This window comes from Zoogloea sp. (genome assembly GCF_041914405.1).
GTDB lineage: Bacteria > Pseudomonadota > Gammaproteobacteria > Burkholderiales > Rhodocyclaceae > Zoogloea.
In genome coordinates, this window is the sequence record NZ_JAYSDK010000005.1 from 120,457 (window position 1) to 164,802 (window position 44,346).

Sequence of the window (44,346 nt, forward strand, 5' to 3'; positions counted from 1 at the left end):
CGGACAGCTGCTGCAGCCCCACCCGAGCATGAGCCGGCAGCACTGCCGCTGCGATTTCTCCAACCCGGACTGGCCCGATCCCCGCGACCTGGCGGCCTTCCTGGCCGACGATCCGGCGCTGGCCCGTCAATGGGCGGCGCTGACCGCGGCGGGCTGAGCCCGGCCGGGCCCCGAACCCATCTCCAGAACTCAAAAAAAGGAAACGCTCCATGAAAGGCCAACCCCTCCGTGTCGGCATCGGCGGCCCCGTCGGCTCCGGCAAGACTGCCCTGACCCTGGCCCTGTGCCAGGCCCTGCGCGACAAGTACGACCTGTGCGTGGTCACCAACGACATCTACACCGCCGAGGACGCCCAGTTCCTGGTGCGCAACGAGGCCCTCACGCCCGAGCGCATCATCGGCGTGGAAACCGGCGGTTGCCCGCACACGGCGATCCGTGAAGACGCATCGATCAACTTGGAGGCGGTGGACCGCCTGATCCGCCTGTTCCCCGATGTGGAGCTGATCTTCGTCGAGTCCGGTGGCGACAACCTGGCGGCGACCTTCTCGCCGGAGCTGTCCGACCTGACGATCTACGTGATCGACGTGTCCGCCGGTGACAAGATCCCGCGCAAGGGCGGGCCGGGCATTACCAAGAGCGACCTGCTGGTCATCAACAAGATCGACCTGGCGCCGCTGGTCGGTGCATCGCTGGAAGTGATGGACCGGGACGCGAAGAAAATGCGCGGCGAGCGTCCCTTTATCTTCAGCAACCTGAAGACCGGTCAGGGGCTCGCCGACATCATCGCCTTCATCGAACGTCAAGGATTGTTGAAAGACGCCTGAAAGCGGCTGAAACCCTTATTGCGTGCGGATTCCGTAACACGATTGGAGTATGCTGGAGACACGTGGGCGGTCTGGGGAGGAGTCAGGCCGCCGGCGATTTTCCAACGGTTCGCATACCCACAATCAAGATCAAAACACACAGAAGGGAACAGTCGATGAGCGAAGAAAAGCAGAACTTCGAGGAATACTACGGTTATAAATTCGAGGAGCTGTCCGTCGGGCAGAGCGCCGTGTATGCACGCACCGTCACCGAGGCCGACATCCTGGCTTTCGCGGGCGTGACCGGCGACTTCAACCCCGTGCACGTCAACGAGGAACTGGCAGCGTCCACCATGTTCGGCGGGCGTATCGCCCACGGCATGCTGTCGGCCGGCTTCATCTCCACGGTGTTCGGCATGAAGCTGCCGGGGCCGGGCTGCATCTACCTGTCCCAGAGCCTGAAGTTCAAGGCGCCGGTGAAGATCGGCGACACCGTCACGGTGCGCTGCACGATCAAGGAACTCACCCCCGAGAAGCGCAAGGCCAAGTTCGACACCGTCGCCACGGTGAAGGGCAAGGTCGTGCTGGAAGGCGAGGCGGACATCATGGTGCCGGCCCGCTGAGCGGAAGCTGAGCTGACTTGAGCAAGCGGGCTGGCCTTGGGCCGGCCCGTTTCGTTTTGGGCGCCTGACTTGTCGGGCGGCCGGTGGCGATTCAGTTGCGGGAGGCAGACGGTCCGTCGAGCAGGGCCTGGCGGGTCAGCGGCTGGCCGAGGCGTTCCAGCCACCATGCAAGGGCCTTGCCCATGCGGTTGGCAGGCGTCTTGCGCCAGGCGTAGTTCACGTGGATGCGGCGCTCGTCACGCTCCACCCGCAGAGCCACCAGGCGGCCGGTTTCCACGTAGGGGCGGGCCAGGCACTCGGGCAGGAAGCCGACGCCGAGGCCGCGCAGCTGGGCCTCCAGCTTGGCTGGCATGCTGGCCACGGTGAAGACGTCCTGGCCGCCGAGCAGACCGACGGTGAGCCCCTCGCCGTGGCGGGCGGAGTCCGCGACGGCTACCGCCCGATGGGCGCGGATCTGCGCATCGCTGAGTGGTGCGGATTCCCGCGCCAGCGGATGGTGGGGCGCCACCGTGAAGATGAAGCGCTGGCTACCCAGCGGCTGGCTCTGGAAGCCCGGCCCGACCGGCGACTCGGTGACCACGCCGAGGGCCAGGTCGGCCTGGCCGGAGCTGAGGGCTTCCAGCGTGCCCGACAGGGTCTCGTCGCGCAGGCGCAGGCGGGTCGGTGGGTTGAGCGCGAGGAAATCCTGGCACAGCTCGAACAGCGTGGTGCGGTTGATGATGCTGTCCACGGCAATGGTGAAGCTGGCCTCCCAGCCGGTGGCGACGCGGCGCACCCGGTTGGCGATGGCGTCGATTTCGGCCAGCAGCCGGCCGCCTTCGCGCAGCAGTTCGGCGCCGGCCTCGGTGAGCCTGGCCTGGCGCGAGCTGCGGTCGAACAGCAGCACGTCGAGTGCATCCTCGATGCGCCGCACCCGGTAGGTGAGAGCGCTGGGTACCAGGCCGCAGGCGCGGGCCGCCGCGGCGAAGCTGCCGGCGTCGGCGATGGCCTGCAACATGGCCAGCGCGTCGGGGGTCAGAAGGTCCCGCGGGGTCGGGCGGTTTTGGGGCATGGCTCGGCTCATCGTTCAAACGCTTTGAATGATGACATCAAACCGCGTGAGCCGTTCAGGGCCGCTCGGGGGCTACAGTGGAGCCATCAACCAAGGAGGTATTCCATGCTTACCCTGCGCAAATCCCAGGACCGCGGCCACGCCGACCATGGCTGGCTGAAGAGCCAGCATTCCTTCTCCTTCGCCGGCTACTACGACCCGGCCCACGTGGGCTGGGGCAACCTGCTGGTCATCAACGAGGACCGCATCGCGCCGGGCACCGGCTTCGGCACCCACGGCCATCGGGACATGGAGATCGTCAGCTATGTGATGTCCGGCTCGCTGGCCCACAAGGACAGCATGGGCAATGGCACGGCGATTCCGCCGGGCGACGTGCAGCGCATGAGCGCCGGCAGCGGTGTGCGCCATAGCGAGTTCAACCACGCGACGGATTCGGTGACCCATTTCCTGCAGATCTGGATCGAGCCGAACCAGCTGGGCATCGCGCCGGGCTACGAGCAGAAGACCTTTCCCGACGCCGAGAAGCGCGGCCGCCTGCGCCTGGTGGCCTCGCCGGATGGTGCTGAAGGTTCGGTGCTGATCCACGCCGATGCGCGGCTCTACGCAGGCCTGCTGGATGGCACCGAAGCGGCCACGCTGACCCTGGACCCGGCCCGCAAGGCCTACGTGTTCCTCATCCGCGGTGCGCTGAGCGTCAATGGTCAGCGTCTGGAGGCCGGCGATGCGGCATTGCTCGCCAACGAAGCTGAAGTAGCGCTGACCGCCGGCAGCGATGCCGAAGTGCTGGTCTTCGACCTGGCACCGTGATGCCCTCGGTAACGCCTTGATTGGTAGCCCTGAACAACAAAACCAGACAGGAACGACATCCATGAACGCAGCCTTCACGCTTCCGCCCCTGATCGACGACCTCAGCCTGTCCTACCGCCTGCGCCCGGCCGAAGGCACGGCGCAGGGCCTGGTGGTCCTGCTGCACGGCGTCGGCAGCAACGAGGCCTCCATGGCCGGCCTGGCGGCAGTGCTGCCGCCATCGCTGGCGGTGGCCCTGGTCCGCTCGCCGATGCCCCTCGGCCCGTCGGCGTTCTGCGCCTTCCAGGTCAGTTTCACCGCCAACGGCCCGGTGATCGACGCGGAGGCGGCGGAAGTGACTCGCGGCAAGCTGGCGGTTTTTGTGGCCGACCTGCAGGCACGCCTTCGCATCCCCGCCGAGCGCACGGTGGTGGCCGGCTTCAGCCAGGGCGGCATCATGTCGGCGAGCCTGGCGCTGACCCATCCGGACAGCGTCGCCGGCTTCGCCATCCTGTCCGGGCGCATCCTGCCGGAGATTGCCCCACTGCTGGCGCCGGCCGCCGAACTGGCCCGCGTTCAGGCGCTGGTGACCCACGGCAGCTTCGACAACACATTGCCGGTAGCCTGGGCCGAGCGCAGCGATCAGTGGCTCGGCGAACTTGGGGTGAAACTCGAGTCCCACCGCTACCCGGCGGGCCATGAGATCACGCCGCAGATGGCGCGGGACTTCGTCGGCTGGGTGGGGCGCGTGCTGCCGGCCGCTTGAGCGGAACGCCACAAAAAAAGTGGGGACCCGAGGGTCCCCAAAAGTGCGCTCCAAGCCTGGAGAAGATGAATGCCGCCACTCATCCCCTCCGATTCCTACAATCGTTTCAGTGCTCCTGCAGGGCTTCGGCCTCCCTGGCTTTCGCTGCAGCCGCTTCCTGCAATTCCTTCAACCAACCGTGCTGGCACAGCTTGCGGCGGTTCTGTTCCATGACCAGACGGATGCGCGGCGCCACTTCGGCGTAGGGCGCCACGCCTTCGGCGCGGATGCTGTCGCAGCGGACGATGTGGTAGCCCAGCTCGGACTCCACGACCTCCGACAGTTCCCCCGGCGCCTTGGCGGCGAACAGGGCGGCGTCCAGCGCCGGGTAGAGCTTGCCGCGCTCCACGTCGCCGATCGTGCCGCCGTTCATCGCGGTCGGGCATTCCGAGTGCTTCAGGGCCTGTTCGGCGAAGCGCTTCGGGTCTTTCAGCAGGCGCTTGCGGATCTCGCTGATCTTCTTCAGGGCCAGCGCCGGGGCGTTTTCCGGCAGGTCCGGGTTGATCGTGACGAGGATGTGTGAGGCGCCGCGCCTCTCGGTGCGCATGAACTGCTCGCGGTGCATGTGGTAGAAGATCTGCACGTCCAGTTCGGCCACCTTGGCGGACTTGGCCGACACCCGGTCGAGGACCGCTTCCACCTTCAATTCCCGTTGCAGCGCCGAGGTCAGCAGCGCCTCGTCGAGGTTCTGCGCCGCCAGTGCATTGGTGAAGTCCTGCTCGGATTCGTAGCGCCCGCGGATCTCCTGAAAGGCGTCGTCCAGCGTGCGTTGGGGCACCACGACGCCCTGGGCCTCTGGCGCGGTGAGCACCAGGGTCTCGATGTCGAGTTGCTTCCTGGCCACCTGGCGCACATGGCGCAGTTCCCGCTCGGACAGCTCGCCCGGCATCTTTTCGTAGATGCCGTGGGCGGTCTTGAAGACCAGGTAGGGCAGGGTGGTGTCGGGGACGACGGCGAGCGTGCTCATGACACGTCCTCCTCATCCTCTTCGGTATCGATCTCGCCGGCCTGTTCTTCCAGCGGCAGGCTTTCGAGGGCGCTTTCCGGCACCTGCAGCACCCAGCCCGGCACGTGCAGGTGGTACTGGACGCCACCGGGCAGGTCGCGCAGCACGCGCATGATCTCGCCCTTGGTGCCAGGTTCGGCGCGGATCTCGCCGCCCACCGCGAGGGTGACTGCGCAGCGCACCTTCTCGCGGACTTCGAACTTGCTCTCCACCCAGTGCTCGTCCTCACCGAGGAGTTCTTCCTCCCGGCAGCCGACGATCATGTCTTCCTGCAGGAAGTACACCGAGTAGATGAGCTGGTCCTGCAGATAGCTGCCCACGTCGCGGACAATGCCCATCGAGCCGCGGCGGATCAGGAAGTCGCCGACGTCCTTGCCCGGAAAAGTGCCGTCGTTGCGCACGTTGCGTGTGACGCGGACAGTCTGGCCGTACTCGAAGCGGGGAAGCATGATGGTTCTCCTGGACGGGCGGCGTCAGACCTTGGGGCTGGTCAGGCTTTCCAGCGGTACGAAGGAGGTGCCGGCGGCTTTCTGCAGGACCACGAAGACCCGCTCGGTCAGCGCGTCGGACTGCACGAAGTCCAGGTAGGCCTGGGTCAGCCACTTGGTGTAGAACTCGCGTGCCGGCGCTTCGTCGGCGGGGGCCGGGCCCTGGGCCTTGATGTAGTTGTGGTAGCGCTGGAGGATGTGCAGGCGGTTCACATGGACCGTCTTGGCGTCGTACTCCACGCCGAAGTAGTCGAGAAACTCCTCGGCCGACGAAAGGTCTTCGAGGGCTTCTTCCAGGGTGAGATCAACGTCACTCATGATGGGCTCCTAGGCTACGGTTGGGGTTCAGATTGAATGGGCCGTGAAATCGACGGCCACGATGTTGCCGCTGGCGCGGATCTGGGCGACCTCGATGAGGGGGCGCACGCCGAGGCGGTCGCGCTCATCCACGTCGGCCAGCGTGCCGAGCATCGCCAGGGCGTCGTCGATGCGTTGCTGGCGCAGGGCGAGCACAGCCTTGGCCTTGAGGGACAACAGCCAGAAGCGGGCTGCGGTGGCGGCGCTTTCGAGGCCGGTCTTGACCTGCTCGACGGTCAGCTCGCGCCAGTCCGTGGGGTAGCCGATGCCTTCGCCGGAGATCGCCAGCGCCTTGTCGGCGATGAGGTCGGCGGCGTCCAGGCGGTTCTGATAGAAGTAGTAGCGGTACAGCGCGACGATGACTTCCAGGTGGCGCGGGGCCAGTTCTTCTGCGCGCAGCAGCAGCGCCTCGGTCTCCGGCTCCGGGTACAGCTTTGAGGCCTCGTTGATCAGCGCGGTCACCTCGGGGGCGATCGGGTCGTCGAAGTACAGCGGGCCGGCGTCGAAGTCGAGCAGATCCATGGTGGCCTCAGTGTTCTTCCCGGGCAGACTGGATCATCGAGCTGCAGTCGCAGTTGTCGGTGCATTCGCCACACTCTTCCGGGTCGAGCCCGGCGGCGGCCATGCGCGATTCGAGCACCTTGACCCGGTCAAGCAGACAGGCCAGCGCCTTGCCGACGGGGTCGGGCACCAGGTGATGGTCCAGGTCCAGCCCGTCGGGGCCGCGGCGGCCTTCGCTGCGCACGATGCGGCCGGGGATGCCGACCACCGTGCGGTCGGCCGGTACATCCTTCACAACCACTGAATTGGCGCCGACGCGGACCCGTTCGCCGATGGTGATCGGGCCGAGGATCTTGGCGCCGGCTCCAACCACGACACCGCTCGAGAGGGTGGGGTGACGTTTGCCTTTGCGCCAGGAGGTGCCGCCGAGGGTGACCCCGTGATAAAGCGTGACGTCGTGGCCGATTTCGGCGGTTTCGCCGATGACGACCCCGGCGCCGTGGTCGATGAAGAGGCGGCGGCCGATTGCAGCGGCCGGGTGGATATCCACATTGGTCAGCATCCGGGAAAAGAACTGGAGGACCCGGGCCGGATAACGCAGGCCGCGGCTCCACAGGGCATGGCCGACGCGGTAGGCCATGATGGCGTGCACGCCGGGGTAGGTGGTCAGCACTTCCCAGCGACTGCGGGCGGCCGGGTCGCGGCTCATCACCGAGTCGATGTCTTCCTTCAGCAGCGCGAAGAGGCCCTGGGGCGCTTCGCCGGCGACCGGTGCGGCGGGCAGGGAGACGTTGGCGGCGGGGGGCATGTTCGGATCCTTACGAAGGGGTGCGGACATGGTGCGGGCGGTCGGACGACAGGGAGTGCAGTTCGGCGATGAAGCGGCGCAGGTCGGCCGGGCCGGGCGTGCGCTTGGTGCGTTCGACGAAGCCGCGGATGCGTGGCAGCAGCGCACCGGCCTCGTCGTCGTGGATCGGCACACCCATGCGGGCGTAGGCGGCGATCACGCCGGCGCTGCCGGAGTGCTTGCCGAGCACCATGCGGTGCTCACGGCCGACCTCGGCCGGGTCGATGGCCTGGTAGTTGGCCGGATCCTTCAGCAGGCCATCCACGTGGATACCGGCTTCATGGGTGAACACGCCTTCGCCGACTACGCTCTTTTGCCAGCCCACCGGCCGGCCAGCGGCGCGGGCCACCTGGTGCGACAGGGCCTGGATGCCGGCCAGGTCGAGCCCGGTGGCAAATCCATGGAGCTTGACCAGGCCAAGGGCGACCTCTTCCAGCGCGGCGTTGCCGGCCCGCTCGCCAAGGCCATTGACGGTGGTATTCACATGCGTGGCGCCGGCGCGCACGGCCGCCAGGGTGTTGGCGGTGGCCAGGCCCAGGTCGTCGTGGGCGTGCATCTCCAGTTCCAGATCGCAGTGGGCGCGCAGGTCGGCAAAGCGCTCGAAGGTGCCGAAAGGCTCCATTACGCCGAGGGTGTCGGCAAAGCGCAGGCGCCGGGCGCCGGCTTGCTGGGCGGCCTCGGCGATCTGCAGCAGGAAGGCGGGGTCGGCGCGGGACGCATCCTCGCAGCCGACCAGCACTTCGAATCCCATGTCGCGGGCCCGCGGCACCAGGCTGGCGATCTGCTCCAGCACCCACTCCCGGTCGCGCCGCAGCTTGTGGCGGATCTGCTGGTCGGAAGCGGAGATGGACAGGTCCACCATCCAGGCGTCGAGGCCGCTGCAGGCTGCCAGATCATCCAGCCGCATCCGGCACCACACCACCAGGCGGGAGGCGAGACCGGCGTGGGCGCAGGCCTGGATGCTCTCCCGCTCGACGGCGCCCATCGCCGGGATGCCGATTTCGAGTTCGGGCACACCGATGTCGCTCAGGCCGCGGGCAATGGCGAGCTTCTCTGAGAGGGTGAAGGCCACCCCGGCGGATTGCTCGCCGTCGCGCAGCGTGGTGTCGTTGATGACGACACGCGGCGCGCTGGCGGGGGCGGAGGGCTGGATGAAATCAAGCATATGCGGGGGCGAAGGCTTTTTCCGGATCGGCGACCGGGCCGTTCTCGCCCCAGTAGGGCGACAGCTTGCGCAACTGGGCGACGATCGGCGGCACCGCGGCGATGACCCGCTCGATCTCTTCCTCGGTCGTGTAGCGGCTGAGGGAGAAACGCACCGTGCCGTGGGCGGCGGTGTAGGGAATCCCCATCGCCCGCATCACGTGGGACGGCTCCAGGCTGCCGGAGGTGCAGGCCGAGCCGCTGGAGGCGGCAATGCCCTGCTTGTTGAGCAGCATCAGGATCGCCTCGCCCTCGATGTATTCGAAGGCGATGTTGGCGGTGTTAGGCAGACGGTTGTCCGGGTTGCCGGTGACGAAGGCGTGGGGCACCACGGCCAGGATGCCGGCCTCGAGCTTGTCGCGCAGGGCCTTCACATAGGTGCGCTCGTGCTCCATGGCTTCCATCGCCAGCTCGGCAGCGACGCCGAGGCCGATGATGCTCGGCGCGTTCTCGGTGCCAGCCCGGCGGCCGCGTTCCTGGTGGCCACCGCGCAGCAGCGGGCGGAAGCGCACGCCACGGCGCACGTAGAGCACGCCGATGCCCTTGGGGGCGTGCAGCTTGTGGCCAGACACCGACAGCATGTCGATCTTGGTGGCGGCCAGGTTGATGTCGATCTTGCCGACCGCCTGCACGGCATCGGTATGGAACAGCACGCCGGCCGCGTTGGCCATCTCGGCCATCTCGACCACCGGGAAGTAGGTGCCGGTCTCGTTGTTGGCCCACATCACCGACACCACGGCGACCTTGTCGCTGAGCACCTTGGCGTAGTCGTCGAGGTTCAGGCCACCCTTGTTGTCCACCTTGAGGCGGTGGATGGTGTAGCCCTCTTTCTCCAGCTGCTCGCACAGGCTGAGGACGGCCGGGTGTTCCACCACGGTGGTGATGATTTCCTTGCGCTCCGGCTGGGCCTTGAGGGCGGACAGGATGGCCGTGCTGTCGGATTCGGTGCCGCAGGACGTGAACACGATCTCGGAGTCGAATTCGGCGCCCAGCAGTTTCTGAACCTTGGCACGGGCAGCCTTGAGCGCCACGCCGACCTTGTTACCGAAACTGTGCATGCTGGAGGCATTGCCGAACTGCTCCGTGAAATAGGGCAGCATTGCTTCCACGACCTTCGGGTCGCAGGCTGTCGTGGCGTTGTTGTCGAGATAGATCGGGGTGGGGGTGCTCATTTTTCTTAGCCTCCGTGAGCGTGGGACGCGCAGGCGTGGGCCTGGGCCTTGGCGGCGGGCACGACGCGGACGAACTCGCCGAGGGCTTCGATCATCTTGGTCTGGATGCCGGCCAGCGTGGCGGCTTCCATCTGGCAGCCGGAGCAGGCGCCGCTGAGGTTCACCAGGATGTTCTTGCCTTCGATGTCCACCAGCTCGATGTCGCCCCGGTCGGCCAGCAGGGTCGGGCGCACCGCGGCGATGACTTCCTCGATCTTGCGGATGCGGGCCAGGGTGCCGAGCTTGGCGGGTGCCGCTTCGGCGACGGCCGGCTTGGCTTTCTTGGCGCCGGCGGGCACGAAGGTCTCGCCGCGTTCGGCCATCACCTTGGTGAGGATTTCCTCGATCGGCTCGTGGCAGGTGGAGCAGCCGCCGCCGGCCTTGGTGTAGTTGGTGACCTCTTCGACCGTGGAGAGCTTGTTGGCGCGGATGGTGTCCTCGATCATCTGGCTATCGACGGCGAAGCACTTGCAGACCAGCGCGCCTTCCTCGTGGTCGTCGCTCCATTCTTCGCCGCGGTAGTTGGCAATGGCGGCGTGGAGGGCTTCGCGGCCCATCACGGAGCAGTGCATCTTTTCCGGCGGCAGGCCGTCGAGGAAGTCGGCGATGTCCTGGTTGCTGATCTGCTTGGCTTCGTCGAGGGTCATGCCCTTGACCATCTCGGTCAGCGCCGAGGAGGAGGCGATCGCCGAGCCGCAGCCGAAGGTCTGGAAGTGCGCGTCCTGGATGATCTCGGTGACCGGGTCGACCTTCAGCATCAGGCGCAGCGCGTCGCCGCAGGAGATGGAGCCGACGTCGCCGGTGGCGTTGGCACCTTCCAGCGGACCCGTGTTACGCGGGTTGTAGAAGTGCTCTTTGACTTTTTCGGTGTAGTCCCACATGGCTGTCTCCTTCGATCAGGCTGCGAAGGACTGGCCGCATTCGCAGGACTTGGCCGCCTTGGGGTTCTCGAACTTGAAGCCGCTGCCGGACAGGGAATCGACGAAGTCGATGGTGGTGCCTTCGATCAGCGGTGCGGAGTACGGGTCGATCAGCACGGTGAGGCCATCGATGACGAGCACGTTGTCGTCGTCCTGCTTTTCGGCTTCGAGCTTCATGTTGTATTGCAGGCCGGCGCAACCGCCGCCCGACACCACGATGCGCAGTCCCGCCACCGGATCGGCAGCCGTCGAAATGAAGCGGGAAACAGCCTTACACGCATTAGGGGTGAGGGTGATCATGGTTTTCTCCTGGGGGTGATTGGGTTGTGAGCGCAACTCAGTGTTGCAACCCGTGTGCCAGCCTGGAGAAACTGCGCAATGCTTTGAAATATAAGGATTGTTTTGTTTTTTGTGGCGTACGTCGCGGTGTGGGATAGGCGACGCGACAAGGGGATTGTCGGGTTCGTTACAGGATGGGGCTCTTGTGGGAGTCCTGTGGAGGCTTCTTGCAGGGGGCCTTCCTGTGGGGGCGAATGGAGCTCCAAGAGGGAAGGCGGGCGCCAAAAGCAAAACGGGCGCCCGAGGGCGCCCGTTGTCGTACTGGCTGCTGGCGGTGCTTAGTTGATCTTGGCAGCCTTGGCCAGTTCCTGGAGGTGCTGTTCCACCGTCTGCGCCTGCAGGCGCTGGGTGATCTGCGGCTTGGCTTCCTCGAAGCTGGGCAGCTTGAGGTCGCGCACTTCGTCGAGCTGGATCACGTGGTAGCCGAAGGGGGTCTGCACCGGGGCTTGGGTGTAAGTGCCCGGGGTCAGGCCGGCGAGGGCCTTGGCAAACGGCTCGACGAAGCTGCTCGGCACGGTCCAGCCGAGGTCACCGCCCTTGTCCTTGGTGCCGGGGTCGGTGGACAGGCTGGCCAGCTTGTCGAACTTCTCGCCCATCTTGAGGCGTTCGATGATGTCCTTGGCTTCCTTCTCTTCCTTCACGAGGATGTGGCGGGACTTGAATTCCTTGTTGCCGGTCTGGGCGACGAGGCGGTCGTACTCGGCCTTGGCGGCGGCGTCGGTGACCGGATGGCTCTGGATGTAGTCGGCCACGTAGGCGTTGGCGATGATCTGGTGGCGGGCCAGGTCGGCCTGCAGGGCGATTTCGGGCTTGCGGTCGAGACCCTTCTTCTTGGCGGCCTGGTTGAGCAGCTCGGTCTGGATCAGGCGGCCGCGGATCTCGTTGGTGAGTTGCGGGCCGTCGGTGGCGCCCTGGGCCTTGGCACGATCCGCCAGCAGGTCGTAGGCGCCCTGGGGAATGCCCACGCCATTGACCGTGGCCACCACGTTTTTGCCGGCGGCGCCCTTGGCCGGCTCGGCGGCGAAGGCGGGGGCCTGGGCCAGCAGGCCGGCGATCAGGGTGAGGGGGAGAAGGGGCCGGAGAAACTTCATGAGGATTCCTTGGGTTGTGCTGTCTGATGTGGCGAAGTCGGCTGCACAGGCGGCCGGACGCGCGCTGAATACGTGTTTGGAGTCGCGCCCCGCAGTATTCCGAAGGGGAGCATGCCCCGTCAACGCGCTGAAGCAGGCTGCAAGCCCGCTGACAGCTTGTCGTCTGCCTCGTGGAGGTAATCGAGGGTGATGTTGGTGAGGGATCTGACGCCGATTTTCAGCACCTGCTCGTCGATCCAGAAGCGCGGTGAGTGGTTCGGGAAGACCTTTTCCGCCGGCGTACCGTCGGGGACGACGCCGAGGAAGTAGAAGAAGCCAGGGATGATCTTCTGGTAGGCCGAGAAGTCCTCCGAGACGGTCACCTTGGGGTTCTCGAAGACCTGCCCGCTGCCCAGCGTCGTGCGCAGGGAGCGGGTGCCCAGCTCGGCCAGCCTGGCATCGTTGATCAACACATCGTAGTTGGGGGCGACGGACACCTCAGCGCTGCCGCCGGCGCTCCTGGCGATGGCATCCGCGGTCGTCGCCACGCGGCGCTGGATGTCGCGGCGCATGCCTTCGTCCAGCGCGCGGATCATGCCGCTCATCTCCACGGTTTCGGGAATGATGTTGGGCCGGTTGCCGCCGTGGACGGTGGCGATGGTGACCACCGACGGTTCCTGCAGCACATTTACCTGGCGGCTCTGGATGGTCTGGATGCCGAGCACCACCTGCGAGGCCAGCACAACCGGATCGACGCCCAGCCAGGGTAGCGCGGAGTGGGTCTGGCTGCCCTTGACGACGATGCGGAAGGTGTCGCCGCTGGCCATCAGCGTGCCGGCCCGTACGCCGGCCTTGCCGAGGGGCGTACGGCTGTTGAGGTGCAGCCCGAAGATCGCCGCCGGCACCGGGTTGCGCAGCGCGCCTTCGCGGATCATCAGTGCCGCGCCGCCATCCTCGCCGGGGGGCGGGCCTTCCTCGGCGGGCTGGAAGATGAACTTAACTGTGCCGGGCAGCTGTGCCCGCATCGTGGCCAGCACTTCAGCGACGCCCATCAGGATCGCGGTATGGCCGTCGTGGCCGCACACATGGGCGACACCGACGTCCTCACCCATCCAGTTGGCGCGAGCCTTCGACGCGAAGGGCTGATTGCTCTGTTCTGTGACGGGCAGGGCGTCCATGTCGGCCCGCAGGGCCACGACGGGGCCAGGCAGACCGCCGCGCAGGAGGGCGACGACGCCCGTGCGGCCAATGCCGGTCTGCACATCGAGGCCGAGGCGTTTGAGGTGCTCAGCGACCAGCGCCGCGGTGCGGAACTCCCGGTTGCCCAGCTCGGGGTGCTGGTGGATGTCACGCCGCCAGGCGATGAGCCGGGGCTCCAGCGCGTCGGCCAGTTGGTCCACCTGTTGCCGCTCGCTCGTATCTGCCTGGGCGTAGGCGACCGCACCGAGGCAAACCGCCAGTCCACCGAGAAGTTGCCGCATGGTGAGAGCCCTTGTATGCCGATGCATTGACTGTACGCAGCACCGGGGTGAAATCAAGCCGATTGAGGATGGCGGCCTTTTTTCCGGTACAGCATGATCGGTGCGCAACGGTTGTCGTCGTGGTAGATGCCGACGCAGTCGAGGCACTGGAAGCAGTCGTCGTAGCGGATCGCGCCAGACTTCTCGATGGCGTCGTAGGCGCAGCGGTGGCGGCAGGTCTGGCAGGGCTGGCCGCATTCCTGACGGCGCGGCAGCCAGTCAAGGAAGCGCAGCTTGCCGCCGAGGGTCATCGCCGCGCCGAGCGGGCACAGATAGCGGCAGAAGAACTTGTAGTACAGCCCGCCGAGGACGAGCAGCAGCACCGCGTAGGCGACGAAGGGCCAGCTGCGGTCGAAGCCGACGGTGATGGCGGTCTTGAAGGGTTCCACTTCGACGCCGGTCTCGGCCAGCCGTGGGGCGAAGGCGGCGGCAGCCACCAGCGCGGCGAGGATCGCGTAGCGCCCGCGGTCTAGGGTGCGGGCGACGGTGGCCGGCAGACGCAGCCGCGGCAGGCGCAGCGCGCGGGCCAGCAGCGCGGCAAATTCCTGCAGCGCGCCGAAGGGGCATAGCCAGCCGCAGAAGGTGCCGCGGCCCCACACCACGAAGCTGATCGCGGTGAAGGCGATCAGCAGCAGGCTCACCGGGTCGTACAGGAAGCTCTTGAGGCCGGCGCCGGCCGCTACCGATTTGATCGCGCCGGTGATCTGCACGATGGACAGCTGGCCTTGCGCGTACCAGCCGATGTAGCCGAGGGTGAAGGCCAGGAAGGCCAGCCGGAAGATCTTCAGCCGGCGCGCCGACACGGAGATCCAGCGCGGGCGGGCGAGCACCGCGGACAGCAGGATCAGCGCGGCGGCGATGATGGCCAGCTCCGCGGCCCGGTCCTTCCAGGCGATCAGCCAGTCGGAAAGCGGCGCCGGCGGGCGAGAGAACAGTTCTTCCGGGGCCTGGTAGTCGAGGCTCACGCTGCGCTGGGTGAGGATCGGCAGCATCGAGCCCTTGGCGCGGGTGATGGTCAGCTCGAAGCGCACCGGCGCGGCCGGATCGACGCCGGACATCGGCGGTACGCGCAGCACCAGCGCGGCGTTGAGGGGCGGCGCGCCGGCCGGCGGGCGTGGCGACAGGTCCAAGTCGCGCAGCTCCACCGGGCCGCCCCCTTGGCTGAAGGCCAGCCGGGCCGGCACGGTGCCGCGGGTGAAGTCGTCGTCGATGAAGGCGTCGCGCCCCGCGCTGGCCACCCAGTAGGCCTGCTGGCCGGGTTCCAGGCGGCGCATCAGGTCGGCGTGGCCGGCGTCGCCGAGGATCGCCCGGCCGATGGTCGGCGCGTTGAGGTAGGCAACGTAGAGGTCGGTGAAGGTGTCGTCCGGCCGAGCCAGCGCGTCGGCATCCACGCCGGCGCCGTCCGTGCCGGCGAACTGCTTTTCCACGTCGGCGTTGCTGAGGTGCAGGCGGCCGATGGCGCCGGACTTCACCAGTTCGGCAAAGCTGCGGTGTTCATAGACGTCGGTGCGTACTTCGGCGACGGGCCCCTTGTCAGCGGCCGGCGCGGCGAAGCCGAGGCGGGCACGGGCCACGGCGAGGGCCGAGGTCAGTACGGTCTGGTTGACGATGCGCACCGAGGCGGTGGCCTTGCTGACGCCGTCCAGCACCACACGCTTGCTGCCGGCGCCGCTGCGGGTGTTGCCGTACAGGCTGGAGACGGTGATCTCCTGCTTGAGGCTCTTGTTGCGGTACTGGAGCAGGAAGTCGCGCAGCGGGCCTTCGCCGAGGCCGGACAGGAAGACCGGTTCGTGCTGGCGGATCAGCTCCACGTCCATGAAGCCGCCCTTGCGGTCGAGGCTGACCAGCAGGTTGAGCGGGGTGCCCTCGAAGCCGGGAATCGGCGCCAGGTCGATGGATTCGAAGGCGTAGGCGACCGGGCCGGCCTCGGGTTCCAGCTCCGAGGTGATCGGCCAGGCCGGGATGTCGCGCAGCTTCTCGCCCACGTGCAGCGGGGGCGGAAAGCGGCGGGCGATGTCGGCGTGGTTCAACTCGCCGGCCTTGGCCTGGAAGGCCAGCCCGGCGAGCAGAAGGATGAGCAGGCCCGCGAGGATGCGGCGGAACAGGTGGCGCGCGATCCCCGTGGGCATGGCGGCGCTCAGTGGGCTTCGAGCTGCTTCTTGAGGGCGTCGAGGCCGCTGGTGTAGATGCCGCTCACGGCCTTGCGGGCGCCGGCGTCATCGGCACCTTCTGCCGGCTTCTCGTCCTTGCGGCGGAAGGTGGACGACCACTCCACGTGGCTGCCACCCTTGGCCGGCTTGACGGTGAGGGTGGACACGTAGCCGCTGACCGGCAGCGGGGAATCGATGATGCGGTAGGTGTAGCTGTGGGCGGCGGCCTTGTAGGCGACCAGTTCCTCGACCAGCTTCGCGCCGTCCTTGGTGGTGACGGTGCGTACCGCGCCCTTGGTGTTGTTCTTCCCCTTGTCGAGGGTGGTACCGCCGACGGCCGGGTGCCAGCCGAGGTTGTCGAAGCTGCTGACGACTTCCCACACTTTGGCGGGCGGCGCGGCGATGTCGATCTGTTCCTTCACCTTCAGTTCGGGGCGGGCGGCAAGCGCTGGCGTGGCAACGGCAGCGGCAAGGACGGCGGCGACAATCGTGTTGCGGTAGCTCATGGGTTTCTCGCTGGTTGAGGGAAAAGAGGTGCCGGTTTGTGGGCTGAGTCTGCTGGGCAGTTGATCCGCAGGTGCCTGCATTCGCCCTCGGAGCGAATGCAGGCACCTGCGGGCGAATGAATTCGCCCCTACACCTGGATTAATCCGGAGCGCACGGCGGCCATGGCCAGTTCGGCCATGTTCTGAACGCCGAGCTTTTGCTTGATGTGGTACAGGTGGGTGCCGACAGTGTTGGGGCTGAGGTGGAAGTCGCTGGCCACTTCGGCCACCGAGCGGCCCTGGGCAAGCTGCAGGAACACGTTGAACTCCTTGTCGGTGAGCGCCTCGGCCGGATGTTCCGGGCGGTCGGCGCGGCGCAGCGCGCTGGCGATCTCGGGGTCGATGTAGCGTTGGCCGGCGGCGATCTGGCTGACTGCCTGCAGCAGCTCCTCGGGAGGGCTGCGCTTGCACAGGTAGCCGGCGGCGCCGAGTTTGAGGGCCCGCTCGGCGGTGATTGCGTCGGCATGGGCGGAGGCGATCAGCACGCGGGTCTGCGGCTTTCTGGCCATGATCCGCTCCAGCGCGGCGAGGCCGCCGCAGCCTGGCATCGACAAGTCCATCACCAGCACGTCCGGATCCTGGGTGGCCATCAGTTGCTGGGCGGCTTCGCCGCTGTCGGCCTCGTCGATGACCTGGGCGCCGACCCCCTCGAGGAGCAGACGGAAGCCCATGCGTACGATGGCGTGGTCGTCGGCGAGGATGATGCGCAGCTTGCTGAGGTTCGGGCTCATGGTGCGGCGGGCTCCGTGCTGGGGGCGGATGCGTCGTCGGCAGGGCCGGCGGACTGCGTGATCGGCAGGCGGGCGCGGATGCGCGTCCCACCGGTGGATGGGCTGGAGATTTCGAGGCTGCCACCGAGTTCGGCGACCCGTTCGCGCATGCCGGCGAGGCCGAAGCCAGCCTGGCCTGGGGCCGGCATGATGCCGCGCCCGTTGTCGCTGACTTCGACGGTCAGGGCTTGCCCCTCCCGCAGCAGGCGGATGCGGGTCTTGCTGGCGAGGGCATGGCGGACGATGTTGGTGCACGACTCCTGGACGATCCGCAGGGCGGTGAGCGTCACTTCGTCGGGTAGCGGGCTGGGGCCGGCGAACAGCTCGGTGGTGAGTTCGATGTCGCTATGGCGCTGGCTCCAGGCCGCGAGGTAGCTGCGTACTGCGTCGTCGAGGGTTTCCTGGGGACCACTGCGTGGCGGGCGCAGGCGGGTCAGCAGCGCTCGCACATCGCCCTGCATGCGCGAGGTGACGTCGCGGATCACCTCGGCGCTCTGGCGGATGGCCGGGGCGTCGGCGCTGCGCTGGACGATGGCACCGGCCAGTGCGGCCACTGCGGTGATGCTTTGGCCGAGTTCGTCGTGGAGTTCCCGGGCGATGGCCTTGCGGTCGGCTTCGAGCCTGTCGGTGACGGTGCGTGCGAGGGCCTGCTCCTGGCTCAGGCGGACGTTCTCGGCTACCGCCCGCTCGAGGCGCAGGGCCATGGAGTTGAAGGCTTCGGCCAGGTGCGCCAGCTCCCTGGGGCCATTCACCGGCAGTCGGGTGTCGAAGTTGCCTTCGCCGGCCCTGTCGAGGGCCGCCATCACGGTGCCGAGGGGTTTGAGGGCGCGGTCGATGGCGAACCAGCAGCCGACAAACAGGCCGGCCAGTGCCAGCAGCGCGCGGGTTGCGGCGGCGGTGAGGTCGTCCCACAGGTCGAGCACCGAGCGGGATGCGTCCGGCAGCAGGCTCAGGCTCAGCGTGCCAGCCTGCAGGTTGAGGGCCGGCAGTTCGGGCTTCAGCCAGTCGAAGAACCACTCCGGCGCATTGCGGCCGGCCTTGTAGGCCGAGGGAGGCGACCGGTACAGCAGCTTGCCGTCGGCGCCGCGGGCCTCCAACTGGTGGGCGCGGATGCGGCCGACCGCATTGAGGTGGGCGAGCAGGCGGGCTTCGGTCCACGCCGGGTCGCCGGCGGCGGTGCCTTGGGCGGAAACGGTCAGCCACTGGGTGGCGACCCGGTTGGCGGCGGTGATCTCCTCGGTGATGGCCATGCGGGCATCGCGGATCCACAGAGCTGCGCCGGTCAGCACGAAGGCTGCGGCCAGCGCGGTGAGCACCAGGCTGACGCGCAGACGCAGGGACAGGCGCTGCGGGGCGGGCAGGCCGGCAGGGGCGATGTCCATGGCAGCGTCGGACTCCAGGGAACAGGCGGAGGCGTTCATGCGGGCTTGTCCAGCTTGAACAGGACCGGCACGACGATCTGGATCTCCTTGTTCTGCAGCGCCTCCGGCGGGCGTGGCAGGGTGCCGGTGTTGGTGACCAGCTGCACGGCGTTCTGGTCGAGGACCTCGAAGCCGCTTGAGCGCACTACCTGGGTGGCGACGATGTTGCCCTTGCGGGCGATGGTGATGCGCACCTGGACTTCGCCTTCCCAGCCGCGCATGGCGGCCAGGCGCGGGTACTGCTGGTGGCGGGCGAACAGGGATGACAGGCTGCGTCCGTAGCGTTCGAGCAGCGCCGGATCGGGCGGCTCGTCGGCGGCCAGGAAGGGCGTGACGTCCACGCGAGGCGCGGCAACAGGCGTCGGATTTGCGGCCGGCGCGGGCGGGCGCGGGGTGTTGTCGGCGGCCAGCGCCGGCGTGGCGGGGGGCGGGGCCGCAGGCTCCGCCGCCCGGACGATGGGGGCCGGCGCAGCCTCGGGGCGTGCCGGGCGGGTCAGGATGGGTGTCGGTCTGGGAGCCTGGGTCGCCACGGGGGGCGGTGTCCGATGGACCGGCTGAGCCTCGGCCGGCATGGTCACGGCGGGACGGGCGGGGGGCGGGGCTTCCGGGGCTGGCTGCGGGACGCGCAATACCACCTGCAGCGGACGTGGCAGTTCTGCCGCCTGCTCCGGCTTCCAGCCTTGCTGGGCGAGCAGGGCCAGGTGCAGCCCGACTGACAGCCCGATCGCCAGCTTCAGCGGGCGGGGCAGTGCCGCCGGGCGTGGCCAGGTGGTGTCGGGCAACAGGGGCAGCGTGCTCATCTAGTGTTTCTCCCGGGGCGGGACAAGGCCTGCTGCTCGTAGGCCGGATAGAGCTGGCCTACGGAGCGGCGGTATTCCGCTTCGACTACCGCCAGGCGGCGGAATTCGGCGGGCGGCTGGATGGCCAGCACTTCGGTCATGTCGAGGCCGTCTTCGGCGGCTTGGCGCAGGTTGCCGTCGAGCCAGCTTAGCCAAGCACGGGTCTGGCGGATCGGTGCGGTGTCCCGGGCTACCGGGCCGTGGCCGGGCACCACCTGCTTGAAGCCGAGGCCTTCGAGGCGGTTCAGGGCCTTCTGCCAGGCCGCCAGGTTGGCGTGGGGCGTGGTGGGCGCACGGTCGTTGAAGACCAGGTCGCCGGCAAACAGCACGCCGGTGCTCCGGTCGAGGATCGCCAGGTCAGCGCCCGTGTGGCCGTCGAGGGCGATCAGTTCAAGGTGATGGCCGCCCAGCTCAAGGGGGCCGGCGGTGAGCGGTTTGGCCGGGGCCTGCACGTCGGTGCCGGCCATCCAGTCGCCGGCCAGGCGGTACATGTTCTCGTTGAAGGTGCCGCCTTCACTGTGTATGCCGCTGATGGTGCCAGGCAGCGCGGCCAGGCTCTCGGGGGCGAAGGCCTGGTTGCCGAGGAAGTGGTCCGGGTGGTGGTGGGTGTTAACCACCATCGTCACCGGCTTGTCGGTAACGCGGGCGATGGCGCGCTTGAGTTGTTCGCCGTAGGCCCGTGACGGCCCGCTGTCAATGACCAGCACGCCGGCCGAGGTGACGATGAAGCCGGTATTGACGATGTTGCCGCCGTTGGTGGTGCTGAAGTCCTCGCTGCGCCCGACCAGGACCCAGGTGCCGTCGGCGATGGCCACCGGTTGCAGGCCGTAGTCCATGTCGGCGGCGGCGAGCAGTAGGGCCCAGCCGAGGGTGAACAGGGCGATGGCGGAACGGGAGGCGCGACTCAGGATGCTCATTTTTCGATTACGGCCGAAATGGCGTTGCCGTTGTTGTCACGTCCGCTCACCCGGTAGCCGGCGGCCGTCCGGGCGGCGGGGATGTCTACCGAGAACACGGGGTTTTCGGCCAGCGGTTCGAAGCCCTCGATGTGCATCAGCGGGGCACCCTGCTCGTCGGTGAGCTTCAGTTCCTGAATGTAGAACGCCGGTACGCCGGCGGCGAGGCCGGTGTCCTCCGGGTGGATGATGCGCAGGCGGATGCGCTCGCCGCCTTCCTTGCGTTCCCACACCCGGCTGCTGACCTCGCCGAGGCGCTTCTGCCATTCCGGCGAAGCGCTGCCGGCGGAGGGCAGGGTGCAGCCGCCACCGGTGGTGTTTACCCAGGTGCCACCCACGTGCCAGACGCCGTCGCGGGTCTTGACCGCGGCGCGGACCGGCGTGGATTGCTGCAGCTTGATGCGGAAGCCGAGGCCCGGGTGTGCGCCTTCCGGACGGAAGCGGACGATACGGGTGATCGGATTGAAGTCGGCGAAGACCAGCACCTCGGTGGCGTCGGGCAGCGCGCTCGCGTCCACGCTGACCGGCACGTTGAGGGCGTTCTCGGCGGTCAGCGGCGCGCTGACCTTCACGCGGCTGTCGAAGAGCACCCGCGCCTTGGCCGGGAAGAATTCCTTGCGCATGTCGCCCCAGCGGGGCGAGTCGAGGGGGTCGGCCTGCCGGTCGCCCGGAGCCGCCTGGACTGCGCCAAGTGTAAGACAGCTGGCGAGCAGCAAGGCCGCCACGCCGCGTACGCGATGCATTGTCAAATTTGTCTCCTGACTGGCGGCCTGGCCTGTGGCGGCACGCTCTGTTCTATGTATAGGCATGGGTGCAAGAGCTGTGCCAAGCAAATGAGGGCTTTCGCCGCAGCCTCTGGCCTTCTATCTTCATGCTGTGGGGCACGCGCTGGGGTCTGTCCCGAATGAAGCAAAAGTGCAGTGGGGGCGAATTCATTCGCCCGCGGACGCTGATTAACGGGTGAAGGGCGAGTGAATTCGCCCCTACAGGGTGGCGGAATGCGCCGAAGGAAGGACTGTTCTTCATGCGCTGCAGCATGTCCTGCTTCGGGTTGTTTCAACTTGGAGCACTTGGTGTGGAATGAAGCAGATGTATCGGCAGGATGAGACGGCGCGACAGGTGTCGCGTCTTGACGGTGGGTTTTCCCGGACGCCAACTGCCCGTTTTGTATCGGGAATTTTTCCCGACCCGGAAAAAGGGAGGCCCGGGCGGGACGTAATGGCACAGCTCTTGCGGTTTTAGCCCTGCAGCACGTTTCGGTTGGGCCGGGAGGTGGCCGTCCCGGATCGTGCTTCAGCACCTTCTCAAAGGAGACACTCAATGATCCAAAGGAGCAAAACAATGAAAAAACCGTTTGCGCTGTCCCTGATCGCGGCAGCACTGATGGTTGCAGGTTCCGTCCAGGCCAAGGAAGTCACCGACGCTGACATCTCCAATGATGCCAAGACCACCGGCGACGTCGTCCACTTCGGCCTCGGTCAGCAAGGCCAGCGCTACAGCACCCTGGACAAGATCAACACCAAGACCGTCAAGAACCTGGTGCCCGTTTGGTCCTTCTCCTTTGGTGGTGAGAAGCAGCGCGGCCAGGAATCCCAGCCCCTCGTCTTCGACGGCAAGATGTACGTGACCGCTTCCTACAGCCGTATCTTTGCGCTGGACGCCAAGACCGGTAAGAAGCTGTGGAAGTACGAGCACCGCCTGCCCGAAGGCATCATGCCCTGCTGTGACGTGATCAACCGCGGCGCAGCCCTGTACGACAACCTGGTGATCTTCGCGACCCTCGACGCCCAGCTCGTGGCCCTGAACAAGGACACCGGCAAGGTTGTCTGGAAGGAGAAGATCGATGACTACGCCGCCGGCTACTCCGCTTCCGCCGCGCCGCTGATCGTCAAGGGCATGGTCGTGACCGGCGTGTCCGGTGGCGAATTCGGCGTCGAAGGCCGTCTGGAAGCCCGCGATGCCAAGACCGGCAAGCTGATCTGGACCCGTCCGACCGTCGAAGGTCACATGGGCTACAAGTGGGAGAACGGCCAGAAAGTCGAGAACGGCATCTCCGGCACCCTCAACGCCACCTGGACCGGCGACCTGTGGAAGACCGGCGGCGCCGCCACCTGGAACGGTGCCACTTACGACCCCGACACCAACCTGATCTTCGTTGGCACCGGCAACCCGTCCCCGTGGAACAGCCACCTGCGCCCCGGCGACAACCTGTTCTCGTCCGCCACCGTGGCCATCAACCCGGATACCGGCAAGATCGTCTGGCACTACCAGACCACTCCGCATGACGGCTGGGACTTCGACGGTGTGAACGAATTCGTGTCCTTCGACTACAAGGATCCGAAGACCGGCAAGGTCATCAAGGCGGGCGGCAAGGCCGACCGTAACGGTTTCTTCTTCGTCATCGACCGTACCAACGGCAAGCTGATCAACGCCTTCCCGTTCGTCAAGGACATCACCTGGGCGAAGGGCATCGACCTGAACACCGGCCGTCCGATCTACGTGGATGACAACCGTCCGGGCAACCCGGCCGCCGGCGAAGACGGCAAGAAGGGCAAGACCGTGTTTGCGGCCCCGTCCTTCCTGGGCGGCAAGAACCAGATGCAGATGGCCTACAACCCGAAGACCGGCCTGTTCTACGTGCCGGCCAACGAGTGGGGCATGGACATCTGGAACGAGCCGGTCTCCTACAAGCGTGGCGCGGCCTACCTGGGCGCAGGCTTCACCATCAAGGCCCTGCATGACGACTACATCGGCGCGCTGCGCGCGGTCGATCCGGTCGCCGGCAAGATCGTGTGGGAGAACAAGAACTTCGCTCCGCTGTGGGGCGGCGTGCTGACCACCGCTGGCAACCTGAGCTTCTACGGTACGCCGGAAGGCTACCTGAAGGCGCTGGACGCCAAGACCGGCAAGGAAGTCTGGTCCTTCCAGACCGGCTCCGGCGTGGTGGCCCCCCCGATCACCTGGGAAGAAGGCGGCGAGCAGTACGTGGCCGTCGTGTCCGGCTGGGGCGGTGCGGTTCCCCTGTGGGGCGGCGACGTGGCCCGTCGCGTGAACTTCCTCGAGCAGGGCGGTTCCGTGTGGGTCTTCAAGCTGCACAACGGCAAGTAATTGTCGAAGTCCGCGGCACCGCGCAAGCGGTGCCACGGATGGAAAAACGGCACGGATGCTTTGGGGGCTCCGTGCCGTTTTTTTATGGGATGTGATTTCCGGTGGGCTTCTTCCTGCGGGGCTCTTCTGTGGGGGCGAATGAATTCGCCCCCACAGCCCCCGGACCTCGGTAGATTTCCCGTGTCTTCAGGGACTTGATGCTGGGGGTGCGTTTCTGAGCCCTTTGCAGGTTGCCCCGGTTTTCATGTCGACGGCTTGTCCTGCAGAAACTGGATCAAGGCCTGGAAATTGGCGGCGGCCTTGCCGCTGGGGTCGACGATGCTGTGGCTGAAGTACTTCTCGATATTGGCCGCTGTGATGACCGTGTTGAGCGGATCGTAGGTCGTGCCGTTGGCGCCGCCCGCCGTGTGTCCCATCATCCGGGTCAAGGCGATCTGGCCGATGCCGGCGGCAGCCTCCTTGTTGCCGCTTGCCACGGCCTTGTCGTACAGCGCCTTTTCGGCGGGGCTGAGATTCGCCATTGTGTTGACGAGTCCGGTGGCCTTTTGCAGGTAATCGAGATCGTCCGCGGTCAGCGCGTCAGGCGATTTGCCTTGGGCGGCAATCTCGGCAAGCCGCTTGTCGTTGGCGAACAGGTAGGCTTGATCTTCCGCGGAGCGGTTGACCGGACCGTGGGTCCGGATCTCCGCTAGGCGGGCGGCGACGCCCCCGTCGTCATTGGTGGCAGAGGAAGGGGCCGAGGCGGCAAGCGCGTCCCGTGCGGTCTGGGAAATGCGGACGGTATCGGCAGGATTTGCCGAGGAAGCAGCCGGAGTCTGCCGGAGCGAAGCCGTTCGAACCAATTCTGCCGCGTAGCCAAGGCGTGACGTGGCCTGGATGATCATGATGCGCCTCCGATTTCAGATGCTCGATGTCAGTGCAACGAGCATGCCAATGGCGAGTCGGAGGGCTATGAAGGCGAGCCTGCGCGTAGCGATGAACGCTCCCGCTGATAGGTCCGGATGATATGGACGGCGAGCAATACGCTGGGAAATACGAAGAGAAAGCCGATCGGGACTGCGACGAGGCAGGCGCAGCCGGCCAACGTGCCCGTAATCGCCAGTGGCCAGTTGATCTGTTTGCGGCACACCCAGAGCAGGCAAAGGACAAGGTGTGCGCCCCACGCGTAGACAATCAGCCATGTGATCGGCGAGTTGAGCTTGATCAGCATCCCGCTCATCCGGATGCCGTAGCCGGAGAGGATGTAGCAGGCGAGGGCGACCAGCAGTCGGAGAAGCATGCTCATCGCGGTGGCGGAACGTAACCGCCACAGGCACGTTCGAGCATGGCACAGACGGACAGCAGCGATTCGTCCTGCCACCGCTTGCCGATGAACTGGAAGCCCACGGGCAAGCCGTCTTCGATGCCGGCGGGTAGAACCACCACCGGGCTGCCAGTTAGCGAGAAGGGCGTTGCCATGCTCACGGTGGCTTCCAGATAGGGGACGGTGCGGTCATCGACGATCAGCGATGGGTGCTTCCTGAAACCGTCCAGCCGACAATGGGGATAGGCCACGACCGGTGCCACGGGGCACAGCCAGGCATCCCATTCCGCAAGGAAGTGCTCCAGTTCGCCAATCAGTTGCTCCCGTAGATTGAGCGCCTCGTTGTAGCGCCGCAAGTCAAAGGAAAGGCCGCGCAGGAAGGCCCGTGTCAGGGGCTGGGACGCGGCGGGAATGAATTTGCCCGCAAGGGATAGCATGTGGCGCGGCAGCGGGGGCATGCCGAGGCCGATTTCGGCTCCGCCGATAATGCCGTAGGCGTACCAGGCGCGCTCGAAGTCGAAATTGGGCGGCCGGCACCGCTGGACTTCGATCCCTTGCCGCTCCAGGTTCTGCACCGTGCGGGCCAGTGCTTTACGGGTCCGTGGGCAGAGGGGCAGACCGGCGAAATCGTCCCACCAGGCGATGCGCAATGGGGAGCGAATGGCCGTGGGGGTACGCACGGGCAAGGGCGGGACTTCACTGTCCACGCCGTCTGGCCCGGCCAGGATCTGCAAGCCCAGTTGCAGATCATCCACGCCTCGCGCCAGTAGGCCGAAGGACAGCATGTGGCGCACGCTGCGCGAACCGTCGGGCAGGTGGGGAATGTGGCCGGTGCGAGGGATGCGGTTTTCGGTCGCCTTGAATCCCGCTACGCCGCAGTAGGCGGCAGGAATGCGGATCGAGCCGCCGATGTCGCTACCGGGGTCGAGGAAAGAAAAGCCCATGGCGACTGCCGCTGCACTGCCGCCGGAGCTGCCTCCCGAAGTGAGGGAGGTATTCCACGGATTGTTGGTCGGCCCGAACAGCGGGCTCCAGCACTGTGGATTGCCCGCCAGCTCCGGCAGGTTGGTCTTGCCCAGGACAATGGCTCCGGCGGCTTTGAGGCGGGCGACTACCGTGGCATCTCTGGTCGGCACATGGTTGCGCAGCGGGCGGTAGCTGCTGGTGGTGCGCAGCCCCGCGGTCTCGAAGGCATCCTTGATTGTCACGGGAATGCCGTGCAGCGGGAGCGTGTTGGCGGCCTCCCTTGAAGCATCGGCTTGTCGCGCCGCCGCCAGCGCTCCCGCCTCGTCCAGAGTGACGATGGCGTTGATCGTGGGGTTATGGCGCCTGATGTTCTCCAGGCAGCCCTCGACGATTTTGGTGACGGACATGTCGCGGCTGGCGATGCTTGCGACCGTTTGGCGAGCGGAATCAAACATGGCGTTGAATCGAGCTAAGAGCGGAGTGGGTTCATGGCCGATGAGGTCGCAACGCTCCACCGGAAACGGCCGTGAGCGCCGTTGCCGCAAGGGCAGGGCTTGGGCGTCAGGATCGTGGGGTGTGGCCCGACTAAGGGGCTGGCGCCATCGTTCGTTGATCTAAATGGAATATGCGCGGCGAATTAGACGCCACATCCATGCTCAAGACAAGTGGCACCCATGAGGGAGGGGCAGTTCGGGGGGGCGGTGTCGCCAGCGAGCGTGCCGCGTGCATCGCAATGCGGGCACGGGCTTGTATGGTGGCGTGTGTGGGGTGGGGCTTGTGGGGGCGAATTCATTCGCCCCCACAGTGAACGTGGTGTGGAGGGCAAATCAAGCAGCCCCCACAACGACACGATCTCAGTAGATTTCGCGCGTTTCCAGGAACTTGATGTCGGGGAAGCGTTCCTGGGCCATTTGCAGGTTGACCCGGTTGGGAGCGAGATAGACGTAGTCGCCGTTGCCATCCAGCGCCATGTTGGCGGGGGACTTGTCGGCGAGGGCCTTGAGGTCGGCGTCGGAGCCGCGCAGCCAGCGGGCGGTGGCGTAGCTACAGGATTCGAACATCACGTCCACGCCGTATTCGAACTCCAGCCGGTGGGCGACCACGTCGAACTGCAGGGTGCCGACGGCGCCGAGGATCAGCTCGTTGGTGGTGGTGGGGCGGAACAGCTGGGTGGCGCCTTCCTGGGCGAGCTGCTCAAGGCCTTTCTGCAGCTGCTTCATCTTCAGCGGGTTCTTGATCTGAGCGCGGCGGAAGTGTTCCGGCGCAAAGCTGGGGATGCCAGTGAACTGCAGGTCCTCGCCCTCGGTGAAGGTGTCGCCGAGGTGGATGGTGCCGTGGTTGGGGATGCCGATGATGTCGCCGGCCCAGGCTTCGTCGGTGGTGTTGCGATCCTGCGCCATGAAGGTGATGGCGTTGTTGATGGCCAGGCTCTTGCCGGTGGATACCTGCTTGAGCTTGCCGCCGCGCTCGAAGCGGCCGGCGCAGACGCGGATGAAGGCGATGCGGTCGCGGTGCTTCGGGTCCATGTTGGCCTGGATCTTGAACACGAAGCCGGAGAACTTGGGCTCGTCGGGTTCGACCTGGCGGGTCTTGGCCGGGCGCGCCAGCGGGGCGGGGGAGAGATCCACCACGGCGTCGAGCAGGCTCTGCACGCCGAAGTTGTTCACCGCCGAGCCGAAGAACACCGGGCACTGCTTGCCGCCCAGGTAGGCCTCGCGGTCGAAGGTGTGGGAGGCGCCGCGCACCAGTTCCACGTCCATGCGCAGTTCGTCGGCCTGGTCGCCGATTACTTCGTCGAGGCGCGGGTTGTCGAGGCCCTGGATGATTTCCGAGGTGCCCTTTTCGGCCTTGGGGTCGAAGAACTGGATGGTGTCGTTGTACAGGTGATACACGCCGCGGAAGCGCTTGCCCATGCCGATCGGCCAGGTCATCGGGGCGCACTGCATGCCCAGCACCGACTCGATCTCGTCGAGCAGGTCGATAGGTTCGCGGCCTTCCCGGTCGAGCTTGTTGATGAAGGTGACGATGGGCGTGTCTCGCAGGCGGCACACGTTGAGCAGTTTGATGGTCTGGGCTTCGACGCCGTTTACCGAGTCGATGACCATCACCGCCGAGTCCACCGCGGTGAGGGTGCGGTAGGTGTCTTCGGAGAAGTCTTCGTGGCCGGGGGTGTCGAGCAGGTTGATGACGCAGTCGCGGTACGGGAACTGCATCACCGACGAGGTGACCGAGATGCCGCGCTGCTTTTCCAGTTCCATCCAGTCGGAGGTGGCGTGGCGCGCGGCCTTGCGGGCGCGGATTTCGCCGGCCACCTGGATGGCGCCGCCGAACCAGAGCAGCTTTTCGGTCAGCGTGGTTTTACCCGCGTCGGGGTGGGAAATGATCGCGAAGGTGCGACGGCGGGCGATTTCCTGGGTGGCGGACATGATGCGGTGCGGTAAGACGGAAAGGCCGCGATTATACAGGGAGCCAGTGGCCGCCCCAGAGGCGACCACCGGTCGGCGCACAGACTCTTCTGACGCCGCTGATCTGGAGCCGGGCTGTCAGCTCTTGGCCAGGGCCTGATCGATGTCCCAAAGAATGTCATCCAGGGTTTCCAGGCCGACCGACAGACGGATCAGGTCCGGCGGTACGCCGGCGGCCACCTGCTGCTCTTCCGACAGTTGACGGTGGGTCGTCGACGCCGGGTGGATGACCAGGGATTTGGCATCGCCGATATTGGCCAGGTGGGAGAGGAACTCGACGGCGTTGATGAACTTCTGTCCCGCCGCGGCGCCGCCCTTGATGCCGAAAGTGAGCACCGCGCCGGCGCCCTTCGGCAGGTATTTCCTGGCGAGCGCATGGTAGCGGCTGCTCTCGAGACCAGGGTAATTGACCCATTCGACCTTAGGGTGAGCCTCCAGAAAGCGCGCCACGGCCAGGGCGTTCGAACAGTGGCGGTCCATGCGCAGCGGCAGCGTTTCGATGCCTTGCAGCAACTGGAAGGCGCTGAAGGGTGACAGCACCGGCCCGAAGGTGCGCATTCCTTCCATGCGGCACTTCATCGTGAAGCCGAAGTCGCCGAAGGTTTCGTAGAAGCGCACGCCGTGATAGCCCGGCGAGGGATCGGTCATGGTCGCGAACTTGCCGTTGTCCCACGGGAATCTACCGGACTCGACGATGACGCCGCCCATCGTCGTGCCGTGGCCGCCGATGAACTTGGTCGCCGAATGGACACTGATCGCGGCACCCCATTCGAAAGGCCGGCACAGGTAAGGGCTGGCGAAGGTGTTGTCGATGAAGAGCGGCAGGCCCGCTGCGTCGGCAACCTTGGCCACCGCCTCGATGTCGAGCACGTTGAGCGACGGATTGCCGAGGGTTTCGGCATACAGGGCCTTGGTTTTGGGCGTGATCGCCCGGGCAAAGCTCTCCGGGTCGTCGGCGTCGACAAAGACCGTGTTGATGCCCAGCTTGCGGAAATTGACGTCGAGCTGGGTGTAGGTGCCGCCGTACAGGGTGCGCGCGGCCACGATCTCGTCGCCGGCTTCGCAGATGTTGAGCAGCGCGATCATCTGGGCCGCCATGCCGCTGCCGGTAGCGACGGCCGCACGGCCGTTCTCGAGGGCCGCGATGCGCTCCTCGAACACCGCGACGGTGGGGTTGGAGAGCCGTGAATAGACGTTGCCGAAGGTCTGCAGGTTGAACAGGCTGGCGGCCTGCTCGGGGCTGTCGAAGACGTAGGACGAAGTCTGGTAGATCGGGACGGCGCGGCTGCCGGTCGCCGCGTCGGGGATTTGGCCTGCGTGCAGGCACAGGGTGTCGAAGCCGTAATTACGGTCAGCCATGTTCGATGATCCTGGATCAGGGGAGGCAGAGGGGACGGCGGGCGGAAATGACCTTGGTGTTCACGCCGAACCAGTTGAGTCCGCCAAAAAGGCGCGCATATTCGATCTTGACGCAGCGGTCCATCACGACCGTGAGGCCGGCGTCTTCCGCCTTCTGCCGAGCCGCTTCGTTGATCACGCCGATCTGCAGCCACAGGGTCTTGGCGCCAATCGCAATGGCCTGTTCGGCGATAGGCAGGGCGTCGGCGGGTTTGCGGAACACGTCCACGATGTCCACCGGCTCGGGAATTGAGGCCAGATCCGGGTAGCACTTTTCGCCGAGAATCTCGGGGTACTTCGGGGTGACCGGGATCACCTTGTAGCCATGCTCCTGCATGTACTTGGCAGCGAAGTAGGACGGCCGAAACCAGTCGGCCGACAGACCGACGACGGCAATGGTCTTCGATTCCCGCAGAACCCGGCGCAGGGTGTTGATGTCGCTCATGCTGTGTCCTCCGGTTTCAGCGGCCGCACCAGGTCGGTGTGCGCTTGTCGATGAAGGCATCGATGCCTTCCCGGGCGTCGAGGGCCTGCAGGTTGCCCACCATCACCTGCCGGGTGTAGGCATAAGCCTCATCGAGGGGCAGGGGCGCCTGGCGGTAGAAGGCTTCCTTGCCGATGGCCAGGGTCAGCGGCGACTTGGAGGCGATCTGCCGGGCCAGGTGGAGGGTCCGGTCTTCGAGCTCGGCGGCCGGCACCAGTTCGTTGACGAGGCCGAAGCGCAGCGCCGTCGCCGCGTCGATCATGTCGCCGGTGAGGAGCATCTGCATGGCGTGCTTGGGGGCCACGTTACGGGACAGGGCCACCATCGGCGTCGAGCAGAACAGCCCGATGTTGACGCCGGGCGTCGCAAAGCGGGCGTCGTCGGTGGCAACAGCCAGGTCGCAGCTCGCCACCAGCTGACAGCCTGCGGCAGTGGCGATGCCATGCACGCGGGCTATGACCGGCTTGGGCAGATTGACGATGGCCTGCATCAGTTCGGCGCAATCGGCAAACAGGCCCTCGGCGTAATCCGGCGCATAGTCGGCGGCGCGCATCTCCTTGAGGTCGTGGCCGGCGCAGAAGGCCGGCCCGGCACCGGCCAGGATGACGACGCGCACGCTGTCGTCGCGGGCGATCTCCTGGAAGGCCGCGAGCAGTTCGCGGATGGCGGGCTGGGACAGGCTGTTGCGGGCCTGCGGGCGGTTTAGGATCAGCGTGCGGACGCCGGTGCCGGCGTCATCGACGCTGAGCAAGGTCTTTTCAGTCATGTTTTCCTCTGCGCTTATTTTTTTCGGAGCATGCCGGTTTCGTCCACCCGACGCAGCGCGGCAAGTTCCTCGGCGGTGGGTTCGGGCACGACGTGGGCATTGGGCGATACTTTAAGGTCCCAGCCGGTATTGGCGCGGATTTCTTCGATACTGGAGAACGGATACCAGGCGTCGAGGATGAATTCTTTCGTTTGGGGATCCGGCCTCATGATGCCGAGGGTGGTGACGATGGCGGACGGGCCGCCACCGACGAAGCCGTAACGTTCCCGTGCGTTGCCGCCGTCGAGGTAGCCGGGGGAGCTGATGTAGCTCACCTTGTCGGCAAAGCGCTTGGCCTCGTGAGTGACCATGATGATCACCCGGCCGGCGCCGCAAGCGATGTCGTTGGCGCCACCTGCACCCGTCAGGCGGGTTTTGGGCAGGCGGTAGGTGTCGCCAATGGTACCGTCGCCGTCCCAGATGCCGGTGGTGTTGACGTTGCCGAACTTGTCCACCTGGGCGGCGCCGATGATGCCCACGTCGCAGCGGCCCGAGGCGACGAGAAAGCCGAGGGCATCGATGGCGTTGGTGAAGCTGGTCGCGTTGGACGAGATGCGGTTGCATTCGATGCCCCACGGCAGGCCGCCGACGGGCGTGGCGCCATAAACGCCGCCTTCCGTCATGGTGCGGATGTTGGGGGCGTGGCAGGCCTGGGCGAAGTAGCCGGCAAGCATCGACAGGCCAACCCCGAAAATGGCCAGATCGTCGTCACGGAGTTCGCGGCCGGTGGCAATTGCCATCATCTCTTGGCGGGTGTAGTCGAGGCTTGCGCTCATGGGTTTTCTCCTGCGCTGAGGGCAGCGATTTGATCCGGGGTCATGATCCACTGGCGGAATGGATCGAGCAGGAAGGCGGTTTCGGTTTGCGACAGCTGCTCGACGGTGTCGCGGCCGATCATGTCGAGGTAGCTGTCGATGTCGCTGTAGCCCTCGACGTAGCGGCTGATGTACTCGGCCGTGCCTTCTGCGCTGGCCAGGGCCTTGTTCATCGCCTTCATGTGCGCTTCATCCACGTCGTAGAAGCCGGGCGAGGATTGCGGCCAGGCAGCGAGCGGCCAGTAAACAACCGCCTCGACGATGATGTCGGGAATGCGGACCAGGTTCGGGAACTGGCGCATGCAGGCCGTATCGACGATGGCATCGGCGATCAGCACGACCTTCTTGGCGGCGCGGGACAGTTCGAAGCGGCTCCATTCGGTCCCGAGCATGATCGCGTTGCCGAGCGGGTCGGCCAGGGAGACATGGATGGCGGCCACGTCCGGCTGCAGGGGGCTGAGGGCGCCTACCTCACGACCGCTGAAGGGGTCGGTGACGGTGGGGATCTTGTGCTTTGCGGGCTGTTCGTCGGGCGCGAAGGCGCTGCGCCACTGAATGTCCGAGCCGATATTGACCGTCGCCGGGGCGAAGGGCCAGTTCATCGCGCCGGCCAGCAGGCGCAGGTTGAACGACAGGTTGGAATAGTCTTCCAGCGCCAGCTGCCCGGATTCCACGGCGCGGCGCAGGCCATTGGCGAACCCGAATACCTCCAGGCCGGAGAAGCCGCATTCCGCCTTGTCGACCGCGCCGGCAGCCGCCAGCAGGTTCAATTGCTGCGTATTGCAGTGAAACAGGGCGTGCAGATGGCGGCGCTGTTGGCGCAGCAGTTCCCGCCCGAAGACGACGGCGTCGGAGCCGACCGGCAGGGCCGCGCCGCTGGCGTATTGCATGCCGTCCCAGCTGTAGCGTTTAACGGCCTCGGCCAGCGACAGTATCTTGTTGCGTGACATTTGCTTGATCCGGTTAGTGTTGATGGGCCGATCCAGCATGGACTTCACTGGTCTGCCCGGATGCGGAAGGCTGGAACGGATGGTGTTCGTAGTGCCCACCGGCGACGTACTTGGTCAGCTGGCGGAAATCCTTGGCGGTGAGCGCGCCGGTGTAGCGATACAAGACCTGCCCTTGTCTATCCAGAAAGACAAAGGACGGCGTGCCGACGGCGTGCAGGCGGGTGGCCCACTGGGTGGGCGACGACGTCTTGCCGGACGGCTCGATCAGGCTGCTTTCCTGGGTGATGTCCACACGGGCACTGGCGAATTGGGTGGCGAAGGATTTTTCGAGCGCTGCGTCGCGAAAGACTTTTTTCTCCATTTCCCGGCACCCGGGGCAGTCAGGCATGGTCAGCAGGACGGCGAGCTGGCGCCCCTTGGCCGCAGCGGAGCGGACCTCCGTTTGCAGGTCGTTGGTGGAGCGTTCGAACAAGGCCGCACTGGCCGTGCCGCTTGCTGCCAGGCCGGCCAGGAGCAGGGCGGCCATCGAGGAGGGAAGGTGGAATTTCATGGGGTTCTCCAGTCAGCGATGCCAGAACAGCGCGCGGCGCTTGATGGCCTCGAGGCCGCTCATCGCGAGGTAGGTCACGACGCCGGTGTAAAGGATGCCGGCGACCATCTTCGGGTAGTCGGCGAAGTCGGCGTAATACTGGACGAACCGTCCGAGGCCGGCGTTGGCACCGAACAGCTCGGCGACGGTGAGCAGGATGAAAGCGAATCCCAAGCCCACGGCCATGCCGGAGAAAATATGCGGCAGCGCCGCGGGGAAGACGACCTTCCAGTGGAACTCGTGGCTGTTCAAGCCGAGGATGCTGGCGTTGTCCCTATAGCGGCTTTCTAGAGCGTGGGCGCCGGCGGCCGTGTTCTGGAAGATCGGCCAGAAGGCTCCGATGAACACCACGAAGATCGCCGACAGCTTGAAGGTGGGCAGCACGGCAATCGCATAGGGCACATAGACGGTCGGCGGCACCGGTGCGGCAACACGCGCGAACGGAAAGAAGATCCGCTGCAAGAGGGGGGACGAGCCGACGTAAATGCCGGAAACGATGCCCAGCAAGGTGGCAAGCAGCAGGCCGGGGATCAGGATCGAGAAGGACGACAGCGTGCCTTCCCACAACTCTGGAAGAGATTCCTGCAGCGCCAGGGCGGTACGCTGAGGGCTCGGAATCAAGGGGTTGTCGCCGAGCGGGAAGTACTTGGCGGCGACAAACCACAGGGCCAGCAGGACGATCCAGACGATGGAGCCTTGCAGGATGGCCAGCAGCGCGGACGGAACGGATGCGGCCTGGCGTGGCGCGGATGCCGTGCGTTCGGGCTGCCGATCACTGGGAGCGCCGGCAACAGGCCTCCCCCGCGGCGGGGCGGTGAGCGTTTCTGACATGTGTTGATTCCTTTAGGCGGCGACCAGCTGGCGCAGCGTGTCTGCGGCGAGGGTCTCGGCAATGGATTCGCGCAGGGCGTGGAACTCCGCGCTGTCGAACAGGGCTCGCCGCTCGCGGTGGCGCGGAAAGCCCACCGGCAGGTCGGCAATCAGGCGTCCCGGCGTGGAGCCGAGAACGACGATGCGGTCGCCGAGGTAGAGCGCCTCGTCGATGTCGTGGGTGACGAAGACGATGGTTTTCCGCGGCACCTCCGTCTCCCAGATTTCAAGCAACAGATCCTGCAGGCGGGCCCGATTGGTGGGGTCGAGTGCCCCGAAGGGCTCGTCCATCAGCAGCACCGGCGAGCACAAGGCCAGTGCGCGGGCAATGGCGGCGCGCTGGCGCATGCCGCCGGACAGCTCGAAGGGATACTGTCCGATGGCGTTCTCGAGCCCGACCTTCACGAGGCACGCTTCGGCCTGCTCCCGCCGCTCGGCCTTGCGGGCCTTGGGCTGAGCCTTGCCGATGGCGATGGCGATGTTGTCCACCACCGACATCCACGGAAACAGGGCGTAGTCCTGAAACACGACGCCGCGATCAAGGCTCGGGCCGGTGATGGGCTGGCCGTTCCAGCTCAGCCGGCCGTGGCGGGGAAATTGCAGTCCAGCCAGCAGCCGCAAGAGCGTGGATTTGCCCGAACCGCTGGAGCCCAGCAGGCAGACGAACTGCCCCGCCGGGACAGCGAGGTCGATTTTTTCGAGGATCGGCGTCGCATCCTCATAGGAGAAGTCGACGCCTTCCAGCCGTAGCTCAGAAGCCATCAGACATTCTTCCGCTTGAAGTCTTTTTGCAGTTTCTTCCAGTAGGCGTCGTTGGGATTTTCCTTGACGAGCTGGTTGAGCACCTTTTCATACAGGCTGGCATCGATACCTGTAGAGAGGTCCGGCGCCTTGGTGATGAACTCGCTGTTTGTCATGACCTCGGCAAAATGCTTGACGCCCTTCGCATCCGGATCGGTGGATTGATCGAGATACTCGGAGTAATAACCACGCCACAGCAATTGCTGGTCAAGCTTGACGTACTTGGCGATCGACTCGATCGTCTCCTTCTTGTTCTCCGCCGCGAAGCGCTCGGCCTTCAGCATGGCGCGCAGGAATTTCTCCCAGGTCGCCGGGTTCTTCGCGCTGGCCTCGGTGATCACGAGGCGGCAGCAGGGATGGCCGCGTTGCAGGTCGGTGGAATGGATGACGACTTTGAGCCCCTGGTCCTCGGCACGCAGGTCGTGAGGACCCCACACGAGGCCGACATCAACCTGGCCGGACTTGACGGCTTCGATCACCGCGGAGGGGTTCTTCAGTTCGAAGATCTGCAGGTCGGTCTTCCAGTTGAGACCCTTGTCCTTCAGCGCGCCGCGCAGCACCGCGTCGCCGGACGCCATGCGGACCGTTGCGACCTTCTTGCCCTTCAGGTCGGCGATCCCCTTGATCTTGCCGGCATTGGCCGCGCTGGCGACTAGGGCTGCGTCGCCACCCATGACGCCGCCGATGATCTTGAGCTTGGTGCCCTTCGACAGGTGGGCAATCGGCCCGGTGGTGCCAAAGGCGCCGGTGTCCAGTTTGCCTGCGATAATGGCGTTGAGGCCGTCGGCGGAATTTTGGAACTCGACCAGTTCGACATCCAGCCCTTCCTTGGCGAACAGGCCTTGCTCCTTGGCGACGAAGAATTTGGCGTGCCCGGTGGCCGGCAGATAGCCGACCTTGAGCTGTTCAGCGAAGGCCGCGCCCACGGTTCCGGCGAGCGCGATGGCTGCGATGACAGTCTTGAGGGCAAAACGAACTTTCATGGCGAACTTTCTGTGCAATTTGAAGCAGAAAGTTTGCCAAATGCGCATATCTAAGCAGAACGATTATTTTCTTTGAATCTTATTCAAAAAACCTTATTCAAAATTGATCTTAAGACAGGCGGGTGCCCGAGGTCGGGCCCCTGGGCACCCACCGTGATGAGAATTCAGGTGGATAGCGCGGCCTGGATCTCGCCCAGCGTCGCGATGGCGTCCGTCACGGCCTGCTCCCGCCCGGCCGCCGCATCGAGCTTCTGCAGGGCTTGCAGCAGGATGTCGATGGTGGAGGCGATGGATTCCCGTTCCCGCGGCGTGGCACCGCTGCTGACCAGTGCGACGTACGCGGCCTTGGCTTCGCCGAGCCGTTTGGCGCCGCTGCGCCCTCCGGCGGCAAGTTCGAGCAATCCATCGGCCAGTTGCAGGTCGGCCTGACTGGCTCGCGCCCAGAAGTCCTTGGCAGGGGCAGCAGGCTGTTCGCGCAGCGACTTGAGCAGGGCCCGCGTGGCGGCTGGCTCCCCGTCCGGAAAGCCGGCGGTGAGTCCGAGCAGGGCGCTCGCGTTGGCGGCATTGAGGGCCGGGTAGTGGATGTCGTCGCCTTCCTGGCGCGCCTGGGCGGTGGCGCGCTTGTAGGCGTCCTGCATGCTTTCGAGTGCCTTGATGGCGGCGGCCTTGTCGCCGATTTGCAGCTGGCAGGCCAAGCGGCGCTTGTCTGCCGCGGCCTGCAGACTGAGCCGTTCGGCGCTGGCGGGGCGATAGCGGCTGTCCACGGCAAGGATCGCAGCCGCCTCGTCGAGGAGGGGTAGGGCAGCGGAGGTCTGCTTGTCATCGGCCAAAACCTTGGCGCGCCGGGTCAGCATGTTGGCGAGCTGTTCCTCGGCCTTGCGCGACGTGCTGGCGTCGGGGGCGGCCAGCGCGCGCCGATAGAAGTCGATGGCCTCGTCGTGGCGGTTGTATTCGGCCTTGAGGGCGCCGAAGGCCTCCAGAATGTTGCCCTGTCCGATCCAGCCCTGGCGTTCGCACAGGGCTTGCAGGGCCTTGCTGTGGCGTTCAGCGTAAGCCGTGGCGTCCTTGTCCAGGGCCAGCGCGTGGCTGGCACGCTGCGTCAGGCGTTCCAGTTCGCAAAGGACTTCCGAGGCCGCCAGGTAGTGGTCGTAGTTGGCGGGCTTGGCCTTCGGTGCAACGCTGCGCTGTGGGCGCGGCAGGACGAAGCCTGGATCGCCATAGCACTGGTAGGCGCCCCAGGTGTTGGAGCTGCCGAATGCATCGAAGGTCGTGCCTCTGGCAGCCAGCACCGATTCGCCGAAGTTGGTGCCATCCAGGAAATGCTCGTAGAAGGTATTGGCGAAGAGTTCGGCCGCATCGTCGAGGACTTCCCAGCCCGCGGCGATGACACAGCGCACACCGATCTCGATGAGCTGGGTGGCCAGGTTGGCGGCCAGGCCTGGGCTGCCGGGGCGTGCCGCCGCGGGAGCGCCGTCCGGTCTTTCCTCGATGCGGCCGAGGCTGCAGCAGTTGATGAAAACGAAGTCGGGCACCGCCCGCATCTGCTCGATGTGGGCGGTCGTCAGCAGGTCACCGCCGCCAATCACCATGCCGGTGGCCTTGGCGACAGCGGGTAGGCCATCGGTGGCGGGGATGTCCTGCTGGTAAAGGCCGTGGCCTGACAGGTGCAGCATGCGCCACTCGCCGCTGAACAGGTCGAGGAGGATCTGTCGGGATTCGTCCTGGATGTGCAGGCTGGTCTCGATGCCGGCGCCGTCGAGCTGGCCGGACACACCCTGGGCTTCCTTCTCGGCGCCGCTCAAGGACGGCAGGTAGCGATGCCACGCACCGAGATCCGGGTTGCCGACCACCAGGGCCTTGAACGCGTTACTGCGCCGGACGTTTAGGCGGAATTGGCCGGTGGACAACTGGCGGATCAGGCCGCTGCGCACCGACAAGGGCTGGCCGCTATCGCTGTCGTGCTCGGTGGCGCGGTCGCGCAGCAGCTCCCACGGGTAGGCGGCCGCGGTCTTGTCCACGATGAGCTGGACACGCCGGCGGTCCGGGGCGAGGTCTTTCAGCCAGTTGGGGATCAAGAGTTCGAACAGTGCGCGGCCCACCTGCTCCTGATCGGTGGTGGTGCCTATCAGGCTGTCGGTGAAGCGTTCGATGTCCTTGAACGGGACCGCGTTGTAGGTTCGTTCTGCGCGGGCCAGTTCGCCATAGACGTCGAACATCAGGCGCGGTGCGCCGTCGTTGGCGCCGCCCACCGCGCTGATGGCAATGCGTTGCCAGTTGCCTTCATCCGCTGCGCTGCTGGCACGTCGGCGCCCGCCCTGGTGGGGGCGGATTGCCGCATCCACGTAAAAGGCACGGGCCAGTGCGCGATCCACGCCGACCGAATCCTGCGCCGCGCGCAGGGCGTTGATGGCGCGGTCCTCGAGGACTTCGATGAAGTCCAGGCGGTCGAGGCGCAGCTTGCCAGCCAGTCCGGCCCGCTCCAGGCGCAGGCGGGCGTCCCGGTGGCCGCGCAGGGTGGCGGCCACCGAGTCGGCGAGGCTCAGCTCGCCAATGCCGGCACCGATCAGCAGTGCGCTGATGCCGACACTGAGGGGCTGCTGCCGTTCGGCGGGATCCTTCAGCTCCTCGGCTTCCAGCTCTTCGGTAGCGTAGGTCGCGACGGCTTTGGCTACCGACTGGGCGAGTTCGCCGGCCGACAATTGGCCGATGCGGCCGATGCCGATGACGATCGCGCCTTGAGTGAAGTTCTCGTTCGGGCGCTTGCGGTAGATGGAGAAGGTGCCGAGTGCGCCGGCATGCAGGCCGGCGTCGAGGCGTTTCTGCATACGCCCGCCGAGGGCCTGGTCGAGCAGCTTCTCGGCGAACTCCAGCGCGTTGGCGCCCCAGGTGTGGCCGACCAGCACAGCTGATTCGGCGTACATGACGTCACCGTGGAGCACGCGGACTTCCGTGCGGTAGCCGCCTCGCGCGGCCTTGCGGGCGGAGCGAAGGGAGGCGCCGGTGGCGGCGGCCAGCAGTTCGCCACGGCTGGGGTAGAGCGCAGCGTCGGCTTCGTCGCTGCGCCAGGGTTGCAGTGCCGTGACGCCGCGGGAGACCGGCGGCTGTGTGGCCAGGCGGTCGCTGCGGCCTTTTTCGAGGAGGTCCAGGTAGCCGTCGTGGGCATCGGTGGCTTTCGGCATGTCGCCATGCACGCTGCGCACGTAATACACCCGACCGCCCTTGCGGCAGTTGTCGGGAATGCCGGTGGACCAGGGCACGCGGCCGTCGCCTTCGGGGGTGCACAGGATCTGGAAGCGGCCCGCCGCATCGACAATCGCCTTCTCGGGCGTCTGGTCGGCGAGGCCGGCTACATACACCAGGCGCGGGCTGGAAAGTAGCGGGTCGGACTTGACCAGGGTTTCCCAGACGCTGGCCGACTGGCCCAGCACGCCGGCCGGTGGCTCCGGCCATTTGGCGCCGGCGTCGGCCTGCTTGAAGGCCTTCCAGGTGTCGGCGTTGCGGATGTGCTGGTCGTCGCCGCTTGCAGCCCAGGGCAGGAGCTCCATGACACCCGGGAACGTGCCGGCGGTTTCAAGAAGCTCCTCCTGGGAATGGCAGAGGTCCAGCAGGGCCAGCTGGCGGAAGAAGCTGTCGCGGCCGGTGAGCAGCAGGGTGATGGAATGGGAGCCCTGGTTCGGCGTGCCCAGCATCAAGGCCCGCGGATCGCCGGGATGATTGTTCCAGGCCTCCCATACTTCGGGATGGGCGGCGAAGGTGGCACGCAGCAGCACGCCGCCCATGGAGTGGACGACGATGTGCACGGGCTTGCGCTCGGGGGCCATCGCCGCGATGGCGTCCTTGATCCGTTTGGCGAGTCCGTCCACCGAGGTGGCCAGCGGCTTGCGCCAGTCGTAGCCGTACATGTCCACCTTGTAGCCGCGCTGGCGCAGGCTGTTGGCGAGGGGCAAGTAGGTGTCGGCGAGCGGCTGGCCGGCCTGCACGTCGGCGTTGATCTTCAGTTTGTCGCGGAAGGCCCCGCCGGCCAGGGACAGGATGCTGGCCCACACCTCGCTCTTGTTCACCAGCAGCTGGCTACCGCACAGGCCGGGCACCATCACCACGATGCCGCGGGGCTGGGCGGGATCGGGCTGGGCGCGCGGGCCGAACAGGCCACGGGCCTGCTCGCCGGTGACGTCGGGCAGCGGCCAGTCCCCGTGGTAGTCGTGGAAGAGTCTGTCGGCCTCGGGGGCTTGCACCAGGGCGGCGACCGCGGCGGCGGCGCTGTCGTTATTATGGAAATAGCGGAAGTGATTGACGTCGCCGCCGCTGCGGAACTGAACGCGGCAGCGCGGGCCGTCCGCTGGCGTGCGGCGGATGGCGCCGTCGAGCATCGAGCGGGTATCCACCACCAGGTCGTGGTCCCGCTCGTAGAAGCGGTCGGCAAGCCAGATGCGCAGCGCCGCCAGGCGGTCGCCCTCCACCGGCGCGGCGTCGCCTGCGATCACGTAGAGCTCGCCGCGGGCCGGTGCGGCGTTGATGACGCCGAGCAGCGGGGCGCCAGGCATCATGGCCTGCAGACCGGGTAGCTGGTCCACGCGGCGGCGGCTGGCCAGCACCGAGGCGACGGTTTCGGTGACCATGTCGAGACCGGTCTGCAGCAGCTCCGGCACTTCGAAGAGGCCCCGGCTCTCGCTGGCCTTCATCTCCAGGCCGATGGCGGCGAGCACCATCAGCGAGCCCCACTGGTCCAGCTTGTCGCCGGCCAGGCTGGTGCCGCGGGCCGGGCAGGCGGCGCGCACGAAGCGTTCGATGGCGAGCTCCGGGCGGCTGCGCAGTTCATTCACCAGCTTGCCGAGGGCGTCGCGGTGGCGCTTGATCGCGGTGGCCTGGTCGGCGTCGTCCGCGGCACGCGGGCCGAGGGCCTGCTGGGCTTCGGCCAGGTCGAAACCGTCCGGGTCGAGGCACAGCAGCTCACCGACCAGGCCACCGCGGGAGTGGGACAGGAAGCTGATGCGGCCTTTCCTGGGCAACAGGCGGGCCGCGTCGAGGGCGTTCTCGATAGGGCTGCGGGTCAGTGTCCAGTGCTCGAGGGCGTAGATGCGTTCGCCGTAGTAGTCGCGCAGTGTTTGCCAGCGCTCTTTCTGGTCCTGCCACAGACGGCCGAAGCTGCCGGCCGTGCTCGAGCCGGTGCCGTGCAGGAGCAGCAGGGTCGGGCCGCCGTCAGGGATGGGGGCTGTGAGGCGTGGGCCGAGGGTGCCGTCGGCGCGCACGGGAAACACGCCTTCCACCGGGATGGCCCGGTTCTGGACCTTGTCGACGATGGTGTTGCGCAGCGCGTCGTCGGGCTTGATGTTGAGCCAGCGCAGGGCCTTGAGGGCGAGCTGGCCGATGAAGCCCCGCTGGGCGCCGGGCAGGCCGAGGGCGGTGGGCGGGGACCAGGATTCGTCGTCATTGAGCCCCCGCGCTTCGCCGGCGTGGGGATCGCCGAGGCGGGCGCGCAGGTCTTCTGCTGCAGTCCAGAAACGCAGGCCGCCTTCCAGCTCGACCTCGACCAGCGCGCCGTCGGGAATCTCCTGCACCAGATCGTCGGCCGTTCCACGGGCGCTGCCGGCGATCTCGATGGCCGAGGCCTCGATGCCGGCGAACAGGTCGGCGGTGCGTCCCTGACGGGTCAGCCACAGCTCGGCCTTGTCCTGCTTCTTGCCGTTGATGCGAAGTTTGAGATTGCCGGACATGGTTTGCCTCCCCCTCATTGTTGTCGTTGCGGAGCGCTGCTGGCGCCTTGGCGCACAGGGCTGCTCCGGGGAAGGATAGCCCTCATGGGGCTGGAATCAAGATTCGAAATGCATTTTCACGCTGGCGTCAGGTAGGCCGGAACTCCATCATCATCAGGCGGCGGCCGTCGGATTCGTGCTTGCCGACGACGCGAAAGCCGAGCCGGTTGAAGCGCCGGGGCCGCGCGGTGGATACCAGCAGGCGACCGCTCGGGAAGTTCTCAAGTACCCAGGCGATGCGCGCGGCGATCAGCCCGCGTGCGATGCCCTGGCCACGGACGTGCTCGGCGACCGCCGACATGTACAGGATATGGGTGTCGATCGCCCAGTCGGCGGCCTTGATGCCGCCGGCGCCGACGATCTCTTCACCGCAGCGGGCGACGAAGAAGTGGCGGTAGAAGGGAGCCTCGGCGGAGATCAGCTGGGCCTCGATGCGGGCCCGGTCGTAGCGCTGCGGATTGTCGAAGGACGCCAGCAGTACCGAGGCGGCGGCTTCGCGGCCCGCATGGTCGTCGGGCAGCAGCAGGTCGATGGTGATCGGTTCCGTGGCGCATCCTCCCGATGGGCGGCACCGGGGAGGTGCCGTGGCCGCCATTCAACCTGCGCTGTGTTGCAGGCGTGTTGCGGCCGGGAGAAGGGCTGCGCCGGGGCGGGAAAGCCTAGGGAACGACGAAGAAGCGGTATTTGCTGGGCAGGCCCTTGCGCAGCTGGATGCCGCGCCCGACGGCGGCCGGATCCCGCGTGAAAATCTTGACCTGGGCGGAGGGGCGGACCAGCAGTTCGTCCGCGTCGCAGCGGATGATGCCGGCCTCGGCCTGGCGCTGCTTGCACAGGGTCAGCCACAGGGGGCCGTTGAGGGGGGCTTCCGCTGCGGGGGGCGGCGCAGGTGTTTCTTCTGCGGGAGCTTCGTTCTTCGGGGCGAGACGTTCCGTCTTGTCCGGGCGGGTGGGCTTGTCGCTGCGCGGCGGCCGCGGGCGCGGTGCGGGCGCGGGCTTGCTGCTCCCGGCACTGTCCTCACTTGTCTCATGTCGGGGCGGAGCACTTTTCTCCGCCGGTGCATCGGGTTTCAGGGTCGAGCACGCGCCCAGGGCAAGGGCAGCCAGCACGGCGAACAGGGACGGGCGAAGGTGGGAGAAATGCATGATGAATCGGCGACCGGAATCGGCAGGATTCTAGCATGGGGGCCGGGCGGGAAAGGCCGAGCCGAGGCCGCGGAGCAGGCTGGATCCGGGCCTGCGGGGCCAGCTCGCTGGCATTTCGGGGAAGCGGGCGTGGGGGCGAATTCCTTCGCCCTCCGTCGATTCACCGAAGTCCGTGGGCGAATGAATTCGCCTCCACGGTACAGATTGATAAAGGAGAGGGGGTCAGAAGGCGCGATCGAGGGCGCGGGAGTTTTTCGGGTCGCGGAAGACCAGCGGCTTGACGGTGGCGGCCTGCTCGGCCTTGACCAGCGCGGCATCGATGAGGCCATGGTCTGGTGACTTGGGACACACCGGGTCGGTGGCGTCGGCGTTGCCGGTCAGCATGAAGGCCTGGCAGCGGCAGCCGCCGTGGTCCTTCTCCTTGTCCTCGCAGCTCTGGCAGGTTTCCGGCAGCCAGGCGGTGCCGCGGAAGCGGTTGAACAGCGGTGACTCGTGCCAGATCCAGTCCAGCGCGTGCTCGCGTACGTCCGGAAACTCGAGGCCCGGCAGCATGCGGGCGGTGTGGCAGGGCAGGGCCAGGCCGTCCGGGGTGACGGACAGGAAGACTTCGCCCCAGCCGTTCATGCACTTCTTGGGTTTCTTCGACTGGTAGTCCGGCGTCACGAAGAGGATGCGCATCTTCTTGCCGAGCTTGGCCTTCCAGCGTTCGGTGACGGCTTCGGCTTCGGCCAGCTGGGCGGTGGTGGGCATCAGCGCCTCGCGGTTGAGAAAGGCCCAGCCGTGGTACTGGGTGTTGGCCAGCTCCAGGTATTCGGCGCCGATCTCGACGGCCATCTCGATGATGTGGTCGAGGTGGTCGATGTTGGTCCGGTGCAGCACGCAGTTGATCACCGTCGGGTAGCCGGCGGCCTTGGTCATCGCCGCCACCTTGCGCTTCAGTTCGAAGGTGCGGGTGTTGGTGATGAGGTCGTTGGCTTCGCGGGTGGCGTCCTGGAAGGACAGCTGGATGTGGTCCAGGCCGGCTTCCTTGAGGGCCGCCAGGCGCGCTTCGGTGAGGCCCACGCCGGAGGTGATCAGGTTGGTGTAGAAGCCCAGCTTGCGGGCTTCGCCGACAAGGATTTCGATGTCGTCGCGGAGCAGCGGCTCGCCACCTGAAATGCCGAACTGGGCGGCGCCCATCTCCCGCGCCTCGCGGATCACCTTCAGCCAGTCCTCCGTCGCCAGTTCTGGCCCGGCCTGGGCGAAATCCACCGGGTTGTAGCAGAAGGCGCAGTGCAGCGGGCAGCGGTAGGTGACTTCGGCCAACAGCCACAGGGGGCCGGGGCGGCGGGGGACGAGCAGCGGCTCCATCATTCGTCCTTCCATTCGATCCAGTTCTGTTCGTCAGCCATCTTGAGGAAGGCTTCCACATCGGCGGTCAGGTTGCTGGCGTTGAACGCAGCCTCCAGGTCGGCAACGATCTCCGCCACGCTGCGCTCACCGTCGCAGCGTTTGAGGATCTCGCCGGCGCTCTGGTTGAGCTTGACCATGCCTTCCGGGTACAGCAGCACGTGGGCCTGCTGGGCTGGCTCCCACTGGAAGCGGAACAGGCGGTTGATGGCGGGACGGGCGGTGGCGGTGGTCATGGCAGGTGCGCTTTCTTCTGTCCTGTGGGGTCGAATTCATTCGACCGCGGTGGTTCATCGACGAGATCTGGTCGAATG

General features: G+C 66.4%; 43 protein-coding genes (1 of these 43 only partly in view). 6 read left to right on the top strand and 37 right to left on the bottom strand.

The genetic code is table 11. The features are described from left to right. From ACE3RX_RS04760 to ACE3RX_RS04770, 3 genes are all read left to right on the top strand, one after another. Positions 1-157 carry the end of a patatin-like phospholipase family protein gene (locus tag ACE3RX_RS04760; protein ID WP_374480852.1) on the top strand. Its footprint begins 1,127 nt before the window's first position, so only the last 157 of its 1,284 coding nucleotides appear in the window; its start codon lies beyond the left edge, outside the window; the stop codon is at positions 155-157. Positions 158-209: 52 nt separating this feature from the next. After that, entirely contained in the window at positions 210-824 is a 615-nt protein-coding gene (ureG, locus tag ACE3RX_RS04765) for an urease accessory protein UreG (protein ID WP_374480854.1), read from the top strand. Between the two features lie 155 nt (positions 825-979). Continuing rightward, positions 980-1,426: a MaoC family dehydratase gene (locus tag ACE3RX_RS04770; protein ID WP_374480856.1), complete on the top strand. Its 447-nt coding sequence runs from the start codon at positions 980-982 to the stop codon at positions 1,424-1,426. 91 nt (positions 1,427-1,517) lie between these two features. On the opposite strand, the gene ACE3RX_RS04775 is transcribed toward ACE3RX_RS04770, so the two are convergent. Further along, complete coding sequence (locus ACE3RX_RS04775) at positions 1,518-2,477, bottom strand: LysR substrate-binding domain-containing protein (RefSeq protein ID WP_374480858.1); 960 nt, start codon at positions 2,475-2,477, stop codon at positions 1,518-1,520. Positions 2,478-2,582: 105 nt separating this feature from the next. Here ACE3RX_RS04775 and ACE3RX_RS04780 point away from each other — a divergent pair, with 105 nt between their 5' ends. Beyond that, the gene (locus tag ACE3RX_RS04780; protein ID WP_374480860.1) at positions 2,583-3,284 is read left to right on the top strand and encodes a pirin family protein; all 702 of its coding nucleotides are present in this window, start codon (positions 2,583-2,585) and stop codon (positions 3,282-3,284) included. 61 nt (positions 3,285-3,345) lie between these two features. Beyond that, positions 3,346-4,029 carry an alpha/beta hydrolase gene (locus ACE3RX_RS04785; RefSeq protein WP_374480862.1) on the top strand — a complete coding sequence of 228 codons (684 nt, stop codon included), beginning with the start codon at positions 3,346-3,348 and terminating at the stop codon, positions 4,027-4,029. A 106-nt stretch (positions 4,030-4,135) separates the two neighbouring features. Here the strand turns inward: ACE3RX_RS04785 and nifM are convergent, their stop codons facing one another. The 18 genes from nifM to ACE3RX_RS04875 form a co-directional block, all read right to left on the bottom strand. Continuing rightward, positions 4,136-5,035, bottom strand: a complete 900-nt coding sequence (nifM, locus tag ACE3RX_RS04790) for a nitrogen fixation protein NifM (RefSeq protein ID WP_374480864.1) — start codon at positions 5,033-5,035, stop codon at positions 4,136-4,138. Then, positions 5,032-5,523 (bottom strand): nitrogen fixation protein NifZ, encoded by a 492-nt coding sequence (locus tag ACE3RX_RS04795; RefSeq protein ID WP_374480866.1) that lies wholly within the window; start codon positions 5,521-5,523, stop codon positions 5,032-5,034. Before ACE3RX_RS04795 ends, nifM begins: the two co-directional genes overlap by 4 nt. Positions 5,524-5,547: 24 nt before the next feature. Next, entirely contained in the window at positions 5,548-5,880 is a 333-nt protein-coding gene (nifW, locus tag ACE3RX_RS04800) for a nitrogenase-stabilizing/protective protein NifW (protein WP_374480868.1), read from the bottom strand. 27 nt (positions 5,881-5,907) lie between these two features. Next, positions 5,908-6,441, bottom strand: a complete 534-nt coding sequence (locus tag ACE3RX_RS04805) for a hypothetical protein (protein ID WP_374480870.1) — start codon at positions 6,439-6,441, stop codon at positions 5,908-5,910. Between the two features lie 7 nt (positions 6,442-6,448). Continuing rightward, positions 6,449-7,228, bottom strand: a complete 780-nt coding sequence (gene cysE, locus ACE3RX_RS04810) for a serine O-acetyltransferase (protein ID WP_374480872.1) — start codon at positions 7,226-7,228, stop codon at positions 6,449-6,451. 10 nt (positions 7,229-7,238) lie between these two features. Continuing rightward, positions 7,239-8,432: a homocitrate synthase gene (gene nifV, locus ACE3RX_RS04815; protein ID WP_374480874.1), complete on the bottom strand. Its 1,194-nt coding sequence runs from the start codon at positions 8,430-8,432 to the stop codon at positions 7,239-7,241. Further along, positions 8,425-9,642: a cysteine desulfurase NifS gene (gene nifS, locus ACE3RX_RS04820; protein ID WP_374480876.1), complete on the bottom strand. Its 1,218-nt coding sequence runs from the start codon at positions 9,640-9,642 to the stop codon at positions 8,425-8,427. The genes nifV and nifS overlap by 8 nt, the downstream gene beginning before the upstream one ends. A gap of 5 nt (positions 9,643-9,647) precedes the next feature. Continuing rightward, on the bottom strand, positions 9,648-10,562 hold the full coding sequence (gene nifU, locus ACE3RX_RS04825) for a Fe-S cluster assembly protein NifU (RefSeq protein WP_374480878.1): 915 nt from the start codon (positions 10,560-10,562) through the stop codon (positions 9,648-9,650). A 15-nt stretch (positions 10,563-10,577) separates the two neighbouring features. Then, a complete protein-coding gene (locus ACE3RX_RS04830) occupies positions 10,578-10,901 on the bottom strand; it encodes a HesB/IscA family protein (RefSeq protein ID WP_374480880.1) in 324 nt (107 codons plus the stop codon). Positions 10,902-11,218: 317 nt separating this feature from the next. Beyond that, a complete protein-coding gene (locus ACE3RX_RS04835) occupies positions 11,219-12,031 on the bottom strand; it encodes a peptidyl-prolyl cis-trans isomerase (RefSeq protein ID WP_374480882.1) in 813 nt (270 codons plus the stop codon). Between the two features lie 119 nt (positions 12,032-12,150). Further along, positions 12,151-13,491 carry an amidohydrolase gene (locus tag ACE3RX_RS04840; RefSeq protein ID WP_374480884.1) on the bottom strand — a complete coding sequence of 447 codons (1,341 nt, stop codon included), beginning with the start codon at positions 13,489-13,491 and terminating at the stop codon, positions 12,151-12,153. 53 nt (positions 13,492-13,544) lie between these two features. Then, on the bottom strand, positions 13,545-15,659 hold the full coding sequence (locus ACE3RX_RS04845; RefSeq protein WP_374480886.1) for a 4Fe-4S binding protein: 2,115 nt from the start codon (positions 15,657-15,659) through the stop codon (positions 13,545-13,547). An 8-nt stretch (positions 15,660-15,667) separates the two neighbouring features. Continuing rightward, on the bottom strand, positions 15,668-16,186 hold the full coding sequence (locus ACE3RX_RS04850; protein ID WP_374480888.1) for an SRPBCC family protein: 519 nt from the start codon (positions 16,184-16,186) through the stop codon (positions 15,668-15,670). A 128-nt stretch (positions 16,187-16,314) separates the two neighbouring features. Then, a complete protein-coding gene (locus ACE3RX_RS04855) occupies positions 16,315-16,956 on the bottom strand; it encodes a response regulator (RefSeq protein ID WP_374480890.1) in 642 nt (213 codons plus the stop codon). Next, positions 16,953-18,416, bottom strand: coding sequence for an ATP-binding protein (locus ACE3RX_RS04860; protein ID WP_374480892.1), 1,464 nt, complete (start codon positions 18,414-18,416; stop codon positions 16,953-16,955). The genes ACE3RX_RS04855 and ACE3RX_RS04860 overlap by 4 nt, the downstream gene beginning before the upstream one ends. Further along, entirely contained in the window at positions 18,413-19,216 is an 804-nt protein-coding gene (locus tag ACE3RX_RS04865; protein WP_374480894.1) for an energy transducer TonB, read from the bottom strand. Before ACE3RX_RS04865 ends, ACE3RX_RS04860 begins: the two co-directional genes overlap by 4 nt. Further along, on the bottom strand, positions 19,213-20,172 hold the full coding sequence (locus tag ACE3RX_RS04870) for a quinoprotein relay system zinc metallohydrolase 1 (RefSeq protein WP_374480896.1): 960 nt from the start codon (positions 20,170-20,172) through the stop codon (positions 19,213-19,215). The genes ACE3RX_RS04865 and ACE3RX_RS04870 overlap by 4 nt, the downstream gene beginning before the upstream one ends. Further along, complete coding sequence (locus ACE3RX_RS04875; protein WP_374480898.1) at positions 20,169-20,954, bottom strand: quinoprotein dehydrogenase-associated SoxYZ-like carrier; 786 nt, start codon at positions 20,952-20,954, stop codon at positions 20,169-20,171. The genes ACE3RX_RS04870 and ACE3RX_RS04875 overlap by 4 nt, the downstream gene beginning before the upstream one ends. A 598-nt stretch (positions 20,955-21,552) precedes the next feature. On the opposite strand from ACE3RX_RS04875, the gene ACE3RX_RS04880 reads away from it, so the two are divergent. After that, complete coding sequence (locus tag ACE3RX_RS04880) at positions 21,553-23,319, top strand: PQQ-dependent methanol/ethanol family dehydrogenase (RefSeq protein WP_374480900.1); 1,767 nt, start codon at positions 21,553-21,555, stop codon at positions 23,317-23,319. A gap of 242 nt (positions 23,320-23,561) precedes the next feature. Here ACE3RX_RS04880 and ACE3RX_RS04885 read toward each other — a convergent pair whose 3' ends face one another. The 18 genes from ACE3RX_RS04885 to pqqD form a co-directional block, all read right to left on the bottom strand. Beyond that, positions 23,562-24,203, bottom strand: a complete 642-nt coding sequence (locus ACE3RX_RS04885) for a hypothetical protein (RefSeq protein ID WP_374480902.1) — start codon at positions 24,201-24,203, stop codon at positions 23,562-23,564. 65 nt (positions 24,204-24,268) lie between these two features. After that, a complete protein-coding gene (locus tag ACE3RX_RS04890) occupies positions 24,269-24,598 on the bottom strand; it encodes a hypothetical protein (protein ID WP_374480904.1) in 330 nt (109 codons plus the stop codon). Between the two features lie 2 nt (positions 24,599-24,600). Beyond that, complete coding sequence (locus ACE3RX_RS04895) at positions 24,601-25,995, bottom strand: amidase (protein ID WP_374480906.1); 1,395 nt, start codon at positions 25,993-25,995, stop codon at positions 24,601-24,603. A 447-nt stretch (positions 25,996-26,442) separates the two neighbouring features. Next, positions 26,443-28,017: a peptide chain release factor 3 gene (locus ACE3RX_RS04900; protein WP_374480974.1), complete on the bottom strand. Its 1,575-nt coding sequence runs from the start codon at positions 28,015-28,017 to the stop codon at positions 26,443-26,445. Positions 28,018-28,131: 114 nt separating this feature from the next. Next, a complete protein-coding gene (locus ACE3RX_RS04905; RefSeq protein WP_374480908.1) occupies positions 28,132-29,412 on the bottom strand; it encodes an O-acetylhomoserine aminocarboxypropyltransferase/cysteine synthase family protein in 1,281 nt (426 codons plus the stop codon). A 16-nt stretch (positions 29,413-29,428) separates the two neighbouring features. Then, positions 29,429-29,896: a CoA-binding protein gene (locus ACE3RX_RS04910; protein WP_374480910.1), complete on the bottom strand. Its 468-nt coding sequence runs from the start codon at positions 29,894-29,896 to the stop codon at positions 29,429-29,431. Between the two features lie 16 nt (positions 29,897-29,912). After that, positions 29,913-30,701 (bottom strand): enoyl-CoA hydratase, encoded by a 789-nt coding sequence (locus ACE3RX_RS04915; RefSeq protein WP_374480912.1) that lies wholly within the window; start codon positions 30,699-30,701, stop codon positions 29,913-29,915. 14 nt (positions 30,702-30,715) lie between these two features. Next, positions 30,716-31,516, bottom strand: a complete 801-nt coding sequence (locus ACE3RX_RS04920) for a CoA-transferase subunit beta (protein ID WP_374480914.1) — start codon at positions 31,514-31,516, stop codon at positions 30,716-30,718. Beyond that, entirely contained in the window at positions 31,513-32,505 is a 993-nt protein-coding gene (locus ACE3RX_RS04925) for a CoA transferase subunit A (protein ID WP_374480916.1), read from the bottom strand. The genes ACE3RX_RS04920 and ACE3RX_RS04925 overlap by 4 nt, the downstream gene beginning before the upstream one ends. Positions 32,506-32,518: 13 nt before the next feature. Then, entirely contained in the window at positions 32,519-33,055 is a 537-nt protein-coding gene (locus ACE3RX_RS04930; protein ID WP_374480918.1) for a thioredoxin family protein, read from the bottom strand. 12 nt (positions 33,056-33,067) lie between these two features. Beyond that, on the bottom strand, positions 33,068-33,925 hold the full coding sequence (locus ACE3RX_RS04935) for an ABC transporter permease (RefSeq protein WP_374480920.1): 858 nt from the start codon (positions 33,923-33,925) through the stop codon (positions 33,068-33,070). A gap of 12 nt (positions 33,926-33,937) precedes the next feature. Continuing rightward, complete coding sequence (locus ACE3RX_RS04940) at positions 33,938-34,726, bottom strand: ABC transporter ATP-binding protein (protein ID WP_374480922.1); 789 nt, start codon at positions 34,724-34,726, stop codon at positions 33,938-33,940. Next, a complete protein-coding gene (locus ACE3RX_RS04945) occupies positions 34,726-35,748 on the bottom strand; it encodes an ABC transporter substrate-binding protein (protein ID WP_374480924.1) in 1,023 nt (340 codons plus the stop codon). The genes ACE3RX_RS04940 and ACE3RX_RS04945 overlap by 1 nt, the downstream gene beginning before the upstream one ends. Before the next feature lie 164 nt (positions 35,749-35,912). Next, positions 35,913-41,462: a CHAT domain-containing protein gene (locus ACE3RX_RS04950; RefSeq protein WP_374480926.1), complete on the bottom strand. Its 5,550-nt coding sequence runs from the start codon at positions 41,460-41,462 to the stop codon at positions 35,913-35,915. Positions 41,463-41,589: 127 nt separating this feature from the next. Then, positions 41,590-42,096, bottom strand: coding sequence for a GNAT family N-acetyltransferase (locus tag ACE3RX_RS04955; RefSeq protein ID WP_374480928.1), 507 nt, complete (start codon positions 42,094-42,096; stop codon positions 41,590-41,592). A gap of 64 nt (positions 42,097-42,160) precedes the next feature. Next, positions 42,161-42,643 carry a hypothetical protein gene (locus ACE3RX_RS04960; RefSeq protein ID WP_374480930.1) on the bottom strand — a complete coding sequence of 161 codons (483 nt, stop codon included), beginning with the start codon at positions 42,641-42,643 and terminating at the stop codon, positions 42,161-42,163. A 222-nt stretch (positions 42,644-42,865) separates the two neighbouring features. Then, positions 42,866-43,996, bottom strand: a complete 1,131-nt coding sequence (gene pqqE / locus ACE3RX_RS04965) for a pyrroloquinoline quinone biosynthesis protein PqqE (protein WP_374480932.1) — start codon at positions 43,994-43,996, stop codon at positions 42,866-42,868. Further along, entirely contained in the window at positions 43,993-44,268 is a 276-nt protein-coding gene (gene pqqD, locus ACE3RX_RS04970; protein ID WP_374480934.1) for a pyrroloquinoline quinone biosynthesis peptide chaperone PqqD, read from the bottom strand. Before pqqD ends, pqqE begins: the two co-directional genes overlap by 4 nt. Positions 44,269-44,346: the final 78 nt, after the last annotated feature.

What these genes read in the sequence shown, in the direction of transcription:
- ACE3RX_RS04780 (WP_374480860.1), top strand. Translation starts at nt 2,583, where the DNA reads ATGCTTACCCTGCGCAAATCCCAGGACCGCGGCCACGCCGACCATGGC.
- ACE3RX_RS04835 (WP_374480882.1), bottom strand. Translation starts at nt 12,031, where the DNA reads ATGAAGTTTCTCCGGCCCCTTCTCCCCCTCACCCTGATCGCCGGCCTG.
- ACE3RX_RS04955 (WP_374480928.1), bottom strand. Translation starts at nt 42,096, where the DNA reads ATGGCGGCCACGGCACCTCCCCGGTGCCGCCCATCGGGAGGATGCGCC.
- ACE3RX_RS04925 (WP_374480916.1), bottom strand. Translation starts at nt 32,505, where the DNA reads ATGTCACGCAACAAGATACTGTCGCTGGCCGAGGCCGTTAAACGCTAC.
- nifS (WP_374480876.1), bottom strand. Translation starts at nt 9,642, where the DNA reads ATGAGCACCCCCACCCCGATCTATCTCGACAACAACGCCACGACAGCC.
- nifW (WP_374480868.1), bottom strand. Translation starts at nt 5,880, where the DNA reads ATGAGTGACGTTGATCTCACCCTGGAAGAAGCCCTCGAAGACCTTTCG.
- ACE3RX_RS04865 (WP_374480894.1), bottom strand. Translation starts at nt 19,216, where the DNA reads ATGAGCACGCTGCCCCTGTTGCCCGACACCACCTGGCCACGCCCGGCG.
- ACE3RX_RS04840 (WP_374480884.1), bottom strand. Translation starts at nt 13,491, where the DNA reads ATGCGGCAACTTCTCGGTGGACTGGCGGTTTGCCTCGGTGCGGTCGCC.
- ureG (WP_374480854.1), top strand. Translation starts at nt 210, where the DNA reads ATGAAAGGCCAACCCCTCCGTGTCGGCATCGGCGGCCCCGTCGGCTCC.
- ACE3RX_RS04870 (WP_374480896.1), bottom strand. Translation starts at nt 20,172, where the DNA reads ATGAGCATCCTGAGTCGCGCCTCCCGTTCCGCCATCGCCCTGTTCACC.
- ACE3RX_RS04875 (WP_374480898.1), bottom strand. Translation starts at nt 20,954, where the DNA reads ATGCATCGCGTACGCGGCGTGGCGGCCTTGCTGCTCGCCAGCTGTCTT.
- ACE3RX_RS04905 (WP_374480908.1), bottom strand. Translation starts at nt 29,412, where the DNA reads ATGGCTGACCGTAATTACGGCTTCGACACCCTGTGCCTGCACGCAGGC.
- ACE3RX_RS04795 (WP_374480866.1), bottom strand. Translation starts at nt 5,523, where the DNA reads ATGCTTCCCCGCTTCGAGTACGGCCAGACTGTCCGCGTCACACGCAAC.
- pqqD (WP_374480934.1), bottom strand. Translation starts at nt 44,268, where the DNA reads ATGACCACCGCCACCGCCCGTCCCGCCATCAACCGCCTGTTCCGCTTC.
- ACE3RX_RS04940 (WP_374480922.1), bottom strand. Translation starts at nt 34,726, where the DNA reads ATGGCTTCTGAGCTACGGCTGGAAGGCGTCGACTTCTCCTATGAGGAT.
- ACE3RX_RS04830 (WP_374480880.1), bottom strand. Translation starts at nt 10,901, where the DNA reads ATGATCACCCTCACCCCTAATGCGTGTAAGGCTGTTTCCCGCTTCATT.
- ACE3RX_RS04945 (WP_374480924.1), bottom strand. Translation starts at nt 35,748, where the DNA reads ATGAAAGTTCGTTTTGCCCTCAAGACTGTCATCGCAGCCATCGCGCTC.
- ACE3RX_RS04935 (WP_374480920.1), bottom strand. Translation starts at nt 33,925, where the DNA reads ATGTCAGAAACGCTCACCGCCCCGCCGCGGGGGAGGCCTGTTGCCGGC.
- ACE3RX_RS04910 (WP_374480910.1), bottom strand. Translation starts at nt 29,896, where the DNA reads ATGAGCGACATCAACACCCTGCGCCGGGTTCTGCGGGAATCGAAGACC.
- ACE3RX_RS04890 (WP_374480904.1), bottom strand. Translation starts at nt 24,598, where the DNA reads ATGCTTCTCCGACTGCTGGTCGCCCTCGCCTGCTACATCCTCTCCGGC.
- ACE3RX_RS04855 (WP_374480890.1), bottom strand. Translation starts at nt 16,956, where the DNA reads ATGAGCCCGAACCTCAGCAAGCTGCGCATCATCCTCGCCGACGACCAC.
- ACE3RX_RS04845 (WP_374480886.1), bottom strand. Translation starts at nt 15,659, where the DNA reads ATGCCCACGGGGATCGCGCGCCACCTGTTCCGCCGCATCCTCGCGGGC.
- ACE3RX_RS04805 (WP_374480870.1), bottom strand. Translation starts at nt 6,441, where the DNA reads ATGGATCTGCTCGACTTCGACGCCGGCCCGCTGTACTTCGACGACCCG.
- ACE3RX_RS04885 (WP_374480902.1), bottom strand. Translation starts at nt 24,203, where the DNA reads ATGATCATCCAGGCCACGTCACGCCTTGGCTACGCGGCAGAATTGGTT.
- cysE (WP_374480872.1), bottom strand. Translation starts at nt 7,228, where the DNA reads ATGCCCCCCGCCGCCAACGTCTCCCTGCCCGCCGCACCGGTCGCCGGC.
- ACE3RX_RS04920 (WP_374480914.1), bottom strand. Translation starts at nt 31,516, where the DNA reads ATGAGCGCAAGCCTCGACTACACCCGCCAAGAGATGATGGCAATTGCC.
- nifU (WP_374480878.1), bottom strand. Translation starts at nt 10,562, where the DNA reads ATGTGGGACTACACCGAAAAAGTCAAAGAGCACTTCTACAACCCGCGT.
- nifV (WP_374480874.1), bottom strand. Translation starts at nt 8,432, where the DNA reads ATGCTTGATTTCATCCAGCCCTCCGCCCCCGCCAGCGCGCCGCGTGTC.
- ACE3RX_RS04775 (WP_374480858.1), bottom strand. Translation starts at nt 2,477, where the DNA reads ATGCCCCAAAACCGCCCGACCCCGCGGGACCTTCTGACCCCCGACGCG.
- ACE3RX_RS04850 (WP_374480888.1), bottom strand. Translation starts at nt 16,186, where the DNA reads ATGAGCTACCGCAACACGATTGTCGCCGCCGTCCTTGCCGCTGCCGTT.
- ACE3RX_RS04895 (WP_374480906.1), bottom strand. Translation starts at nt 25,995, where the DNA reads ATGTCCGTCACCAAAATCGTCGAGGGCTGCCTGGAGAACATCAGGCGC.
- ACE3RX_RS04930 (WP_374480918.1), bottom strand. Translation starts at nt 33,055, where the DNA reads ATGAAATTCCACCTTCCCTCCTCGATGGCCGCCCTGCTCCTGGCCGGC.
- ACE3RX_RS04950 (WP_374480926.1), bottom strand. Translation starts at nt 41,462, where the DNA reads ATGTCCGGCAATCTCAAACTTCGCATCAACGGCAAGAAGCAGGACAAG.
- ACE3RX_RS04915 (WP_374480912.1), bottom strand. Translation starts at nt 30,701, where the DNA reads ATGACTGAAAAGACCTTGCTCAGCGTCGATGACGCCGGCACCGGCGTC.
- ACE3RX_RS04770 (WP_374480856.1), top strand. Translation starts at nt 980, where the DNA reads ATGAGCGAAGAAAAGCAGAACTTCGAGGAATACTACGGTTATAAATTC.
- nifM (WP_374480864.1), bottom strand. Translation starts at nt 5,035, where the DNA reads ATGAGCACGCTCGCCGTCGTCCCCGACACCACCCTGCCCTACCTGGTC.
- ACE3RX_RS04860 (WP_374480892.1), bottom strand. Translation starts at nt 18,416, where the DNA reads ATGAACGCCTCCGCCTGTTCCCTGGAGTCCGACGCTGCCATGGACATC.
- pqqE (WP_374480932.1), bottom strand. Translation starts at nt 43,996, where the DNA reads ATGATGGAGCCGCTGCTCGTCCCCCGCCGCCCCGGCCCCCTGTGGCTG.
- ACE3RX_RS04880 (WP_374480900.1), top strand. Translation starts at nt 21,553, where the DNA reads ATGAAAAAACCGTTTGCGCTGTCCCTGATCGCGGCAGCACTGATGGTT.
- ACE3RX_RS04785 (WP_374480862.1), top strand. Translation starts at nt 3,346, where the DNA reads ATGAACGCAGCCTTCACGCTTCCGCCCCTGATCGACGACCTCAGCCTG.
- ACE3RX_RS04960 (WP_374480930.1), bottom strand. Translation starts at nt 42,643, where the DNA reads ATGCATTTCTCCCACCTTCGCCCGTCCCTGTTCGCCGTGCTGGCTGCC.